This is a genomic window from Staphylococcus marylandisciuri (assembly GCF_025519785.1).
Taxonomy (GTDB): Bacteria; Bacillota; Bacilli; order Staphylococcales; family Staphylococcaceae; genus Staphylococcus; species Staphylococcus marylandisciuri.
Genome location: NZ_JAOPKZ010000015.1, coordinates 1 through 57,671, shown reverse-complemented (window position 1 = coordinate 57,671; position 57,671 = coordinate 1). Strand labels below are relative to the sequence as shown.

The following is a 57,671-nucleotide window of genomic DNA, read 5'->3' as shown; positions in this document are numbered from 1 at the left end:
TAGATTTACATCATCAAGTCTCATTGACAAAAAGATTCTTAAATATCAATAAACTCGTTCCTTTATACTTTAGCCAATCACTTATTTTGTTCCCTATTAAACATAAACGAGCTCCACTTCAAATTTATATAAATGCTTACCAAATTACAGGACTATCATCTAAAGGATCACAAACCATTATTTACTTTACTAATCAAAAGTATATTTTTGTAGATGAAAATTACATCTTCATCTATAAGAAGTGGTTAGAGGCGCTCTCGCTGAAGTCATTTTATAAAGTATAACAGCTACTTTCAACTAATTTTTATTAAACTTATATTCTAATAATTTCTTAGTAAAAAAAGCAGTTACGCGTTTGATTAGAAATAACGAGACGACTAAAAGTAATAAAGAACCTATAAATGTAAGTGATACTATTAAAAAGGACAGCTCTTTAGCTGGATTCAATAAATGTTGCACTGCACTTAAACTAGTTAAAAATCCTAATAAAAATAATCCTACACAAATCACATAACTAGCAAAGAGCCCGATTAATATCAAAAAGAAATGATTGGTGTTCATCGCTTTTTCTTTAAATATATATCTTTTCAAAAATTGATTAGCAAAGTATATAGGCCGTTCATCATTGCTATGACTTTTACTATCATTCATAACATTCGCCAATTTGGTTTTCTCTTTTCTATTAAGGAACCATAAATATTTTCTTACTTTGACTTCAAAATTAGATTCGCTCATGACTTCAATACTCCCTCATAATTGTATCACTATCATAACTAATGACCCCTTGCTATTCAATAACGAAATATAACTATAACTAAAAAATGTTGATATAAAAACTCTCTCGGGAGCGGGACAGAAATCTAATTTAAATAAAAAGATTTCTGCCCCGCTCCCGAGAGCTAAGCAATAAACGAATTACCAGTACTACAGAATAGATAAGCCTGAACTTTGGATATCTTTAGCAAAACCTTTTACAGTATCTACAGATAACTCTTCTATATCACGACCTAAGTTATTATTAACCTTCGTCACCACTCCTGCTGGACAAGTGATAATATCTGCACCAATGCTGTCTGCTTGAATAACATTGATTACTTCTCGACAACTTGCCCACAGTAATTTGACACCTTGCTTACTATGAGTGATCTCAACCGCTTCTTTCATTAACGGCAGTGGATCCACTCCAGTATCAGCTATTCGACCAGCAAATACTGAAACATAAGTTGGAACACCTTCTGTAACCGCCTCTGTGATCTCTTTAACTTGTTCTATGGTATAGACTGCTGTCACATTTAATCTGACATGGTCGGCCGATAATTTTTTTATTAAGGGAATAGTCGATTCGCCTTTTGTATTGACTATTGGTATTTTTACGAATACATTGTCCCCATATTGTTTAAGTATTTCAGCTTCTTGTTCCATCGTCTCTAAATCATCTGCAAATACTTCAAAAGAAATAGAGGCATCTGGAATCTCTTTCACCACTTCTTTAGCAAACGCATTGTAATCTGAGACCCCTGCTTTAGCCATCAAACTAGGATTAGTCGTAAAGCCATCTACTTCTTTATTCTTATAAGCTAACTTCATCGCTTCAATATCTGCTCCATCTGCAAATACTTCAATGTTAAGCTGTGTCATTCAAGTTCCTCCTTATGTATTGCACCCACAAATTTAATTCCTTACTATACGTCTTTAGCTCTCTTTTGTACGTATAATAGGTCTGTCACCTACAGCTAAAGATTTCACTCTCAACTGAGCGAACATTTTAAGTCATTTATACCACCCTAATAAAGTGAATACTACTATTTTGCTTATATACATTTTGAAGTGTTATTTACCCTCTATAGATATTTTGACTATTAAATGATTATAAAAGTGTGATAGTATAAAGAAATGTAAACATTGAGGAGGTTACTATGGCACGTTCAAAGTTGTATTTTTACTTAGCTACAATATTAGTTTTAATCAGTATCTACTTTAATACCCATAACCCTCTACTCACAACATACTTTAGTTCAATGATCAAAGTCATATTTATGTGTTGTATTATTAATGCAATTATTCTAATAGTAGCTATTATATTAAATGATAAATCTATTAAGCATTTACATGAAAATTCCGATTGGGTAAGGATAGCAAGCAAAATATTACCTTTCATTATTTTAATAGTAATCTTATTCCATCTAATTTCTTCTTTATCTACATTTGGAATTCTTTTCTAGTTAAAAACCCCAGTAATTTGAGCAATTAAAGTTTAGTCACTTAGTCAAATATACTGGGGCTTTTTATTTGCTTAAGGAAGTGAGGTTCGCTATGTCACGCTATGTTTATATTTTTGTAGGAGGCGCAATCGGTGCCATGTTGCGCTATAAGTTGTCGCAATTAAATAGTCTCGAACAGTTTCCACTGGGCACGTTTATAGTAAATTTAACTGGTGCTTTTCTCATGGGTTTAATCAGCGTTTTAGCCCTGCACTATTTTGCCTATAATTCTAATTTGAAAAAAGGCCTAACAACTGGATTGCTTGGAGCGCTTACGACCTTCTCAACATTACAATTTGAATGCGTTCAACTCCTCCAACAAGGTGACTATATCTTACTAATGCTCTATGCGATGAGTAGTTATTTACTTGGAATTGCATTATGCTTTCTAGGCGCAAAGATAGGAGGCCGCTTTAGATGACAATCTTATACATATTGTTAGGAGGCGGGCTAGGTGCGCTGTTACGCAGCATTGCTACAGAATTAAGTAATCGTTTCATTAACACGTCATACCCTATTGCCACACCGCTTGTGAATATAGCTGGGAGTTTCCTAATCTCTTTCGTCTCTGGAATTTCTCTATATCACCAGTGGTTATCACCTTTCTTTACAATAGGTTTGTTAGGCGGTCTTACTACCTTTTCAACACTTTCGTGGGAAATAGTAAATATATATGACAATAATCGTCATCTAATGACCGTTATTATCTATAGCTTTATTCAATACATTGGGGCATTCCTAGCTTGTCTATTAGGTTATTATCTTTCGTAATGGTGTTAATAAATAGTTATAGTTCCAGTTAGAACCTTATATTACAGCTTAATAATAGATAGTAAATTATATTAGCCTTCATAATCAGCTGGATTAGGACCAAAGCGTTCATTTTTATCCAAGGAACTTATTTGTTGCATATCTTCATCTTTAATCTCGAAATTAAAAATATCAATATTTTCTTTGATATGAGTTGGATTAGCTGACCGCGGTATAGCCACAATACCTTGTTGATAAACCCATCTCAGGATGATCTGAGCAGGACTTTTACCATACTTCTCAGCTATTTGCTTAATTAAATTATTTCTTAACAATGCACCACGAGCTAGTGAAGACCATGATTCAAGATAAACCTTCTGAGCTTTGAGATATACATTTAATTCCTTCTGTGTGAATTCTGGATGAAATTCTACTTGATTGATGACCGGTTTGATAGAAACTTGTGCTAATAGTGCTTCAAGTTGACTAGGTAAAAAGTTACAGACGCCTATATTGCGAACGTTCGTATCTTTATATAAATCTTCCATTCCTTGCCATGTGTCTATCATTCGTGCCTCGTCAGTACCGGGCCAATGCATGAGATACAGGTCAAGATAATCCAGATTTAGGCGTTTCAATGATTGAATATATGCTTGTTCAACATGCTCACGACCAAAGTCTGTAAGCCACAGCTTGGATGTCACGAAAATATCTGATCGCGTCAGTCCCGACTCTTCTAGGGCCTCTTTAATACCTTGTCCTACTGCCTCTTCGTTATTGTACCTTTTAGCTGTATCAATATGCCTATATCCACTCAATATCGCTGTTTTAACTGCTTCTTTGCATTCTTCAAAGTCCGTTAATTCAAATGTTCCAAATCCGAGCATAGGCATTTGATGACCATTGTAGAATTCAATTGATTCCATTCTTTCCCCTCCTTGTGATAATTCATTTATTTTTAATTGTACAGACAATGCATAAAAGTACAATTCTTAGGGTTCATCAAGCCATCTAAAACGATCTTGTTTATAGTAGTTTAACATTGACTTCTTATAAAAATATAAGAAGTGGCAAGTGCATCAACCAATATTACTACCAACCGCTTTACTAAAATATCTAGTTATATTGAGGCTGGGACATAATGGTCTTTGACTAGAGAGAAAGAGGCTGGGACATAAGTCCCAGCCTCTTTCAGCATCTTGGCAGTAGATGACTGATTTGAAACGCGCTTGTATCAAGCTTTTTTCAATTCTAGTCATCCTTGCCGGGGCGGGACTACGAAATCTTTTTGTTCAAATTAGATTTCTGTCCCGCTCCCATGTCTCACCACGAGTCGTCATATTTCAATTTAATAGCAACTTAATTAAAAGTTTCAATTTCTTCCATGATTCGTTGTAATTCTTTAACATCATATTGGATGCGACCATGGAAGACAAATTTATTAAAGTATTCATTTAATTGTTCTGGTCCTACTAATACTTTAGAATTAGATGTTTGCGCGTAATTAGATATAGTCACATCACCAGCTCGCTTAGGATTGAAGTAGAGAATAGTAGTTGGAGTGAACTTCAAATTGAGCTTAGTTTGAATGTCCCTAGCTAACTTTTCAATATCTTTCAGATGTTCAGTATAATCAATGATTGAAAGTGACTTATTGTCCTTGTTCTTATCAAATACTAAAGTATGGGGCACATCTTTAGAAATATCTAAAGTATCAAATACTTGTTCAAGCAGTGGTTGTTCTTTAAATTGCATCGCGCTCACGCCGCTCAACACGTGACCTTTAAGCAATTGCGAGTCAATAATATAAAGACCTGTACGTGTTAAGACGAGATGACTAATCCGTTTAACATCATCAAACTCGTTACGAGGTAGGAAGATGTTAGCCATGATATGCATATCTTCAGGGCGTATACGCTTTTCATTAACGAGACGCTCTCGTATGCCAATGAGTCGCATATCAGTCACGTATTCACTGTGATTTTTAGAGAACAATTTCAAAGCATCTATCTCTCTATCTTTAGAATTTACTGTAGCTTGATGTTCTTCATTCTGTTTCGTTACAGTCTTTTTATTTTCAATTCTTTCTTTTTCTAATTCATCTTTATGCTTATCACTTAGTTGTTGTTCACGGGTTTCATATTGCGATTGTATTTTATTTTGAACTTTTTTCTTACTTGCTAACGCTACCAAGAACAGTATGAAACATATTACAGCAATAATCACAGCTACGATTAAACCAACTTCAATTGGTACTAACGCACTCATAAATAGAACGCTCCTTTTTCTTTATACTTCATTCTAATAAATATTCAATTATTATCGGGTTAATGCTGTCAATTTCATCATTAACTCTTTTGAATTGAATCCTTCAAGAGATTGACTTTATCTAATTTTTCCCAAGGTAAGAGAACGTCAGTGCGACCAAAATGGCCATATGCTGCTGTTTGTTTATAGATTGGTTGTTTTAAATCTAACATTTTAATAATACCTGCGGGACGCAAGTCAAAGTGCTCTCTGACCGCTTCTACTAACACCTCTTCGCTGACTTTGCCTGTACCGAAAGTGTAAATAGAAATAGACACTGGCTCTGCAACACCTATAGCATATGCAAGTTGCACTTCACATTTATCAGCTAGTTCTGCAGCTACGATATTCTTAGCAACATAGCGCGCAGCATAAGAAGCAGAACGATCTACTTTAGTGGGATCTTTACCACTGAAACAACCACCGCCATGACGGGCGTAGCCGCCATAGGTATCTACGATAATCTTACGACCTGTTAATCCAGCATCACCTTGAGGCCCCCCTATAACGAAACGACCAGTCGGGTTAATATAGAACTTTGTATTATCATCAATTAGTTTGTCAGGAACTGTAGGATAGATCACATACTCTTTAATATCATCTTGAATTTGATCTAACTCTATATTATCAGCATGTTGTGTGGACAGCACTATAGTATCAATTCTTTGAGGCTCATCATTTTCGTCATATTCAACGGTTACTTGTACTTTTCCATCTGGTCTTAAATAATCTATAATCTTATCTTTACGGACATCTGACAAGCGTTTAGCAAGCTGATGAGATAAGAAAATAGGTAATGGCATAAAGGTATCTGTTTCATTTGTCGCATAGCCAAACATTAATCCTTGATCCCCAGCGCCAGTAGCTTCTATTTCCTCTTCAGAAATATCATTGCGGTATTCTAACGCTTTATCAACACCTTGAGCGATATCAGGTGATTGCTCATCAATTGCCGTCATAACAGCCATAGTTTGACTATCATAACCATATTTAGCACGAGTGTAACCAATGTTCTTCACTGTCTCACGAACTACTTTAGGAATGTCTACATATGTACGAGTTGAAATCTCTCCTGTGATTAACGCCATCCCAGTGGTCACAGTCGTCTCACATGCGACCCGTGCGTGAGGGTCATCTTTCAATATTTCATCAAGAATCGCATCTGATATTTGATCCGCTATCTTATCAGGATGTCCTTCAGTTACAGATTCTGAAGTGAATAACCTTTTATTATAAGTCATAATGTGCTCCTTTATTATATATTACGTATATTCCCTTCCAACAGAGCTTAACAAAAAAGAGCCCTCTTCACTATTAGATAGAGAGAAGGCTCTGTACGTCCATTCGCTCTTATCGTTCAGACATAGCGTCTGCAAACGGTTTGGCACCTTTCTTCATTATTAAGAAGAGGTTGCTGGGTTTCATTGGGTCCATGTCCCTCCACCACTCAGGATAAGAGAATCCGTTAACATTTATACTACCTAAACTGACTCATTCTGTCAATTTTACTTTTTTATCATAATCTTTCAGTTATCGGTATGGATTAATAAAAGAGATGTGTTATACTTTTTAACTGTAAAGGCTTACATAAATTTTTACCGCTGGAGGGATTAAGTATGGCAACTGATACGTATACTTATACAAATAAAATTAAAAATTTATTAAAAAAATCTACCTCTCTTTTTCAGTTATCAACAACAGAACTTTATTATAAAATACTTCAAAATAATGAAGGTGAACTGACTGAGTTAGGCGCTATCAATGCGCGAACTGGTAAGTACACAGGTCGTTCACCTAAAGACAAATTTATTGTGACTGAGCCTTCGTACAAAGATGATATTGATTGGGGAGAAGTGAATCAACCAATCGATGAGGAAACTTTCCTTAACCTATATAATAAGGTATTAGATTATTTAGAAGAAAAAGATGAATTATACGTATTCAAAGGTTACGCAGGTAGCGATAAGAAAACTACGCTTCCTTTAACCGTAATTAATGAATTAGCTTGGCATAATCTGTTCGCTCAAAATATGTTTATTCGCCCTAGCAGTAAAGAAGAAGCAGAAGAAATTGACAGTGGGTTCACGATTGTTTCAGCCCCTAAATTTAAAGCGGACCCTGCCGTTGATGGTACTAACTCTGAAACATTTATTATCGTTTCTTTCAAACATAAGCTCGTTCTCATTGGTGGTACAGAGTATGCAGGCGAAATGAAGAAAAGTATCTTCTCTGTGATGAACTATCTCTTACCTAAAGGCAATATTATGAGTATGCATTGTTCAGCAAACGTAGGTAAAAAGGGTGACGTTGCTCTCTTCTTTGGTTTATCTGGTACTGGTAAGACAACCTTATCAGCTGCTCCCGATCGTAAACTCATAGGCGATGACGAGCACGGTTGGAACGAAGACGGTATCTTCAATATTGAAGGTGGCTGTTACGCTAAAGCTATCAACCTATCGCGTAAAAAAGAACCACAAATTTACGATGCGATTAAATATGGTACAGTATTAGAAAATGTTGTCGTTGACAATGATGGCGATATTGATTTTGACGATAATTACTACACAGAAAATACACGTGCAGCTTACCCTATTCATCACATTGAGAACATTGTAACGCCATCTAAAGGGGCTCACCCAAACACTATTATCTTCTTAACTGCTGATGCCTTTGGAGTATTACCACCTATTTCTAAATTAAATAAACAACAAGCTATGTATCATTTCTTAAGTGGATTTACATCAAAACTAGCTGGTACTGAACGCGGCGTCACTGAGCCAGAGCCATCCTTCTCTACTTGCTTTGGCGCGCCATTTATGCCGCTAAATGCGAAAGTTTATGCGGATATACTAGGAGATCACATCGATAAACATGAGGTAGATGTATACTTAGTAAACACTGGTTGGACTGGTGGTAAATACGGTGTAGGTCGTCGTATAAACTTAAACTACACACGTCAGATGGTAGACAAAGCTATTACTGGCGAGCTGAAAAGTGCTGAGTTCACTCAAGATGAAATGTTTGGTTTAAGTATCCCAACTAATATTGACGGCGTTCCAAAAACTATTCTTAATCCTATCAATGCGTGGAGCAGACCTGAAGAATATAAAGCACAAGCTAAAGATTTAATAGAAAGATTTGACAATAACTTTGCTAAGTTTGGTGAAGAAGCACAAGAACTATCTCAAACAGGTGGCTTTAATAAACAATAATTGAGCTATACATTAAACTGACAATAACTGTGAATTAACGATAATTGCTCGTAACACAAGAGCTATATAGACCTCTCTATTTAAAACGGTTGGTGATGAAAATCACTGACCGTTTTTGTTTGGAAAAAGAATGGCTATTTCTACAAAGAGATCGTCATTTCATTTTAAAAAAACAAATAACTTAAATCCAAATAGTTTTGTTGTAAAGTTATTTTTCTAATGAGAGCGGGACAGAAATCTAATTTGAATAAAAAGATTTCGTAGTCCCGCCCCGGCAAGGATGACTAGAATTGAAAAAAGCTTGATACAAGCGCATTTTCAAATCAGTCATCTACTGCCGAGATGTTGAAGGGAGCGGGACAGAAATCTAATTTGAATAAAAAGATTTCGTCGTCCCGCCCCGGCAAGGATGACTAGAATTGAAAAAGCTTGATACAAGCGCATTTTCAAATCAGTCATCTACTGCCAAGAAGCTGAAAGATCTTGAAACATTACATTACGTCCCAGCCTCTATCTCTCTAGTCAAAGACCTTTATGTCCCAGCCTCGTAGCGTGTGCTTAAAGAAGTTACTTGCGATATAAGTAAATGTAATCTCCTAGAACTTGACTTTATTACATCTCGAAATATATCTTAAAAGTATATAAATTATTTAATTTTAAACTTATTAAAACTTAGAAGTGGAGGTCTATATGAATAAAAAGTTTAAAATTATAGGTATTGTCATTATTACTTTAATTATTATATTAATAGTAGCGTTTATTATTTGTAAGCATATGTATTTAGACTATCAAAAACATGAAGAAGCGAAACTAAGACATAAAGTTCACCATGTATTTAAACAAAAGGGTTGGGAGGATAAAATTAAAGATGAAGAAAATATCTTTACTTTAAACACCGGTGATAATGATTTACAAGTCACTTTTAAAGATGAACCATATAATACATATACGTATTCTGTGGATGAAGACAATAAAGTTCGTGGAGATGCTGTGTTGAAAGATAAATATGATAAAGACTTTGAAAGTAAGAAAAAGTATAAAGAATATTTAAAAAGGATTCATTTTAAAGAAACATATGATTTAAAGTAAGTGCTTAAGTCTGATATAAAAATGTGCTGGATCGAACAAATACAGTGGGGTTCACTTCTGATTTGAATTCTACTGTATTGCTTATTTAAAGACTTGAGGTTGAGACATATAATGCCTGTGCTCTGGGAAATCGATTAACACCTTCCCTAAAGTAATAACTTTAACTTATGCTGCCTAATAGAGCTTGACTTTATTCTTCTTACAAATATATCTTATAAATGTATAAAATTATTTATTTTTATAAAAATTAATGCAAGTAAAAGTTTAGGTTAGGAGGTTAATATGAATAAAAAATTTAAAATTATAGGTATTATCATTATTTCTTTAATTATTATATTAATAGTAGCGTTTATTATGGGTAAACACTTGTATTTAGGTTATCAAAAGCAAGAAGAAGCTAAAACTAAAGCAAAAGTTCATCGCGAACTTAAGAAAAGAGGATGGGAGGACAAAATTAAAACGGAGAAACCCTCTTTCGTGTTGAACACTGGAGAAAATGATGTCGAAGTCACTTTTAAAGATGAGCCTTACAACACGTATACGTATTCTTTTGATGATGATAATAAATTAACAGGAGAAGCCATTTTGAAAGAGAAATATGATAAATATTTTGACAGTAAAAAAAAGCATAAAGATTATATAAGGCGACCTCACTTTGAAGAAAAATATGATATAAAATAAATTTAAAAGTCTCGTTCATAAATGTGCTCTATCGCTAAAATGGGAGCGGGACAGAAATCTTATTTGAATAAAAAAATTTCTGTCCCGCTCCCATTGCTTATTAAAGTCTTATTTCTATCTTTAATACTGCATCAAGAAAGGGCCTTTTTATAGGTCGACTATAAATAAATTTACTTCTATTCCTCAGTCTTTATAATCAATGTACTAAACAACGAAATATTAATGTCGCTTAATGTATTATTACCTTATCAACTGCTATTAGCAAGTTACTATAATATATTATAATCCTTAGCTAATATAATTGGATCAGATCCTACTTAGATTGAAAAGAAAGCATCTCACATTTAGCATTGTGCTTTGTTACTTTATCGATTTATTTAAACAAAAGCTTCTATATTTCCTAAGTTAAACATCTACGCTAGATGTTGTTGCGTTCTATATCGTCCATCCATTGATGTACTTTCTGCAATGCAGAAGTTAAACCAGGAGGGCGAGGCACATGCCCCTCAGTTGGCTGATAATACGTTTGATACGTTGCCCCTATTTCATCAAGTCGATGTTCCAGTTTATAAGCTTGCTGAATATTTACTTGCTTATCCTTCCCACCATGAACTATGAGTATAGGAGGGCTATGTCTAGATAATGATGACAGTCCATTACGTTCGTGATATACAGACAAATTTTTAGTTGGATGACCTATCATCCTGCGCATCATTCCTCGTAAATCTTGTCTTTCTTCGTACATAAGCAAGAGATCAGTCACTCCGCCCCATATAATAAAACTAGTAATTGGAACCTCTTGAAACGTAAGTAACCCCTGAATCCCCCCTCTTGAAAATCCAACGATATGTATAGGCACATTCGGGTAGTGTTGAGCTAACATTTTAATAGGAACGATGACATCATTAAGATCATTACCACAAAATTCATCTTTACCCTCACTGCCATTATTACCGCGATAGTATGGCGCAAAGATCAGTGTAGTTTGATTACTAAATTGAAGCAGACGAGCAGTGCGTACGCGACCCACTTGTCCTTTGCCACCTCTAAGATAAACGACGATACGCTGAATTTTTCTAAGAGGTGTGAGCAATAAACCTTTGATAGCTAGGTTTTGAACGAGGTAAGTTACTTCTTCTGAAATATGGTTATTAAGCTCTGCAGGCATGCGTTTACGTTTAATAAAGTCCAAGTTTCCTCACTCTTTCTAAACAATGAAGTATAGCTGGATCATTTAACAAATAGCTCTTCTCGCCTTCACTTATCTCACTCACTTCTTTAAATAAAATAGGTCCAGCGGTTTCATAATAATCTGTTCGCGACTTTAGAGATTTCACTTTAACAAAAAATACATCTTTGCTAAAAGATTGACCGTGTTTTCTCTTGACGAAATATTGAGCGATGTAATGATGTTCTAACACTTCTGCTCCTGTCTCCTCATATAATTCCCGCTGCATTGCTTTTAACGCGGATTCATCTTGTTCCTTTTTCCCTCCTGGAAATTCGATGCCTCGTATCTTATGTTTCGTAAAGAGTAATTGATTCTGATATTCAGGGATAATTAGTACGTGTTCACCATTCGGATCATCATCATTTTTATACTCTAAAAATACATCATCATTCTCGCCGTCTATAAATCTCAACCCATCACCACCCATGTAAAATATGTTATAATCCCTATAATCCATAACGATGAAGCGAGGATTAATTATGAAAAAACTGTTTTTATCTTTAATTAAATTCTATCAACAATATATTTCGCCTATGACACCTAGAACATGTCGTTTCTACCCAACTTGTTCAGAGTATACTCGCGAAGCCATCGAAGTTTACGGCCCTTTAAAGGGAACTTGGATGGGTATTAAGCGCATATCTAAATGTCATCCATTTCACAAGAGCGGCTTTGACCCAGTACCAATCAAGAAAGAACATAAGAACAAGAAACATCATTCATAGCTTTTAAGCTGACGAGATAACATCTGAGGTGGTTCAAATTTAATATAACCATCCTCAAGTTTACCTCCATGCCGAACGATATCTCTTTCAAAATAATAACCTTCAGGCGTGATGTCACCTGGTAGAGGAGCATAACTTGATAATAAGGCAGTAAAGTACTTACTTAAACCATACTCATACATGCCACCGACAACAGTTTGTATGCCTTTACCCCCTAGGTACTGGATAACTTCCATAGCCTTATCCATTCCCCCTAATCTGAAGGGTTTAATAACAACCACTTTAATATCATAGTGACTGACAAGATGCTCTATCGCCTGAATACTAGTGGCTTTTTCATCAATAGCTACCGGCACGAGATGACTCACAGTTTGTATTAACGCTTTATCCATCTTCTTGAAAGGCTCTTCGATATACAATATATCACTCTCTGCTATCTTCTCCAATTCTGCTATATCGGGCTTAGTTAGCGATTCATTGGCATCTAAAGCTATCAGAGGTTGATAATCAAGTGATTGCAGCCCGTGTATGTCCTCTTGAATTGTTGAAGACCACTTGACTTTAACGCGCTTTGGACGGTTATCTTTAATGTACTGTAGTGACTGATTAGTCATCCCATTCACTGTCGCACCGTATTCCACCCTAAACGTCGGTAATTTATGAAATAATTGATAAAGCGCCATCACAACTGTATGTCTTGCGTCCTGTTGATCCTTTAACATATCCGCATAATGTAAGGCTTCCTGGTATGTACATAACTTTTTATTTTTAATTTTAATAAACCACTTCTCGATAGCCTCTTTAACATCACTAATTACGGTATCCGCATACCAGTTCGTTTCGAAAGCATTACACTCTCCATACACATTCTTTCCATCTTCAGTGATAAGTTCTATAATTAACGCTTTCCTTCTATCTAAGCGTATTTTAGGCGTAACAATGGCTTGTTTAAATGGTTCGTCCACTAAGTAAAAATTGAGTGATACTAGCCGCATAACTTCCCCCCTCTACTCATTTATCCTTTAAAATAACTACGTTGTAATTTACCAGTGGATGTATAAGGGAGTTCTTCTACAACTTGGATCTTCTTAGGAACTTTATATTTAGCAAGGTGTACAGTTAAATATTCTCTAAATTGTAATTCGTTATAACCTTTTTGAACTATGACGAATAGTTTGGGCACTTGACCCCAGACCTCATCCTCAACTCCGATACACATGGCATCTATTACATTCGAATATGCACGAGCGACGCTTTCGATTTGATAGGGATAAATATTTTCGCCACCACTAATTATTAAATCTTTACGACGATCATACACCATTATGTAACCTTTGTTGTCAATTTCAGCTATATCTCCAGTCTTAAAATAGCCATCTTCAAAAGTATCGCTTAAATGACTTGGATAGAGATAACCATCCATGACATTCTTACCCTTTATCAACAATTCTCCATGCCCGTCCTTATTAGGTCTCTTTATTGTAACTTGTACATTTTCACTTGGTTGCCCCACTGTATCAGGTCGACATTTTAGCATTGAAGGCGAAGCTGTTAGAAATTGAGAACACGTCTCTGTCATACCGAAGGAATTATAAATAGGTAATTGTCTATCCAAAGCCTGCTCAATAAGTTGTCGTGATAACTTTGCGCCACCTAGTAAGATCTTTTCAATTGAATAAGGTTGGTTGAGACCTGCATCCATTAACCATTGTAATGTCTGTGGTACAAGTGAAATATGAGTAGGGCCCTCACTCTGTATAATATTCAACATACGTTGGGTCTGAAACTTTCTTTCCAATCTAACTGTAAACCCTTTGATCAACGCACGTATAATGACGCTCAATCCTGAAATGTGATAAATAGGTAATACAGATAACCACACGGTATGTCGATCAAATCCTAAGCTTTCTTCACAGCCTAAAGCACTAGCGTAATGATTCTCAAACGTCTGGGGAACGGCTTTTTGCGGGCCAGTGGTACCAGAAGTAAACATGATGGAAGCTATCTGTTCAGGGTCGCTCGTCGTTTCATACATTTTTTTAGATGTTTGCTTAGTTATATCGTTATAATCTAATAAACGTATATTGTTTAATTGTAGTGGTTTGGTCTTCAATATCGTTTGTATTTCCACTGACTTCATCTGATTCAAAATTTCATCTTTAGTTAAACGCGTATTGATCATAGCAATTTCTATACCAGCTAGCCACGCCGCATTGATTAAAATGACAGACTCAATGGAATTATCGATGTAAAGCCCTACCCTACGCAAGTCATATTCTTTTAACACATATGCGAGTTTCTTAGCTTTACTATAGCAGCTCGAAAAACTTAATCTTTCACTTCCATTATCTATAAAAACTTTATCAGGTTGTAGGTGTGCTTGTTGAGCTAACCACGGTTTCAACTTTATCCCTCCATTTTCTTAATTATTATAACGTTTTTACAGTCTATAAGCACAACATTGAGATCCTGGGACATAAAGGTCTCTGACTAGAGAGAAAAAGCTGGGACATAAATCCCAGCCTCTTCAACATCTCGGCAGTAGATGACTGATTTGAAAACGCGCTTGTATCAAGCTTTTTTCAATTCTAGTCATCCTTGCCGAGGCGGGACTACGAAATCTTTTTATTCAAATTAGATTTCTGTCCCGCTACCCTATCTTTTCTAATATTTATATCCCTGGCTCAATCTTAGTTTGTTTTACTTCATTTATCATTACTAAAGTTAGTCATCAACACAAATAAATTATTTTGAAATTATATTGCAATTCTTCTGAACCCTATTATAATTAGCTTTATATATAGAGAATTTAAAAATAAGAGATAACATCAATCATAAGAAAAGGAGCAACTATATGGCAGACTATCACAATAAAAGCAAGCAAGAGCAACGTGAATGGGTAGAATTTCAAGAATATAAGCGTCGGCAACAACACAAACGTCCTAAAAGAGGATGGCTATTAGGTTTAACTATTTCAGCAGTCATCCTGTTACTTCTATCAATTGGTATCATATCTATTATATTCTTTATTAAAGGTGATACGCCTTTCACCCAGCCTGTAAAAAGTGAATACAAAATGGGTGAAACTGCTAAAAATGGCGACCTCAACGTTACAGTTAACTCAGCTACTAAAACTAATGTAGTCAATCCTACATTTATGCCGACATATCCCAAAGGACAATTTATAACTGTCAACGTGAGGATTAAAAACAAAGGAAATGAAGCACTAACCGTTGATAGCACTATGTTTAAATTAAAGTCTGAAGGAAAGACATTACAAGCAGATAGCAGCGCTTCCACAGCAGCAAATATCCGTGAAGATGGTTCCGGTTCAACTTTCTTCTTAGAACAGATTAACCCTGATAGTAGTGCATCTGGTCAAATCGTGTTCGATGTCTCTTCAAAAGTCGCTAACTCTAAAGATAAGAAGTTAGAGATTTCATCTACCCTATTTAGTAGTAAAAGCGTCACATTTGATATTTCAAAATTAAAAAGTGACAGCAAAAATGTAGCGGACGAGAAAGATTCCAAGAATGAAGATGCTAATTCTACTGTAGACGAAAATAATAATTATAATAAGACGCCGACTGCCCCTTCTCAAGGAGCTACAGAACGTAATCATTCAGCAGTTCAAGCACCGAGTCAACAAGAAACGTCGGCTAATAAAGCTAAACCATCTACAAATAAAAAAGATGATTCTTCGGCAAAGCAATCGGAATCACCACAACAAAATCAATCATCTCAACCTACACAAAATGATCAGGGAAATCATTCTTCATCGCAATCAAATACAGAAGCACATTCTAACTCAACTTCGTCTAACAAACCTGCGACAAATGAATCTAATACAAATAATAAAAAATAATCCTAAGGCCTCTGGAATACTCGTAAAGAGCTAACAGAGGCCTTTTAATCTCACTCGTCATATTAGAGCTTATGCATGAGCAAATTTATCCGTCAATTGTTGGCGGGTTATCAGCCTCTTTTAACATCTGATTGATATGCTGTGATTACGCGAGAGCTAAGCGTTAAGACATATTGCCTTCTACTAATATCATGGTGCAATCAACCCGTATAATAATAGAGTTAATATGTAGCTGAATTTAGATAAAAAATATCCAGTGTACCCTCTTTATTATCATTTTATACTAGTAACAAGTTATCAAGTTCTAGCGATTGATAAACACCTATCTCATTTAGGTAAGCGACCCTAAATTTTCTGAATACTATCACATTAGTTCAGGAGCAGTAAACTTCTATTAATGACACCTTTCATACCATGTTCAAAGCTAAATTAAACGAGATTGTTCTTATTTATTACCTTCTATAGAAATAACTCTATACTTTAGATAAAAGAAGATTATAAGGAGTTAAAGCATCGCCTTGGAACGAAATGAACAAGTCTAAATATTATTGTCTTTTGACTGCTGTTGGTGCCCTAATTGATGTAAAGTGTATATGTTTATACGTGCTGTTTGAACTTAGGGAATTACCTCCTAATTAAGAGACACCACTACTAGTAATAAATAAGCCAGCAAGTATGCTCTCTTCCTTAGAAATACTATCTCAACAGTTAAGAATCTATAGGTTTAGCTTAGAGATGAATAATTCACAATAGTGCATAGAGTTCGGAACAAAAGCGGTTAAGATTTGAGAAGCACTGAATAATGCGTAAAGAATTTTTCCAAATTTAGTCGTATAGTGAACGTCTCTGGCGAAAATTCTGCTTTTGAAATGCCGTTAATCGGTTTCTCAGAGCATAGAAATTTACATCTCAACTTCCTTCTTAGTATTAGCAGCATGTCGAAAAAGGAAGAAAGTAAATCATATAATCATAAAAATCATTAATTAAAAATAGATGATAAGAAGCCTAAGAAAGACGCCAACAAAGCTATGAAGGTAAACAAGAGGATAAATCACTTGAAGAGAAACAATCTTCAGTTACAAACCAGAGTACTGACGAAGAAAAGTCATCTCAAGAGTCTCATGCAGAAAATACGAAAGTTAACAGCGATCAACTGCCTAAAACTGGTAATAAAGAGAACCGAGTACAACAACCTGAAAGTTATAACCAACAAGCTCAAGGTACACTAGCTTATAAAGATATACCGGCAGCTCATGAGGTTGGGCAAAATCGCTATAGCTACAAATATTAACTTGCTTCAAAAGAACTGACAGAACAAGGAAAAGCTCGAAGGTGAATAAGGTATTAAGTAATGTTATTTGGTTGTTTAATGCTTTTTTTATATTCACTTACAAACATTCTCTAACGAAGTAAGATTCGCTTTTAAGAGTTTCTCAAGTTTCAATGGGAGCGGGACATAAAGGTCTTTGACTAGAGAGATAGAGGCTGGGACATAATGTAATGTCTCAGCCTTTTTCAGCATCTTGGCAGTAAATGACTGATTTGAAAATGCGCTTGTATCAAGCTTTTTTCAATTCTAGTCATCCTTGCCGGGGCGGGACTACGAAATCTTTTTATTCAAATTAGATTTCTGTCCCGCTCCCTTAAACAATCACTTTATTTTTCCCCTTCTATCGGTCATTCGTCAGTCAAATGGAGAGGACACATTAACCTTAATATATTGAGTAACTTTTAAAGATTATTTGAATGAAGCGCTTGATACGTAAACAGTTTAAGATATAAAGCGCTTTTAAAAGTAAGGGATCATACTTTTTTCAAGCATACAGTTATTATTATATTACTTTATATTGAAATATCAGATTATAGTATAAATATTAAATAAATTAATCTGAAATAATTTAAATCTTATAAATAAAATTAAATATGTTTTATTGAATTTCTAAATAAAGCTTGATAAAATGTAATTGATTTTTAAGGGAAGGAGGGGAAATTATGGAACATCTTGAAGGTTTAGGAAAGGCTATAGCTGATACAGTAACTGCTGCTCAGAACGGCGGTGGAGCTGAATTAGGCAAAAGTATTGTAGATATCGTCGCTAATTCTGCTGGAATCATCGAAGATATCGCACATGCATTAGGCTATTAAACGACTTTTATACTATAACAATAATTTATGAGCGCATTATCCTCTGTTTATAATTATGGTAGGATTTGCGCTCTTTTTTGTATTAAAAATAGGACCAGCTAAAGTCGCCAGTCCTATTTAGTATAGACCCTGTATTTCTCAATGAGTTTCTTTTAATATTATCTTTTTCCACCTCTTTAGTAATAAAGGCTTAGCTAGCTTCCCATCTCTATCTTTTTTTTCAAGTTTACCAACTTCTTTTTTATTTTCATTACTTTCATTTTTAAGATTAAAATAACTCAATGGCAACATTCCCAATCACAAGAAAATAAAGCTCTACTTCTTGACAATTTTATATCAAACATCCCTCTTTTTAAGTTCGGTAAAAAAGGAACTCAGCTTTTAAAACTAAGGGAGCAGATACAAATACAGCGCAGCAACTTATTAGTAATTTAGAAGATGGAAAAGATTTTAAAGATAATATAGCCTTCTCTTTTCATCATACTGAGTAGTTAGAAAAAATAAATTTCATCTAAACAGTATTATTGGGATAAATGTTCTCTAAAGCTATTTAACAGTTATTTTAGTTAGGTTTTTTTAGTTTAGAATATCAAACATTCTGAGTACCAAAATTTCTGAACAACTTCGGTTAAGGCAGGTCTACAGAAACTGTAAGGAAGGTAGACGGATATTTTTCTCTTGTATAAAAGACGCCGTGTATGACGATTATTTAAAGAAAGACGAGCATATTCATAAGAGGATCACTAAAACTAATAATGTAGATCGATTTGTGGAAGTATCTATAAAAGAGGTCGAAGCTATGAAAACTAAAATATCTAAGTTCCTCAACCGCGTAGACGGTAAAATTTTTAATCTCACTCATACAGCAGCAAATAAATCATTCAAGAATGCTAAGAAAAACATAGGACTCAGAGATAAAGATATAATACCCTACTCACTTAGATACACTCATACTTCTTATCTGCTTTCTAAAGGTATATCTATTGAATATATTAGTTAAAGTTTGGGAATTATTATCTATCTGAAACACTCGACTTATATTCGCATTTGCTCGATCAACATAAAAAAAGCAAGGTCAACGTGTAAGAAAAATTTTTCTTGACACTTTTTTGACACTTGCAAATATAAAACCCTTTAATATCAAGGGTTCCAAGCTATAAATAACGGAAAGCACGATATTAAACATATTCAAAGCGTCTTGAATAGCAAAGTAAGAAAAATTAATGATAATTACATTTTTAATACCGGTGTAGGATTAATTACACATAATGCGGTAACTAAAACATTTCAAAGATTTTTACTTCAAAACTCGTTAGGCAATTACACTTTACACGCAATAAGACATACACATGCTTCTACGTTATTAGCTAATGGATTATCAATTCAATATGTAAGTAAAAGATTAGGACATTCTAACATTGAAATTACATGGCGTGTATATAGTCACTTATTAGATGACTACAAAACAACAGAGGACGAAAAAGTTACTACAATCCTAGATAATTTATGATGGTCTAAATTTGGTCAACTTAAGGCCAAAAAGGTAAATATATTATTTATTTGACCAAAATTTGACCACTTTATTTATATACAGATATTAACGAATGTTAATCAAAAATAAAAAGAACGCCGTCATAACAGCGTTCTTAGTGATTTTAAGAAAACAAATATCAACCATTGTTCTCTATCCTACGGAAAGTGAGGGATTCGAACCCTCGAGACGCATGATGACGCCTACACGCTTTCCAGGCGTGCTCCTTCGACCACTCGGACAACTTTCCACAGTGATATTAAAAAAACAGAAGCGATCAAACACTTCTGTTAAGAATGACCCCGACGGGACTCGAACCCGTGTTACTGCCGTGAAAGGGCAGTGTCTTAACCGCTTGACCACGGGGCCATATGGCTCCACAGGTAGGATTCGAACCTACGACCGATCGGTTAACAGCCGATAGCTCTACCACTGAGCTACTGTGGAATAAAAGTAAAAATGGAGCGGGTGATGGGAATCGAACCCACAACATCAGCTTGGAAGGCTGAGGTTTTGCCATTAAACTACACCCGCTTAATAGGAACGATTATGGGGCGGTTGATGGGAATCGAACCCACGAATGTCGGAACCACAATCCGATGCGTTAACCACTTCGCCACAACCGCCAAGCAACGATAGGAAATGGTTCAGGACAGAGTCGAACTGCCGACACATGGAGCTTCAATCCATTGCTCTACCAACTGAGCTACTGAACCATAATGGCGGTCCCGACGGGAATCGAACCCGCGATCTCCTGCGTGACAGGCAGGCGTGTTAACCGCTACACTACGGGACCTTTAAATAATTGCGGGAGGCGGATTTGAACCACCGACCTTCGGGTTATGAGCCCGACGAGCTACCGAACTGCTCCATCCCGCGCTAATAATAAATAAGACTACCTTGCTAATATATCATCATACCCTATTTGTGTCAACAAAAACTTTACAATAAATTTACAAACGAACGATATATTAATGAAGGAAGCTATCTCTTTAACAAGCCTTTTACAGTATATAAACTTTTTAACCTAAAGTCAATAAGTGTATAAAAGAAATTTGTGTAATTATGGTATTATACTAAAATTTTATAATATTAGAGCGAGATAACCTTCCCTTTTAAGGGGGGTCTACTTAGCATAACCTCTATACAACTAGTCTATATTTGCGTTCAACTCAGCTATACCGAGGTCGGGGTAAAAGCGGTTAGGATTTGAGCAAAACCGAATGATGAACATAATTGTTCTATAAATTCTGTCGAATCATAAGAATGTATGTCTCCAATCCTGCTTTTTGGCCCCCGCATCGGTTTCTCAGAGCAAAGAAACTTTATGGTTCAACCCCATAAATAACCTCTCCCCTGCTAATGATAGTCTTAACTATTATATATATTCTATCGACTAAAGTATCAATCTCACTTGTATTAGTTGAGTTAACTAGCTTGAACTGATTGTTCTAGTCTTGAATATTTAAGAAATCAATCGCTCATAATACCTTGCATACGTTCTTGGAGTCGCGTAAAAGTGGTAAAGCCGTTATCTTCTAAAAAATGACCTCCATTATTCGTAACTCTGCAGCGACCATCTAAAGCTTGCATTAATCTTTCAGTTTCTTTATAAGAAACATATTGGTCGTCTTTTGCACTTAAACCAAAAAAGCGATCAACTTTAGACTTAACTTTATCATAATCAATTGTGATACCGTCTAGATTTATATTTTCATCTATATCTTTTGCATCTTCTTTAAACCCCGAAATACTGAAGAAACCTTCTACCTTTTTTATACTAGGATCTTCTAAAAACTTTAGACTAGCAATAGTTCCAAAGCCGTGCGTTACAAAGTACGTCTCATATGTATCGATACTAATTTGTTGTTTCATTTCTTCGATCCATACATCAATTGGTTGACTATGATCAGTAGAGAGGTTAAATAAAGTGACGTTGTAACCTTCAAGTTCTAAATTATTACCCAACCATTCATACCAGTGATTTGAAGAGCCTCCATATACAGAATGAACAATGATAACATCTGTCATATTAGTTTCTCCTCTCTCATTCATAATTAACTATTACCTTTTCAAATAAATTTTAACATAAATAAATAAAGGTTAGACTTATTTTAACTTCACCTAATTACATTCATTATCGAAGTGGTAAATTTCTATGGACATACCTTAAAAGGAGATAACCTTAATTTATACAATATTTGTATTTTAAAATTAAAAAAAGAGCTGATCCCTTCGTAAAGATCAACTCAAGTTATATTGCAAATTTACTTAGCGAAAGTCTTCTAGTAAACTCTCTACTGTTTCTTGTGCTTGTTTAACACAATCTGGTAAACCAACCGCTTCAAACGAGGCACCGGTTATACGTAATCTCGGGTAAGTATTTCTTACATGGTCTTGAATATCCTTAATGTGTTGCATATGCCCCACGTGATATTGTGGCATACTATTAGGCATACGATGGACTATACTGAAATCAGGGCTGCCTTTGATAGTCATCATCTTAGAAAGATCTTCTTTGACTAAATCTACTATTTCTTCATCACTATGATCTTGAACAATAGTATCTCCTGGGCGACCTACATAAGCGCGTAACAGAACTTTCCCTTGTGGAGTAGTAAACGGCCATTTTTTGCTAGTCCAAGTGCATGCGGTTATTCGAGTATGACTTGTACGCGCAATCACGAAGCCAGTCCCTTCATAGGTGTTCTCAATATTGTTGGCATCAAAGGCTAGAACTACCGTAGCTACAGTTGTGGAATCCATCTTTTTAAAATAATCAAATGCTGGATCTTGCTCAAACCATTGAATAAAGGATTGATGAGGCGTTGTTATGATTACGCCATCGGTCTCTACTTGATCATCTTCAAGGATGAGATCATAGTTCGTTTGGGACACGATAATATCCCTAATAGGAGTATTATATTTTATCTCTATATCCAACTGGTTCACCAAATAGAATTCTAGCTTTTCAATAAAGGAGCTTAGACCATTTTTAAACTGTCTAAACTGACCTTTAGGGGCACCTGGATAGAGCTGCTTTTGTCTTAGGCGCTCTTCCTTTTCATGCTTCATTCCTTTAATAAGACTTCCATAATTCTCTTCTCGTTCTTTAAATTGAGGAAATGTGCTCATCAAACTCAATTGATCAATGTTCGTTCCATATATACCGCCCATTAACGGTTCAATTAAATTTTCTAATATTTCGTTCCCTAAACGTTCACGGAAGAACTCACCCACTGATATATCGCCATCCATCGGTGTTGGCTTTTTAAATAAATCCAAACCAGCTCTGAGCTTACCTCTAAAAGAAATAAGTTTAGTGTTCAAAAATGGTTTAATATCTGTGGGAATCCCCATAATTGACCCGCCTGGAATAGGAAATAATTTATTATGCGCATATATATACGATTGTCCTGTTTGATTTATCTCGATATCATCACCTAAACCTATATCTGTCGCTACTTCAGTCATGATACTCTTTCGACCTAGATAAGATTCTGGACCCAACTCGATGGTATAACCGTCTTGGCGATACGTTTTGATCTTCCCCCCAGATTTACCTGTCGCTTCGTAGATCGTCACATCTAAACTTGGATCCTTCTTCTTAAGATAATATGCACTACTTAAACCTGTTATACCAGCGCCAATAATCGATATATGTTTAGTCAATTTAATCCACGCTTCCTTTAGTAAATTGATTTAACCTCATCAACAATCGCCCCTATAAATAAGCTATCAGTATTGGGCATTTGTGGGCGGTAATAGTTTACACCTAGTTCATCGCACACTACTTTACATTCATAATCATTATCATATAAGACTTCTAAATGCTCACATACGAAGCCTACTGGTGTGTAAATAAAATGCTTATAACCGTGCTTGTTATATAAATCTCTAGTTAAATCCTGTACATCTGGGCCCAACCAAGGCGTCCCAGTATGACCTTCTGATTGCCAACCTTCTGCCACATGCACAATGTTTGAATTCTCTTCAAGTAACTTTCTAGTCTCATGCAATTCATTAGGGTATGGATCGTTATTTTTTTCAATCATCCCCTTAGGTAAACTATGCGCAGAAACGACGAGAACAGTGTCATCATGTTCAGAATCTGGTATTAAATCTAGCGTTTCATTGATCTTTTCCGTCCAGTATTGAATGAATTTAGGTTGCTCAAAGTAATGTTTAACATGAGTCAGTTTGATGGCATATTTCTGCGCCTCATCTTCTGCCCTTTTATCGTATGAACCAACAGAGAAAGAAGAGTAATGTGGCGCAAGAACAACAGTGACTGCGTCTTCAATCCCGTCGTGACTCATAGCTTGCACTGCATCTTCTATATAAGGGTGAATGTGTTTCAAGCCTATATAGAGCTTAAAGTTCACATCGTCATAAGCCTCATTTAAAGCGTCACACAAAGCTTCGGCTTGTTTATCAGTAGTATGGGCTAGTGGAGAAAGACCACCGATAAACTCATATCTATCCTTTAAGTCTTGTATCTCTTCTTCAGATGGTTTCTTACCATGTCTTATATCCGTATAATATGGTTCAATATCACTTTCTTTGTATGGAGTTCCATAAGCCATTACTAGCAAACCTACCGTCTTAGTCATTAGAGATCTTCCTTTCTCCTTTAAAAGTCTTATCAAATAATTGCAACTTTAACGTTTAGTATAATTGTGAACGAAACGGCTTACTTTCTTAAGCGTCTCGGGTTTAACTTGAGGAAAGACACCGTGCCCCAAATTAAAGATGTGCCGACCGTATGTCCGACCTTCATCTAGTATCATCTTAAGGTTCTTCTCAATCACGTTCCAAGGAGCTAAGAGTAAAGAAGGGTCTAAGTTACCTTGTAATGTTTTAGAAAAGCCTCTATCTCTAACTTCAGAAATTTGTAAACGCCAATCTAAGCCAAGAACATCTATAGGTAAATCATTCCACTCGTCGGCTAAATGGCTAGCACCTACTCCGAATAAAATAACAGGAACGTCGTACTTAGCTTTTATTCCAGATACTAATTTATGCATAGCAGGCTTAATGTAATATTGATAATCTCGCACATTAAGTGCGCCTACCCATGAATCAAATATTTGTATCAATTCGGCACCGGCTTCAATTTGAGCTGTAACATATGTGATAGACATCTCTACCAAGTGATCCATAAGTTTAAACCATGTTTCTTCATCTCGATACATCATAGCTTTGGTCATATGATAGTTCTTAGATGGGCCGCCTTCAATCATATAGCTCGCTAAAGTAAATGGCGCGCCTGTAAATCCAATTAGAGGGACATTTAATTTTTCTTCAGTGAGTAACTTAATCGTATCAAGTACGTAAGGTACATCACGTTTAGGATCGATTTGACCTAGTTTCTCTACGTCTTGTACAGAAGTTATAGGATTAGAAATGACAGGCCCTACCCCAGACTTTATATCCACATCAACGCCAATCGGTTTTAAGGGAGTCATAATATCTTTATAAAGTACTGCTGCATCAGTATGATAATTATCAACAGGTAAATGCGTAACATATGCACAAAGTTCCGGTTGATGAGTGATTTCAAACAACGAATACTTCTCTTTCAAACGTCGATATTCTGGTTGAGATCTACCCGCTTGTCTCATAAACCAGACAGGAGTGTGATCCACTGTTTTTCCTGCAATCATATTTAATATCGTATTATTCTTAGTAGACACCATGCTTCCCCCTACTTAATAATCATTCTTATTTATATTACCATAACGCCTTATCGTTCGTATTTTAAAGTGCTTAAATGTCATAAAAATGACAAAACACCACGCTCAGCTGAGCATTTCAGCATAGTATATGTTATATTTAAAGACAATAAATATCTTAACATATGCGAGCTTGATTTATCTCTATTAACATTTTTAACTCAATCAACAGAGCTTTTGATAAAGCCTTATCTTATAGGTAAATTGCTGTATTAACTTTGAGGCTTTCACTTTTCAAAGTACAGACCTGCTTTGAAATTCTTAAAAATGTTTGATTATCATAGAATTATGTTAATAGAAATATGAGATCGCTGGCTATGAAATTTGATTTTACCTTCAATATCCAGCACTAAATACAAGCAGCTTCAAGGGGGAATTAAGATGAGATTATATGCGACATATGGTACGTATGGTTATCTTAATCAAATTAGACTAAAGAATCCAGAACGCAATTTGCTTCAATTCTCTGCTCCAGATTCTTCGGTAATCGTCGAAGAAACTGATGATGAAACTATACTGAAACACCCAATTATATATGATGTGATAAATTCAACGGGAGAGCTAAATGAAGATCATTTCTATTCAGTGTTATTCATACCTGCTTCTGAAGATCACGCTTATCAACTTGAGAATAAACTTAAGAGTATCTCTCCTGATTTCGGTAAATTTGCTGGCTTTAAGAGTTATCGTTTCTTAAAACCGACTAAAGGTATGACATATAAAATCTATTTCGGTTTCAATTCACGGAGAGATTATGAAGATTTTAAACAATCAACTACTTTCAAAGATAACTTTTCTAAAAGTGCCTTGAGTCATTTCTTTGGTTCTTCAGGACAACACTCTAGTTACTTTGAACGCTATCTTTATCCTATCGAAGATTGATCACAGTCAAAGTAGATAATTTATATTATAAAGAAGCTCTCTTCTTTTAGCTTTACGTTAGCTAATTTGAAGAGAGCTCTCATTATATCTTAATCCTTTAATAATGATTCTTGATACTTTAGCTTCTTGATAATGTTTAAAATAGTTAACCAACCCACTAAGATAAATAGTAATCCTGCGTACATGTAAAGTGGATTAACTAGAGCATATATAACAATAAATACTAGCGCGATAATCAACAACAATCGATAAAGAAATTGTTGATAACCTTTAATGACTTTACTATCGTCGACAGGCCAAACTTGAGGCCATAAACCATAAGCTTGTTGCGTATAGAATTGAGACATTTGAAGCAAGATAACATAAGTGAACAGACAACCAATTATTAAGCTTACTATCGGTTGATGTAACCAAGTCATTAAAATACCAGCTATAAGTATGAGGCGCAAAATGATATTAAAGGCATCTTTACCTCGTACAAAACTTCTTTTAAATAAAAACAAGTACATATAATTCTCGTTAAAATGACTTGCTTTAGGCACCCTTAGTACTGGATCTAAATACCGTCTTCTTACAGCGGCTTCACTTAAGTCTTTAACATCCGTAAACATGTTAACAAATTTGTAGTAATTCGTGCGATGCTGTGTCTCTATATCTATCATGCGTTCCCATGGAAATAAGTGTTGACGATTTGCTAACCCAACAAAAAATGATATTGCTAACACTATACCGATTGACGCCAAGCCGGTGAGTTGAGAAGTATCTAATGTGATATAGTACCCTGCTGTGAAAATAATAAAAAGGATAAGATGTATGGACCAATGTTCTAGGTCGTACTTATACCATTGCCACTTCAGTATTAGTCCTGTGAAAGGTAGCACAAGTGCCAATATTGTAAATAGAATATAAAAGGCATAGTGATGGTGATTAATTTGAAAGAATAATGGAAAGAAAATAATTAGTAATGCAATTTGTCTCATTACACGTTGGAAATAACTATAAATTAAACTGCACTTGATGTAATCTTTCATATTCTTTTCAAACGGGAGTAGAAATAACCGGTCTGCATTCTGTAAAAGTGTTCTCATCGGAAACATTGATGTTAACGCAAAGATAACACTTGTAATCAAAGAATAGTTAATACCTTTCGGGATTGACTTTAGCCATTGACCATAACCGAGTATAAACGCACCTAATAGTAACACTAAAAAGACAGTGAAATGACCATTAAATATGAACTTATTATAGTAACGTTTTTCTTTAGCAATTTTTATACGGCGCTGTTTAAATAAATGAATGGCTTGATTACTCATCAACGATTACCACCTTGAGTCACTTCTATGTAAATCTCATCTAATGTCTTATCATGCATATTCGTTTGGTCCCTCAACTCAGCTAAATTACCTATAGCTACTATCTCGCCTTGATCAATTATGATAAAGCGATCGCAATAGCGTTCGGCTGTAGCTAGGATGTGCGTACTCATTAAGACCGTTCTGCCTTCTTTTTTCTTATCTACCATCAGATCTAACATCGACTGTATCCCCAGAGGATCTAAACCTAAGAAAGGCTCATCTATAATATAGAGTTCAGGGTCAACGATAAATGCACAGATAATCATGACTTTTTGTTTCATACCCTTTGAGAAATGACTAGGAAAGATTTTCATTTGATCCTGAAGTCTAAAGGTTTTAAGTAAAGGTTTAGCACGATTCAACGCTTCTTCTCTAGAAATATTGTACGCCATTGCAGTCATATATATATGTTCTTCTAGAGTCAACTCATCATAAATGACTGGAGCTTCTGGTATATAGGATAACTTTCGTCTATATGCTTCAACATCTTCTTTGATATTTGTATTTGAAATAACCAATTCGCCTTCAGTTGGTTGTAATAAACCTAACATATGTTTAATTGTGGTACTCTTCCCTGCTCCATTGAGGCCGATAAGCCCCACAATTTCACCTTGCTCAAGTTCGAAATTTATATCTTTAATCACAGGCTTCTTACCGTAACCCCCTGTGAGATGTTCTACTTTAACTGACATATGGCACCTCCATAAAGGTATTCTACCAAATTCTTATAGGAAATCATAAAGATACTAGCATTTAATGACTTCTAAATCATTATAATGCTATAATAAAATATAATAGATAATCAAGGAGTGAAGAGGATGTCTGAAACGATTTTTAGCCAAATTATTAAGGGAGAAATCCCCAGTCATAAAGTTTATGAGAATGATTATGTTTACGCCTTTTTAGATATTTCTCAAGTCACAAAGGGGCACACTTTACTCATACCTAAGAAAGCATCGGCTAACATATTTGAAACGGATGCTGAGACCATGCGTCATATCGGAGAAGCTTTACCTAAAGTTGCGAACGCTATTAAAGATGCCTTTAATCCTGATGGTTTAAATATAGTGCAGAATAATGGCGAATTTGCAGATCAATCTGTGTTCCACTTACATTTCCATTTCCTACCACGCTATGAGAATGATGTGGATGGTTTTGGTTACAAATGGGAAACGCATGAAGACGAATTAAACGATGATAAAAAAGCAGAAATAGCTAAATTAATTCGCAATCAACTAGGCGAATAATGCTTAATTTAAATCATGTAGGGTATAAATGAAATAAGTATAGACTTTGAAACGTAAGGAGAATTCATATGAAAGCTGTGCAAATCCTATTAGGCGCTAGTGCAGGTGTTGCAACAGGCTTAGGTGTAATGCTCATGAATCGTGACCGTAAAAGAGCTAACGCCTCTCACATTTCAACTAAGCAACCTGTAGGCGCTGAGTCTGAACTCGATAGAGAAATTAATACGATAACTCAAAGCGTCAATGATATAGTGAATTACGTCCATCAAATTAAATCTGAAAGTAAAGAGTTTGGTAGTTCTATTGGTGATGAAGTCAAAGAACTTATCGGTAACTTTAAATCCGACATTAATCCAAATATCGAACGCATTCAAAGTAATATCGAGAACTTGCAAAACCGAGGCGAAGAAATAAGTAAAACTTTTGAAAAATAAGCGCTACATTATCGTGTTCAATTGAAATAAGTGGTTATAGAACAGAAATGATTTACAATAACTACTATTAAGCTCGGGCAGATCACCCTAAAAAGCATTAAGGTGATTTTCATAAAAATTGTTTAGCGTTTCTCTTTATTACGATATGGTAGTATATTTTTAACGGTTGGTGAAATAGTCACTGACCGTTATTTTAATTTCTGATATTAAAATACAATGATCTCTAGTACTGAATTTCATCGATAATTACTGAGTTTGTAGCGATAGTTACTTTGGACCAATTATGATGTCATACAATTTTATAACGAATCAAACATTACTTGACGTTTGATTCGTTTGGATACATAATACTATCGTACTTGGATGACATATTATGAAATCAAGGAGATAAGGCTTATGTTTTTATGTACAAGACAAATTGATATTAATGCTCGATTTGGATTACCACGAATTGCATTTCTCGGTTTTGTGACAACCATTATCTCTTTTTTAATCTGTTATGAAATCATGCACTATTATTCCGATGTTCGTTTATCCGATCACTATTTTTTAGTATTTATTGTAGCAGCAATACTTTTATACCCTTTTCACAAAATTTTTCATTTATTCTTTCTGTTACCGTACTATCACTCATTTAGAATTTATAAGATTAATAAAAAGAAATCTTTACCATTTTATAATGTGTACGTAAACACACCTGTCAACAAATACTACTTTGCGCTCGGTTTAATATTACCTTTTATTTTAATTACTTTATTGGGTATCATGTTAACAGTTCATTTTCTAGCTTATGGACATTATTTTATGTTTTTGGTAGCTATGAATATGGGCTTCTCAGTTTTAGACTTTTTATATATTAAGATTATTCTACTCTCTAATGAAGGTAACTATATTGAAGAGCATCAAACGGGTATAAATATTTTAAGAAAAGTGAAAGTTCTTTCTCGTAACGTATAACTATTAAAGACATGATGAGTATTTTTTAATCAAATAGAGGTACATGACAAGATATATGACGTCTTTGTTATGTACCTCTTTCTCTTTACTATTCCAATACTAAAATTGACTGTCGAATATCATCAGGAAAATATATATTTTTTGCTTACTTAAGTTGATTTTGAGATACTTTAATATAGAGTAAGGTTATAATACATTCAGGGAGCGGGACAGAAATCTAATTTGAATAAAAAAGATTTCGTAGTCCCGCCCCGGCAAGGATGACTAGAATTGAAAAAAGCTTGATACAAGCGCGTTTTCAAATCAGTCATCTACTGCCAAGATGCTGAAAGAGCCTGAGACATTACATTATGTCCCAGTCTCTCTCAAAAAAATTGGTGCTTAAATAATAGTATGTTATATTTACGATGTTATTTCTTACATAAAGGAGACTGAGAATGAAAGTTATAAAAAAAGTGTTAATACCTGTATCTGCCAGTGCCCTCTTATTAGGAGCATGCGGCCATGATGCAACTGATTCTAAAGAAAATACTTTAATCACATCTAAAGCTGGCGATGTAAAAGTTTCAGATGTTATGAACAAAATTGGAGATGAACAAATCGCTAATAGTTCATTCCAAGTACTACTTAATAAATTATTAAATAAAAAGTATAAAGATAAAGTGGATACTAAGGACATCGATAAGGAAGTCGAACAGGAGCAGAAACAGTATGGTGGTAAAGATCAGTTCGAAAGCATGTTAAAACAACAGCACATGTCACTTGATGATTACAAAGAAGAGAAGAAGCTTCAAGCTTATCAAAAACAACTATTGGAAGATAAAGTTAAAATATCTGATAAAGATATTAAAGATAATACTAAAAAGGCTTCACACATATTAATTAAAACAAAAGAAAATAAAAAAGATAAACAAGGCCTGTCAGATAAAGAGGCTAAGAAAAAAGCTGAAGATATTCTGAAAGAAGTTAAGAAAGATCCAGATAAATTTAGTGCCATAGCTAAGAAAGAATCAAAAGACTCACAATCTAGTAAAAAAGGCGGAAGCTTAGGCTATGTCATTAAAGGACAAATGGAAGATAAATTTGAAAAAGCGCTCTTTAAATTAAAAGAAGGCCAAGTTTCCGACATAGTTAAGACAGACTATGGTTATCACATTATTAAAGCTGATAAAGAGAACGATTTTGATAAAGAGAAAAATAAATTGAAATCTAAACTTATCCAACAGAAAGTTCAAAAAAATCCTAAGTTGTTAACTGACGCTTATAAAGATTTACTTAAAGAATATGATGTAGATTACAAAGATAGAGATATTAAAAAAGCTATTGATGACTCTATTCTAGATCCAGAGAAGATCAAGCAACAACAGCAGCAGCAACAACAGCAACAAGCTATGCAAGGTGGCCAAGGTGCTTCACTCGGTGGTTAACCTTTCGCAATGACACATCTCGTTTGAATACTTATTAAGGTTGATGAGTAGTTGCTAAGTTGAGCTATATCAATAATTAATATAAGGGAGCGGGACAGAAATCTAATTTGAATAAAAAGATTTCTGTCCCGCTCCCTATTTTCATATTATTTGATGAATAGTATTATCGTTAAAATGATTGGTTCATTCTAACGTACTCGGTTTGTAGAAACGTCGACCTTCTAAACCGAAAATCTTCTCTGTAAATTCACCCTTTTCAATTTTACCAAATGCTTTTTCAAACATGTTTAACTTAGCATCGATATTATCGATGAAGAATAAGATTTCCGCTTCTTTTAAATGCGGCATCTTAGGAGATCCGTATTCCATCTTACCATGATGAGCTAATATCATATGGCGCAATAACATCACTTCTTCTCCTTCGATACCTAATTCTTTAGCTGTTTCCGCTACCTCATCACTAGCTATTGAAATATGCCCTAGCAAATTTCCCTCAACGGTATAGGTAGTAGCTACTGGGCCGCTCAATTCTTTTACTTTGCCTAAATCATGTAAAATAATAGCACTGTATAATAAACCACGATTCAAAATAGGATAAATATCGCACAGTGATTTAGCTATTTCTAACATCGTTAGCACGTGATAACTTAAACCACTCGCGAAATTGTGATGATGAGAGCTTGCTGCTGGAAATGTATAAAATGCTTCCTCATACTTTCTCACTAGGTGTCTAGTTATTCGTTGTAATGAAGCATTCTCTATATCAAAGATAAATTGAGATATCTGACTTTTAATTTCTTCGGGACTCAAGGGTGCTCCACTAATAAAGTCTTGCGCTTTTAAGTTATCTTCCTCATTGGCTAATCGATAACCATTCATTTTCATCTGTTTTCTACCACGATAATTGATGATGTCACCTTTAGCTAAAATAATTATTTCAGGTTCAAGAATCTTCATGTCTTCTTTAGTTGCTGTCCAAAACTTTGCCTCTAATTCACCACTTTTATCTTGTAAATGAAGTGTCATGTAGTCTTTACCTTGAGCAGTAACACCTTGAGTAGCTTTATGAATCAAGAAGAAATGGTTGACCGAATCGCCTGGCTTTAATTTTTCAGCATTTCGCATTATTTAGCACCGTCCTCTACTTTATTTAAAGTAACCAATTGTTTAGAAGGTATATTATTATCTTTGGCACAAGTAAAGTACAATACCTGATAATCTTCAGGGAGCTGTCTGATGTACTTCATCATAAGTTCTTTTCTATTTTTATCGAAATGAACGAAAGCATCATCAATAATAATTGGGAATGGATAATAAGGTTTTAAAGTTTTAATCAAGCTTAGACGTAAAGAAATATAAAGAATTTCTTTAGTGGATTGACTGAGTTCAACCGGGTGATAAATCTGTCCATTACGTTGTTTCACCATCAATTCATCACTTACATATGAAACTTGAACATAATGTCCTTCTGTTAATCTGTTAAATATATGTGTAGCTTCGTTAACTACTTGTGGTAATCGTTTATCCTTGATTTGAGCAATATGACCGTCAACTAAAGCTTGAAGATAACTCAAGCTAGCCCAATCTTTAGCTTCCTCATTCATTTGATTCTTCAATATATGGTATTTATGTCTTAAATCAGCTAGCGTTTGATCTGTCTCCATTTGGGTAATTTGAGAATTCAGATCACTCACTTCTTTTTGAATCTCTAAGTACTGCTCATTATAATCATCTATTTGTTTAGATAAACGCTTATTTTCCTCAGTGAGATGTGCTTCACTCTTAGAACTTAGCGCTGAACTATCTTCATAAGAATAATTTTGATTTTCTAGATACTGTGTTAAGTCATTAAATCGATTTAAATTATTCTCATAGCGTTTAGATAGTTCATAATGTTTATAGTAATCTTCTTCATTATCAACATCTGTGAAATCGAAAAGCGTATCGATGACTTTGATATTGTCTTCCAAGCGCTGTTTCAGTTGTTTCAACTCGTTGCTTAACAGTGTTATTTGGTCATTATTGCGTCTTCTGTAATCCAATGATGCTTGTGCTTCTTGTAACCACTGACGTACATCATGGAAGAAAGATAACTGATTAAAGTTTGGAATTTGATGTTTAGTGACTTCCTTACCATGTGTGTAAAAGTCTTCTAAATATTTATCGAGATGATCCCGCGTTTCTTTTAACTCTTCAATATGATGACCCAAATCTTTTATCTTGTTCATCGTAGTAATACCATCAATTACAAGATCATCCGACATGCGATCTGAAACTTTAAGTTCTTGCTTGATTTGTGAGATTTGATTCTTAACAGTACTTAATTCTGCGGTTGTTTCTTTTAACGTTTGATGGAGATATTCCGCTTTTTTATTTAATGATTCTTTATGCTTAATCGCATTATGCCACTGATCGCGTATACGATATTGGTCATCTAGATCAAAATCTAAATTATAGCGTTCCTCTAAGCTCTTAATTTGTTCTTGTAACTCATTTATTTCGTGAGTAAATGTCTCAGAATGCCCTATTTCCTTAGTTCTAATGAAGAATAGTCCAACGATGAATACTAGTGTTAATAGTGCAAATACCGTACCGAATAATAAGTTAGTTGAAATGAATGAAAAGACGGCGAGGGCAGCACTCACGATTGCTAAAATAATTACGCCCAATCGTAAGGTTGCTTGGTGTTTCTCTTTTTGTTGTTGTTCAACATCAAACGCTTCTTTCATTTTTTGATAAAGATTATTTTTTTCTTCTAATTCAAACCTTTGTTGTTGGTGTTGTTTTTTCTTTTCAAATGTCTCTTCAGGCACAATCTCCTGATTGAGTCCATCTAACTCTTCCGCATTAGCTTCTTTTTCGATCTCATTTTCTTGAATATCTCGCTTGAGTTGAGTTTCCGTAGCTATTAGCTCTTGTTTATATTTTAATTGCTCACTAATATGACTCTTCATAGCTTCAGAACTATCAACTTCGCTATGAACTTTATCCCATCCTATATTTAATTTAAGCCCACGTATTTCTCTTTCTTTATCGTTGATTTCTTTATCCATCGATTTAGCTTCATATTCCTTTTGCTTGATGTCATTTTCTTGTTGCTGGAGACTTTTCAACGCATTGATATCAGATTCCTTAGGCTGAGATAGTTGCTCGTTATTTTGTTCTAACTGTGCTAATTTTTCTTCGCGTAAACCGATATCTCTCTTCAAATTTTGCGTTTGTAACCTTGAAGCTTCGTATCTATCAATGCCTTGCTCAGGGAAATCAACTGGTTCTACATTTAATTCTTTTTCAAGCGTTTTCCATTCTTGAGTTTGAGCATGCAATGCAAGTTCTTTCTGTTTCTCATCGTGCAAATGAGAGAGCTGGGATAAATTATTTTTTAAATGATCAAGTCTTTGAGCTGATTTATCTCGTTCCTCTACGTATTTGTGATAAGTATCTAATTTCGCCTCTTCGGTTCTAATTTGTGAAGCTAACTCATCAAGCTGTACAATCTGTTGATTGATAACAGGCTTCCGCCCACTCTTTTTATATAATTCTTCTTTTTTATCTGCTAAAATTGCTCGCATAGAAGTGAATTCAGTAGATCCTAAGGCTCCTGCTTGTAGTAAAAAATTCTGTAATTGTGTTTCATCCATGTTCTTGTGAATGTTTTGTAAACCCAACACACTAAAGGAGAAGATTCCTTGATATGTACGTTTAGAAATATAATTTAACTCTTCTCTCAACCATTGTTCATCTTTGATTGCACCATTAGGCAGATAAACTTTCAGATCCCCTGCTGCACTACCTTTGATACGCTCTACTTCAATTTCAGAACCATCATCTCTAATTAAAATCAATTTACCACCATATTGGTTACCTAACCTCGGTTCCAAACGTGGTTCGTTTTCTTTCCGAGTAGGAAATCCAAATAATATAGAGTGAATAAACGCCTGAATGGTTGACTTACCTGCTTCATTCTCCCCATATATTTCAGTAAAGAAAGAATCGAATTTGATAGTACGCTGCACAAATTGACCATAGCCATAAATCTCTAGTGATTTAATTTTCATTAAGACTCACCTCTCATTTCAGTCTTAAGTATATTCTCGGCATGTCGAATTAATTCATTCCTATCAAAATCATTGTAATCCTCTAAAAACTTTGAAGCGCGAGGATTCAAATATAAGTCACTCATCGAAGATTCAAAGATTGTATCATCAGCAATTAAGCTTCTTGAGAACTCCTTACTCAACTTCTGTTCTCTGTCATATTTATACTCAATGTCTAACTTTTCAATAAAAATGAAGTTATTCTCATTCCGTTCGTAATCATCTATCATTTCTTTGATTTGCAATATATCTTGCTCTGATAAAGGTGAGTCGTGATTAACTATAACTTTCAATTTATAAAACGCTTTGCCTTGTCCTCTTTTCTTACTCTTAAAGTTTTGAATAGCTTCATAAATTTTTTGTTTAGTTTGAGCATCAGTTTCAATTGTCGCAGCTTCAAAACGAATAAACTGGGTAGGTATAAACTCTGTATTAAGCTTCAAATGATCACCAGTAACGAGCAAACACCCTTTGTCTCCAAGTTCATTAAAGTGTCTTCCTTGGATATTACCAGGATAGTGAATTTGAGGCATTTCACTTAATTGTTCACGTTCATGTATATGCCCTAAAGCCCAATAATGATATAGCTTACTATTTAAATCTTCTAAACGGAATTCTGTATAGCGATCTTTCTCAGATGATCGACTATATGTTCCATGTAGTACACCGATATGAATACCGTCTTGTCCCTGGCTAGAAGGGAATGCATCAATTTTATTTTCATAGCTAGCATCTTCTTTATAACTAAAGCCATGTAGAAATATCTTTTCACCTTTCTTATTGATCGTTTGATATGTTTCTACAGTATCTGAGAACACAGAAACGTTCTTAGGCCATGAGGTAGTTAAATTACTAGATAAAGGGTCGTGATTACCATGACAAATGTATACAAATATTTGTTCACTATTTAAACGTTTAAATTGTTCTTTCAGAAAAACTTCAGCTCTTAACGTGCGATTTTGATTATCAAATAAATCTCCAGCTATTATAAGAAAATCAACTTCTTCCCTCAAAGCTTTATCGACTATATTTCTGAAGCTTTCATATGTACTCTTTTGCATATCGTCAAAAATAGGTTGATTTAAGTGGCTTCTCGACTTAAATGGACTATCTAAATGCAAATCTGCACAGTGGATAAATTTCACCATATTATAACTCCTTTTTATCTTGTACATGGGAATGAAATGAATTTATTTTTCATGGACTTACTACCCTAATTTATTCAGACTGTATTAGAACTATGATTGTAAGTATAGGGATGATTACAGAAGAAAGATCGGGACAAAAATGTTTGGAATTGAGCGGGGCCCCAACAAAGAGAAACTGGAATATAATGTAATGTCTCAACCTCTTTCAGCATCTTGGCAGTAGATGACTGATTTGAAAACGCGCTTGTATCAAGCTTTTTTCAATTCTAGTCATCTTTGCCGGGGCGGGACCACGAAATCTTTTTAATCAAATTAGATTTCTGTCCCGCTCCCTCTTTCAACATCTCGGCAGTAGATGACTGATTTGAAAACGCGCTTGTATCAAGCTTTTTTCAATTCTAGGCATCCTTGTCGGGGCGGGACTACGAAATCTTTTTATTCAAATTAGATTTCTGTCCCGCTCCCGAATCGTGAGCGTTTCAATCGCAAATCCTGCTTTTGGGGCACCGTCTATCAGCTTCCCGGACCTCAGAATCTTTATGTCTCAACTTCTTCCATTTTAAATATCGTTTATTATTTTACCATACAGCAAAAAGACCGTCGATAAAAGGCCACAATGACTAGAAGTCATATCTGACTCAGGTATAGTTTTAGTTCTACTAACAGAAGTGGTCGATATAAAGAGAGCCACCCCATAATCAATAAGAATGGGATGGCATGATGACTCTCAATTATTTCAATTGGTAATTAGTCAGCGTAAATTTCGTCTAAAGGTTTAACTATAATTTGATTGATTTCTTGGAAGATTTGACTCATTTTTTGCTCAGCAGACATCAATTCAGAGATGTTTGAGTCTTTTTCAATTTCTTGAGCTTGCTCTTGAGCTTTTTGAAGCTCTTCTTCGCCTATTTCTTCACCTTGCATTTGTTTTTGTTGGAAATTCATTTGAGTTTCACGAAATTCATCAAATAATTTCTTTGATTCATCGTTTTCTTTCACTTTCTCGTAAGCGTCTTTAATCGCTTTGTATTCATCGCTTTCTCTTAAAGCTTGTTCTAATTGATTTGCATGATCGTATAAATTTACTGCCATTTTGTTACACTCCTTTTTGTGATCTGTGTTGTTACCACATCGATAATACAATAACATACTTTAATAAGTTACACAAAGATAGCTATTACGCCTTGAAGACAACCTATAATTCCACCTAATAAGAAACCGAGTAACATAATAAGTTTTAACTCTTTATTCGCAATTTCAATGATTAATCGCTCTATATAGTCTAGATCAAAAGTATTGATTTGTTGTTCTATCATGCCTCTCAAATTAATTCGCTGCATAATCGGTGAAATTTGAGTTGAAACGTTATCTATAATTATAGAAGTTAAATGTTCCGTGATGTTCTCCTCTACCAGTCTAATTAATGAAGGCATAACTTGATTCAACGGCTGAGTCGTTTTCTCATCAATATCAATATACTCTATCATTAACGCTATAAAAGATTCTCCTAAATCATCGAACTTCTCTTTTGAGATGAGTTCCTTTAGCGTTTTTGATTTAAAGGTCTCATACTCATTATCGATAACTTGACGGGCAATCTGTCTAGCTTTAGGATGATTGGTTAAACGGATGAGCTCCGAACGAATGCGTTCTGCGATATGCTCTTTCGTCATAAACATTTGAAGTAATCCTATAATTTTTCCTTTTTCTTGAAAGAAAGTATCAAGCATGCTGTTGATATCTTCTACCCCTTTATCAGAGGTCAAATAAACCCTAGCTCTGGAAAATAGTAAATCTGAAACATTAGCAATCTTATCATCCGCATAAGTTATTAATTTATCTGGTAAAATGTCCTCTATTTTATCTTCTTGATGTGTGTTGTAAAAAGCATCAATCTTAGATTGTGCTAACTGTGTTGCCCTGTCAGATAAAACCTCAGCTGCATTGATATCCAACTTATTTGCAAAATACTGAATGCTCACATTATCACGTTTTAATTTTTGAACTTGTTTGAATAGTATCTCGTTAATAGAGTCACGAGTTGATGGTTCATTTAATTTAGACTTAATTAATGTTTCAGTTAATAAGTGGTCTTCTATAACTTGCCCTATCTTAGTAGCAATTTCCTCTCTACGTTTGGGTATCAATCCTGGAGTAAATGGTAAACGTAGACCAAACAAATAGTACGGCTTAAATGGGTGAAATAACATTCTGACTGCAATCATATTCGTTATACCACCAATCACAGCGCCGATAACAACCATAAATAAAATAAGGACTATTGCATGCAAGATTTTAGCACCTTCTTTCCGAGTTAAAAGGAGTGAGATTGAACCTCCCCTTTACCTAGATTCGTCATCTCACTCCTATTTAAAAATATTTATGTACTTATCATTACTCTATCACACTAATAAATAAATATTCTATAATAAAACCTGTTACCCAATGCCCAAATGAGCAAACGAACTTGTGAACAATGCATCTTTCACCCTCGAGGTTGAGACATTACATTATCTCCCAGCCTCTTTCTCTCTAGTCAAAGATCATTATGTCCCAATTTCTCTTTGGAGGGCCCCACCCCAACTCGCTGTGCTTGTTGAAACTGATGAACCAGTTTCTTTGTGTTGGGGCCCCACCCCAACTTGCATTGCTTGGTGAAACTGATGAATCAGTTTCTCTTTGTTGGGGCCCCCTGCTCAAATCCTAAACGCTTTTATCCCGACTTCAGCTATTATAGGATTTATACGTGCGCTAGTTCTTCTTTAGCAACGCGATTAAAGTATGTTTCTGCTTCTCTTAATTTAGATGTACCAAAAATAGGTTGTGTATCTTGATTAAGCACACGATAAAGTTCGCTGACTTTATTGCTTTGTAAGATGAAGCCATTTCTATTTTCAACTGTACGCCAGTAGATATCACTCGTTGTTGGATGATTAGGGTAGGCACAGTGACTTCTTGAAATCGTTTGTACCATTTCTAATGGATCACAACCAAAAGCGCTATTAAGCACATCAGAGTCTCTAAATAAGGCACATATAGATACACATGTTGTCCAATTAGGTAATACTCGTTCTTTTTCTATTTGAACAAGTGTCTTCTTTGAAAGACCTATAGTTTGCGCCATAGTATCTTGGGTATAACCGGCTTCAATACGTACCATTTTAAATTTTGATTGAATTAAATCTGTAAAATTCTGTCTATCCATTACTTAAAATCTACCTTTCATACTATATTTTATCCGAACCTAAGAATTGCAATAATACACACTTCTTAAAACACAAATAACATCTTAATATATCTTTAATAAAATTAAAAGAGAGAATTTAATTTTCACGATAAAACTTAAAATTACGTAATTATCGAAATTTTTCATCACTCATAAGATATTTGGAAAATGTTTACGCTCAAGTTATAAAGGTATTATTAGCCTTTATATGAAGTACATTTCAAAAATAGGTGTATTACTCATTACTTTAAAACATCAGTATTTATTATAGCCTATTTCTCGCTATAAATCACTGTAAATTATTCAATAATATTTAATTTTATATGAACAATTGGTTGGGCGCTAAATATGTTAAGAGCGTCTCGATCAGACATTGAATAACTTTAGTGAATTCATTAAGAGCTGTCTTTTCACTTATCTGCCAAGAAAACTTTGTACTGATCAAATGATATTTACTATTGCCAACCTTACACAATTAACGAAATAACCTTAATTCATTAGCTATCAGTTTATTCTGTTTAAGGGCAGGAGGATTTGTTTGCGTTAATAGTATTGGCACCACAAAAGCTTTCTCTTGCAGAGGTTGAAACAGCAAAGTTTCTGTGCTCTTGGAAATCTATTAATGGTATACCAAAAGCAGGATTGTCGACCGACACGCTCACGATTCGGGAGCGGGACAGAAATCTAATTTGAATAAAAAGATTTCGTAGTCCAACCACGGCAAAGATGACTAGAATTGAAAAAAGCTTGATACAAGCGCGTTTTCAAATCAGTCATCTACTGCCGAGATGTTAAAGAGGGAGCGGGACAGAAATCTAATTTGAATAAAATGATTTCGTAGTCCCGCCCCGGCAAAGATGACTAGAATTGAAAAAAGCTTGATACGAGCGCGTTTTCAAATCAGTCATCTACTGCCGAGATGTTGAAGAGGCGTGGATTTATCTCCCAGCCTCTTTCTCTCTAGTCAAAGCCCTTTATATTCCAGTTTCTCTTTGTTGGGGCCCCACCCCAACTCGCTGTGCTTGTTGGGAGCGGGACAGAAATCTAATTGGAATATAAAGATTTCGTAGTCCCGCCCCGGCAAGGATGACTAGAATTGAAAAAAGCTTGATACAAGCGCATTTTCAAATCAGTCATCTACTGCCTGCCAAGATGCTGAAAAAGGTTGAGACATTACATTATGTCCTAGTTTCTCTTTGTTGGGGCCCACCCCAACTCGCATTGCTTGTTGAAACTGGTTTACCAGTTTCTCTTTGTTGGGGCCCCTCCTCAAATTAATTTATTCTCAATAGCATAAATAGCAGCTTGAGTACGATCAGTTACCTGTAACTTAGTAAAGATATGGCTGACATGAGTCTTAACTGTTTTCTCTGACACAAATAGCGCTTGTGCGATTTCTTTATTAGTCTTGCCCTTGACCATTTCAGCTAATACCTCAGTTTCCCTTTTAGATAATTTATTAGTAAAATGGGGTTTGGCATCTCGTTCATCTATAACTTGTTGTGCTAATGGATGAATAATTTTCTCACCTTTAAGTACTTTATAGATAGTATTTATTAAATTTTCAGGTTCTACATCTTTCATTTCATAACCATCAGCGCCTTTGGTTAAAGCTGAGATGACATGTTCATCATCCGCGTAGCTGGTCAATACTAAGATTTTACAATCTGGATAGTTAGCTTTCATCCACTCAGTAATTTCAATTCCATTCATATTTGGCATAACTAAATCAAGTAATATGAGATCAGGTGCGCCTTGTTGTTCCACGTAAGATACGAAGCTTTCACCATTTGAAAATCCTTTAATGATCTCTAAATCTTCAACTGTAGAAAGTAAAAATTCTAATCCTTGCCTTACTATGTAATGGTCATCGATTAATATTACTTTATACATCTTAACTTACTCCTTTATTGTTGATCTAGCGGCACTTGTAATGAGACCTGTGTACCTCTCCTATCACTGGTTACATTAAATTTAGCATTCAACATTTGAGCTCTTTGCCACATGTTATTTATACCATGAGAACCTATATCGTTGATTTGATTAGTATCAAACCCTCTACCTTTATCCGTCACCGTGATCGAAAGTATTCCAGAAATTTGAGATAGTTTAAGCACCACTTGGTTTGAATCAGTGTGCTTCTTAACATTATTTACCGCTTCTTGAAGAATTCGATAAATATGTTCTTCTATAGTGCTAGATAAATTAATTAAGCCCTCAACCTCTGTCTGTAACTGTAAATTAAGCATCTCGCTATATTCATGTAGTGCATGTATTAGACCATGCTCTAACCCTACAGGTTTTAATTGCCAAATGAGAGCTCGCATCTCATTAACTGCTTTTTGAGTCGTCTGCTCTATAACTCCAAAGGTTTGTTGTGCCCGTTTAATATCTTTCAGTTCTTGCCCCGCATGTGCGGTTACCTTTACTGAAAACAGCATTTGATTAACTGAATCATGTAGGTCACGTGCTAACCTATTTCTCTCACTTAAACGAGCCGCTTCTTTCTCTTGTTCTGTTAGCGTAATACGTTTAATCGCTGATCCTATTTGGAAAGCTACCGATTCCAGTAATTCTAAATCTTCATCAGAATATGAGACCGTATTCGGAGTCGCGACGTTCAGTAATCCGAATTGTTCTTCCCCGGAACGAAGCGGTACAGTAGCATGGTGGGTAATATCATCCGTTTCTCTATAGTACACTTGATTAGCTTGATTAATTCTAGAACAGTTAATGATATTAGAAGCTTTAGTTAACTTTCCATTTTCATATGATTGTACACACCAACAGCTACCTTCTTTCATATATGCACAATTGCATTTAAGAAGAGCGCCTGGTAAATGGTAATCACTTACCAATTCGTGCTCGCCGTGTTGATTGATAAAGAAGATCCAACCAGTAGAAAAATCACTACCGCTAATCAATGATTGTAACGCACCATCTAACATACTTTTCATTTCAGTTTCCTCATTCAGGAATTCAGCTACATCTTTCAATAAAGCTAACCGTGTTGGTTTTTCCATAGTATCGCTCCATTTATCTAAAACTATTTCTTTTCTAGTATATTACATAACAATAACTCATGAAAATGTAATTTAGTTCATAATATGAATGTGATATGATGGTTAAGATGAATTGAGGAGTGAATATAATATGAAGATTACAATCGCCGAAGCTTTTAATGGTATGACTCTACGAGAACTCTTTAAATCTCTACATCTACCTAAGAAAGAATTGCACTTACTTAACATGTCAAAAGATATCACTATAAATGATAAAGAAGCAAAACTAACTGATGTTGTTCACACTAACGATGTCGCTTTTATACCTACTCCACAAGATAAAAGCAATTATCTTCCAAGTTATAGATACGCACAAATTTATTACGAAGATGCAGATATGTTAATCGTATTAAAACCTAAAGGCGTAAAGACGCATCCGAATGATTTAAAAGAAAGTAATACTTTAATGAACCATATTATTTATACGGTAGATAGCGATTATGTAGAACCGATACATAGACTTGATCAAGAAACTGTTGGTCTCTTAATCGTAGCTAAAAATCCTCTAATGAAAAAATTACTTGATCGCATGCTAGAAGAGAATGAGATCGATCGCATCTATAGAGCTAAAGTCAAATCCTTACTACCAGTCAAACCTCAGACTATTGACCTTCCTATAGGTAAAGATAAATTTAAATCTAATAAGAGACGTGTATCTTCCACAGGTCAACGTGCTATAACGCATATTCTTAAATCTGAAATGTTAGAAGAAAACGTGTGCCAATTAGATCTCAAACTTGATACAGGACGTACGCATCAAATCAGAGTTCATTTGGCCGAAATGGGCTACCCGGTACTCGGTGATCCAGTCTATGGCAATTCAACACTGCGCCAATTACAATTATACAGCCATCGCGTTGAACTCATACACCCTTTCACCCGAGAATTAATTTCAGTCAGTTTAGATGATGAGCCAATTAATTGAGCGGTCTCTCCCCGTCACCATTAAAGATTTAAAAGCCGACGCGCTGATGATATGGTATTACCTACTCATTTTTAAAGAAATACTACGTTGAGTGCTTCATAAATTATATCCTATAGTTATTATCATAGCGTTAAATATTAAGGATACAAACGAGGCTTGGGCCTAAAGGTCTTTAACTAGAGAGAAAGAGGCTGGGACATAAATCCCAGCCTCTTCAACATCTCGGCAGTAGATGACTGATTTGAAAATGCGCTTGTACCAAGCTTTTTTCAATTCTAGTCATCTTTGCCGGGGCGGGACTACGAAATCTTTTTATTCAACTTAGATTTCTGTCCCGCTCCCGTATTTCTCATTTAAATAGTTTTTAAAAAGGAGATGATTGATTTATCTCGGTTCTACCATATCTTCTGGATTGATCCATTCTTCAAATTGTTCCTCAGTTAAGTAGCCACTTTGAATAGCAGATTCTTTGAGTGTTAAACCTTCTTTATGAGCTTTTTTAGCAATTTGAGCTGCTTTTTCATAACCTATATGTGGGTTTAAAGCAGTAACTAACATGAGTGATTGATTTAAATAATTGTCTATATTTTCTTCGATCGGCTCTATACCAACCGCACAATTTTTATTAAATGTTTCCATGCCGTCAGCAAGTAAGTAAATGGACTGTAATGTATTGTGAAGAATAACCGGCTTGTACACGTTTAATTCGAAATTCCCTTGTGAACTAGCGAATCCAACGACTGTGTCATTACCCATAACTTGAGTAGCTACCATAGTCAACATTTCACATTGAGTAGGGTTCACTTTACCAGGCATGATGGAAGAACCAGGTTCATTTTCAGGAATAGAAATTTCCGCCAAACCTGCACGTGGGCCAGAAGCTAACCATCTAATATCATTACCAATTTTCATTAAATCACCAGCAAGGGCCTTTAAAGAACCATGTAATTGCACTACTTCATCATGCGCAGTTAGAGCATGGAATTTATTGTCTGACGATACGAAAGGATGACCTGTGTTATCAGCAATGTGCTGTGCCACACGCTCTCCAAATTCAGGATGGGCATTAATACCAGTACCCACAGCAGTACCGCCAATAGCTAAGTTTAGAATATGTGCTTTAGATTCCTTAAGCAATTCTTCACAACGATCTAACATAAAGCGCCAGCCACTAATTTCTTGTCCTAGTCGAATAGGTGTGGCATCTTGTAAATGCGTACGACCGATTTTAATAATATCATGAAACTTATCTTCTTTTTCTTTAAAAGTGTCACGTAAAGTTTTTAGTGCGGGTTCTAACTTGTCTTCAACTTCGCCATATAATGCCACATGCATAGCTGTTGGGAATGTATCATTTGAACTTTGTGATTTGTTGACGTCATCGTTAGGATGAATACTTTCTTCACTATTATGATCTTTGAGGTACTCATTTGCAACGTAACTAACCACTTCATTTACGTTCATATTACTTTGCGTACCGCTACCTGTTTGCCAAACTACTAAAGGAAAATGGTCGTCTAATTCTTTATTTAATATCTTGTCACACGCGTAAACGATCGCGTCTTTTTTAGCCTCAGATAGCTTTCCTAAATCAAAGTTTGCTAACGCAGCAGCACGTTTAAGTTGTGCGAATCCATAGATCACTTCAATAGGCATCTGCTCTTTACCTACAGGGAAATTACGTTTACTACGTTCTGTTTGAGCTCCCCAGTATTTATCTGCAGGAACCTCTATTTCTCCGAAAGTATCGTGTTCAATTCTTACTGACATTCATTTTCTCCCCTTTAATTGATTATTTACTGTAAGTATAGCATTATTCATTTTATAGGGGCAATCATGAGATAGAACGCTTTCATATTTGAGGTGTTCCTTGTAAATAGAGTAGACCAACCATTATCGTTATCAATTACTCAAGAGATTGCAATGGGAGCGGGACAGAAATCTAATTTGAATAAAAAGATTTCTGTCCCGCTCCCTCGTCCTTAATTTACACTAAATAACTAAATAGATAACTATTAGACTGCTCACTAGCTTAGGGCAACATATGACAGTGAAGTCAATTTGATTGTAGCCACTCTTTTTTAACAGTTCGAACCACTTACGAAGCCAACTTTTATTCTCATTTATAAAAAAGCACTAAGAAATCATCTATTAAAAAGATTCTTTCTCAGTGCCTACCACCTTGGAATTGCTCTCTTGTCACTCGCCTACAAAGTGCTGATCGATTTTTCAAATCCACAACTATAAATAAAAAGTATAAAATTAAAAAATAATATCTCAGTGTATTCAGTTTAATATTTTTTAAAAGTTATTCTAATATCTTAGCACACTCAAATGAGACTGCAGCGGCTACCATACGATCAGGCTAAAGAATTGTAGATTCAATTTACGCTTTTATAGCTAGATTTCTATGCGAGCTTTCACCCCGTCTAAAAAGTGATGATTTATGGCTGAGAACTTGAAAATTCTACTTTTACCGCTTGCACTATCGCAATGGCCGTTAAAACAAATAGCACTAATCCTATAACAAGAGTAACGGGACTAATAGTAATTAGAAAGCCTAATACGCCATGCAAGTTGCTATAAAAATCATCGAGCACCTTGAATAAAATACCAGTTATAAGTATGCAACAAATCACACTAATAACTACACCTGTTTTATTACTTTTGATAAAAGTTTGAGCGCTAACGTCATCTACTAACCCTCTAGATAAGTTAAGTTGCATTTGAATAACTTTAAATAAAATAGGCAAATAGAGAGCACCTATCGCCATAGGAAAACCTTTAATTGAAAGTAAATTAACTAAAAACGCTGCTATCATAATCCATTTCCAATATTTATGTAACATACTAAATCTCCACAACAATATTTAATATAGTAAGACGAACATAAAATGCTATATATAAAAAGAGGAGGGTTTAAATACTTAGTTAACTTAATTATAATTATTCCCTACCTCTTTTTATATAAAGATATTGTATTTAAAATATAAATTATGTGTCTAAATCGGAACGTACAGTAGAATCATGGTCTTTATCTAACTTCTCTGCGTCATTCTCTTCAGAGATTTGCTCCATTTCCTTACCAAGTTCAACAATGTCTTCATAATCATCAACCATTTCATTTTCTGGTTGTTCATCTATCTGTTTATCGTTCTTCACGAAAGCCACCTCTTTTATGACTAAGTCAATATTTAAGCAAAACGATATGTGAAGTATTCTCTAACATCATCAGGCAAGCCCTCAGCTGCCGCTTCATCTAAGATAACGTTTACCATACGATGCGTTTTTAAATCAGCTGGTTCATAACTCGTTTTACCATTTTCTTGATATAACTTCTGTACAGCTTCCTTCTTATCACTGCCCGTAATAACTAAGAAAACTTCTCTCGCCTTCATAAGACCGTTGCGGACACTTACATCAGTTTTTCCTTCGTGAGTGATAGAACATACTTGCGTGATTAACTTACCTTTATTTTCTTTAGTTTTAATTTTCTCGCTGATTAAATTTTCAGCATCATCATCGAATGAAAGTTCATAGATTTGTCCTTCTGGCACACCTAAAGCGTGGTAGAATGAACGGTTATTATCGTAATCTAATACGTTAATTTGGCTGAAATCAACCGCATGGCGATCTACATCTTTTTTCAATTCATCCAACACAGGTGCAAATTCATGAGATAGATGAATACCTGCGATAGTAGTAGGATTGTTATTAAATTGCTTTCTCAATACATCTGCAGTATATGTCGCAACAGACTCTTGATCTTTTAATACTTTAAAGTTCATTGCCATAATCGATTACACTCCTCTAATACTTTTCAAAACGTCATCTAACATTATTTCTACCTTTACCCTTAATATTAAACTAATAAACGTAGTGCTAGGGCATGGTTAGTACTTCACTGGTTCTCACTGTGCTAAAATTCTTGATCCAAACTCGGAAAGCCTTGTTGTCTTAAAGCTTCATAAATAATTAATGAAGCTGTATTAGATAAATTTAGCGATCTAATATTGTGGTTGATAGGTACTCTTAAGGCTGTGTCATGATATTGATCTTTCACCCATTGAGGTAAACCAGTAGTTTCACGTCCGAAGATAAAGTAATGCTCGAGACTCGTATCGGTGAAATCAAAGTCTGAATATACCTTACTCCCAAATTTTGTCAGTAAGTAGTACTCTCCATCTGTATGTTCAAAAAAGTCCTCGATACTTTCATGATAAGTTATATTCACGCTATGCCAATAATCTAAACCGGCTCTTTTTAACATTTTATCATCTGTACTAAAACCTAGTGGCTTTATTAAATGTAAATGTGTATTAGTCCCTGCACAAGTGCGAGCAATCGTGCCCGTATTGCCAGGTATTTCAGGTTGAAAAAGCACTATATGATTTGTCATGTTTAGTTTCTCCCCATTTCTAATCCTTTTAACATCTCTTGTTGCACTTCTTCTATCTCCTCATTGTAATGGTCTTCAATAAATAATTTGGCCTCATCACCTAGAATTTGGCCAATTGCCCAATAAGCTGTACCTCGGATCATAGGTCTCGGGTCTGTAAGAGCTACCTCTTGTAAATCAGGTATAGCCGTTTCTTCTTTGAAATGCGCTAAAGCAATGATTGCGTTACGCTGAATAGGTTTCTTTCCTCGCCATGCTCCTGCTAAGTGACCATAATTATTTTTAAATTCTCTATTGCTCATTTTTAGAAGTGGTACTAATCTAGGCTTCAGTATTTCTGGCTCTAAGACGATATCATCATGTTGTGTATTAATCCCTCTATTACGAGGGCAGACTTGTTGACAAGTATCACAACCGTATAAACGGTTACCTATCTTATAGCGATATTCGTCCTGTAAATAACCTTTCGTTTGAGTTAAAAAACTAATACATTTCTGTGCATTTAATTGACCATTTCCAACCAGAGCTCCTGTCGGGCACCGATCAACACACATTGTACAATCACCGCAACTATCGATAAGCGGGTCATCGGGAGGAAATGGGATGCTTACAAGCATTTCACCCAAGTACGTCCAGGTGCCTAGATCAGGGTTAATAACAAACCCATTACGACCTGTGTATCCTAAACCCGCTCGCTCAGCCACAGCTCTGTCAGAGAGAACTCCAGTATCAACCATCGATTTCATTTCAACATCTGGTACTCTTTCCTCTATGTATTCAGCTAACTTATCGAGACGTTTACGCATCAAGTTATGATAATCCTGCCCCCACGAAGCTCGGGCAAACATACCGCGTCTATCACCACGTCTACTACGAGGGGCGCCTTTCAACTTATTCGGGTAACCAACTGCAATGGCAATAATGGATCTAGCCGTGGGTAAAGATAGTTTAGGTTCAGTACGTAATTGTATATCTGACTCTTCAAAACCTGAAGCATAACCCTTAGAATGATAATCTACTAACTTTTGTTTAAGCTCATCAAATGGATCAGCAGTCGTAAAGCCGATACTATCTATGCCGATTTGATGTGCATAATCAATAACATCTTGCTTAAATTGATGTAAGTCCATAATTCATACCACCCTGCATTAACTGCAGAATAATTTTAACATATTTATAAAAAGCTTAATAGAAAACAATTTAGTCCTTTAATGGTGAAATATTTATAATAATAAGTGAACATTCGCTTGCTTGAAGTAATTTCCACGTTACTCCCTTCAACGCAGGTCGAGTCAAATTATGTTGATCAATGATGACATGCCATTTCAATTGTTAAAGGGAGCGGGACAGAAATCTAATTTGAACAAAAAGATTTCGTTGTCCCGCCCCGGCAAGGATGACTAGAATTGAAAAAAGCTTGATACAAGCGCGTTTTCAAATCAGTCATCTACTGCCAAAATGCTGAAAAAGGCTGAGACATTACATTATGTCCCAGCCTCTTTCTCTCTAGTCAAAGACCATTATGTCCCAGCCTCCAATTACTCATTATCCGTCTTCTCATCAAATTTCAGCGCTACTGCTTTGTGATTTCAAATTTAAATATTTCATCGTTATATTTCCCTATTAATCGTTTACATAAAGAATGAACTAAGAAACCACTCACGAAAGGAATTATTAAATAAGCGAAGACCAGAATAATTATATTTGTAGTAGCGTCCCCTGACATGCGATTAAACGCATTGATTGGACCCACTAAACCTGTATAACCAAATCCAGCAGACATCGGAGTCCCTTTAATTTGGAAGAAATACGCTACTAGACCACCAATAACACCATTTATCGTTAGTGGTATCATAATGATAAGATTTTTAAAATACACAGGAATCATCATCTTTGCTGCTCCTATGAATAATACCATATTAACACCGATACTATTAACCTTCAGTGAACCGAATATAAATGTCACGCAAGCTGCAACTATTCCTAAATTTGCGGCACCGCTACCTAATCCACTCAATCCTATAGCAGTTGCGATGGCTACTACAGAAATAGGGGTTACCATAAGCAAAGCATAGGAAACGCAGATGAGAATGGACATTAACAGAGGATTAAGCTCTGTAAATGAGGCGATGAGATGGCCTAAACCCTTAGTCACTTTACCTACATATGGTAAGGTAAACAAACCGATGCTACCACTTAATATTGGGATGACGACCGGCAATATTATCATCTCTAGAGAACCTAACTTATTTCTAAGTAGTAAAAATAAAGCACAAGCAATTGATACTACGACTATAGTGTTAATAATGTCACCAATTCCTTTTAATTGGATGGCATTATTAGAGTAAACGATGGCCCCTGATCCAAGCATTGCAGAGAGTCCGACCATCGTAGCTCCTGCACCACTAAATTTAAATTGATGTGCTGCCATTATACCTACTATGAAAGCCATAAATGATTGAATAACTATAACCAGTTGATAAGAGAGTTCTAAAAAAGGATGACCCTCTTTAAAGAACTTTAGCAATTCACCAAGTAAGGCATTAGGTATTAATGCAATAACCACTCCCGTTCCAACTGCATTTAAAATATTAATAAAAAACTGTTTAAAAGTTAACCTTGTTTCAGACATAGCTGCTCGTCCTCCGCATAATTTTAATAGATTAATAATATAATATTCGGTGTTAAACCTCAACGTAAAATTTGACGTACATGAAAGAAAAAAATAAGGATTGAAATTAAGTTTTGACTGCTTAACTTCAATCCTGTTTAAATTAGGTTTTCGCACCTAAATTAAATTGGCTAATTTAGCTACAAAAAGAAATCATGTTCTATTCATTTAAGGCCTTATCTAACGATTTAATGTTCTCTCTCATAATTGATTGATAAGTGACATGTTTTTTATCCTGCTCATCTTTCGTTAGTACTGATAAATTATGGAATTCTAAAGGTTTAACTTTAGTTTCTTTTCTGATTACGTCTGTAACTTTAGATGGAATATTTTGCTCATATAAGACATATGGTTGATCAGAAGATTTAATATCATTAATCATCTTCATAACTTTCTTTTGGCTTGGCTCTTCATCATTCATGCCATTAACACCTTCTTGTTCAAAATCATAACGATGTGCAAGATACCCTAAAGAATCATGAGAGATAATGACTTTATCTCGTTTTTTATTTTTAGTAATTGCTTTTAGATCCTTATCTATATCAGATAGATCTTTAACTAATTTTTTATAGTTTTGCTCATAATAATCTTTATGCTTAGAATCCTTAGCTACAAGTTTATCCTTGATTTGTTTAGCAAATTTCTTATCTAATTGAGGATCTAACCAGACATGTGGATCTGTGCCTGAATGGTCATGGTCATGATCGTGGTCATGCCCTTCTTCATGTTCATGGTCATGATCTTCCTCTTCCCTCAAGAGGTCTTCTTTAGTTAGATTATCAGCTAAAGCTAACTTCTTATCTTTATTATCAATTGACTGACTGATTTTTTTACCAACTGGATCTAAATCATCACCTGAGTAAATAAACAGGTCCCCTTTTGCTATATCAGTCATTTTCTTTTGAGTAGGCTCATAGGAGTGAATGTCGGCACCAGCAGGATAGATTGATTTCGTATTGACATATTTACCGCCAATTTGATCTACAAAGCTTTTATAAGCAAAGACAGTAGTATGTATAGTCATCTTATTGTCTTGACTGACCTTTTTATCTTCTTTACCACAACCAGTTAAAGCTATAGTTAGAATAAAAGCACTTAGTATAAATAATATTCTCTTCAACATGTTAACCTCCAAATCGAAATAATTACGTTTAATAGCATACACTGATTTCGTCTCATTTGCAATACCTAAATTGTAATCATAACGATTTAAAGTGTTGTTAGGAGAGCAATAGTTACCTTTTAAACATCAATTTATAATCATATACGACAATTTGTTAAGGCTCTTCTGTTAAAAACGCTTAGAATAGAGGAGAAACCTCTTAATAAGCAGAAGGATTTTACTCATTATGAGGAATTAATTTGTTATTAAATAAAGGGAGCGGGACAGAAATCGATTTTGAATAAAAAGATTTCGTAGTCCCGCCCCGGCAAGGATGACTAGAATTGAAAAAAGCTTGATACAAGCGCATTTTCAAATCAGTCATCTACTGCCAAGATGTTGAAAGAGCTTGAGACATTACATTATGTACCATTTTCTCTGTGTTGGGGCCCCACCCCAACTTGCTGTGCTTGCGGAAACTGGTTTACCAGTTTCTCTGTGTTGGGGCCCCCTGCTCAAATCCTAAACGCTTTTGTACCGACCTCTTTCCTACGATTAGTCAAGCGCTTCTACAATAAAATAACCATACTTAACTCAATCATTTTCTTTGTCTCTACATCGTTTGCAATGATTTAATCTACAAACTTTACGTATTGATCATAATTAAAATAAAAATTTTATAACTTCTCTTTATAAAATGGAATTAATCCAGATAAAGCCTCATCCACAGCTTTCGGTTGATCGTACAAATCATAATGAGAGGCCCCGTCAACAATGTGAAGCTTTTTATCTTTAGTCAATGCGTTATCAAATAAATGATATGCAAAACGGTAAGAACCAAAGCCACCTGGTACGCTACCAGCGACGATATATAGTGGTTGATCTAATAGTTTATCCACTAAATGATAAGCATCAAAACCTGCCACTTCAATATTGCTTAAAAGACGATAGCGATTGATTGAATTTTCGTGATAACCACGTTCCGTACGGTAGTAATCGACAGCTTGTTCGATATCGATATCATTAATACCTGCTTGCTGACGTTGTTCTTCAGAATCGGGAATATATTGAGTATATGCGACATCATCACCTGTTGCCTCTGCCTCGCGCTGTTTAGCAAGATTGTGTAACATATCTAATGCTGCATTCGGTGATAAATCCCCTTCTCTAGTTAATGTCCCGAAATCTGCACCTACCACAGAACCTACTGCTTTTATACGTTTATCTGTCAGACTAGCGTTGACAGCGTATCCACCACCGCCACAGATACCTAAGATGCCAATACGTGTATTATCGATAATAGCTAACGTATTTAGAAAATCAATTGCATATTTCGCATCCTCTACACGATAGTACGGGTTCTCAATATAATCTGGTTCTTCATGTAATTCACCTTGGTGACCTGCGTCAAATACAAACGTCACAAAACCCTCGTTAGTTAAATGTTTTGCGTATATACTTGCAGTTTGTTCTTTGACGCTACTAATAGGATGCATAATGACTATTGTTGGTAATGGTTTATCAGATGCTTGTTCTGGCGTTCTTAAGATACCAGTAGTATATATATTTCTCGTTTTAAATTTAAGATTCTGCTCTTTCATTGTAACTACAACTCCTTTATAATTTAATTCTCTATAGATACGTAATACTCATTTGTGTATAATCTGATAATAACAAATAATTTTATATTTACTATTCATATTATTTAAATAATGAGAAATAATACTCACCTTTAAAAATATGGGTTATAAGAGAGGTAGATTAATAAATGGACTTACGAGTTGTAAAAACAAGACAAATAATTAATGACAGTTTCTTCGAATTATTTAATACTATAGGTTTTGATAATATCACTGTAAAAAATATTACTGATAAAGCTCAGATTGGACGTAAAACATTTTACTTACATTATATGGATAAATTTGATTTATTAGATTCAATCGTAGATAAGAAATTTAAAGAATTAGAAGATATTTGTGAAGCCAAAAAAGAGTTAGGTTTAAAAGAAGGAACAAAAATTTGGTTTGACTACTTTGAAAAAAACAAATCTTTCTTTAATCGATTATTTAACATTCAAATTGCTAATCAGTATAAGAAAAAGTTACAACTGTTTATTGCGAATGAGCTCAAAAAGAAGGAAGAGCTAGAACATCTTACTAAAACTCAACCTGACTATGAATTATTTATTCAGTTCTTTGCAAGTGGTGTAATTGAATTAATCAATATATTTCTAACAAAGAAGGAATCACAAAAAGAACATATAGTTTCTCAACTTGTTTACTTAATGGAACTTTTTACTGAAAGAAGTAGATAATTTATGCGAGAGATAATATGTTCGGATTCATATATCTTCCCTAATCATCCTGTAGGTCAAAAATGTTAAACAACCAATTTTTGTACAATTTAGTAACTTGTCAGATAAATAGCAAGAGGATATTTCAAACGCGCTTTTTAAAGGCTCTTTGTCAAATAGGACTGGTTGAAGTCGTCAGTCCTATTTAGTATAGAGCCAAAAAATGGCACGTGCCACATACCTAGAGACTTTCGTGCCATTTGAGTGCCCTTTTTATTTATATTCTATAGTTAGAAAGTAAAAGGGAGCGGGACAGAAATCTAATTTAAATAAAAGATTTCGTAGTCCCGCCCCGGCAAGGATGACTAGAATTGAAAAAAGCTTGATATAAGCGCATTTTCAAATCAGTCATCTACTGCCAAGATGATGAAAGAGACTGGGACATTACATTATGACCCAGCCTCAGTATATTATGATACTTAATTCATCACTATAAATACCGGTGGTCGGGTTCGAACCGACACTCCTCAGAAGGAACGGGATTTTGAGTCCCGCGCGTCTGCCAATTCCGCCACACCGGCTTATTAAATATAGAAAAAACTTCCACATTGGAAGCAAATCGATGGAGCGGAAGATAGGACTCGCACCTATATCTCGTTCCGGGAAGGAACGTGTTCTAAAATTGAACTACTCCCGCATATTTAATGGAGCGGAAGATAGGACTTGCACCTATATCTTGTTCCGGGAAGGAACATGTTCTAAGTATTGAACTACTCCCGCATATTTTAATGGAGCGGAAGATAGGACTCACACCTATATCTCGTTCCGGGAAGGAACGTGTTCTAAAAATTGAACTACTCCCGCGTAAGACATGGAGGCGGCAACCGGATTTGAACCGGTGATAAAGGTTTTGCAGACCTCTGCCTTACCACTTGGCTATGCCGCCAATAACTGGGCTAGCTGGATTCGAACCAGCGCGTGACGGAGTCAAAGTCCGTTGCCTTACCGCTTGGCTATAGCCCATCAATATGAAAGGGCGGTTGATGGGAATCGAACCCACGAGTGTCGGAACCACAATCCGATGCGTTAACCACTTCGCCACAACCGCCATGGCAGGGACAGTAGGAATCGAACCCACATCAAAGGTTTTGGAGACCTTTATTCTACCGTTGAACTATGTCCCTATTATTAATGGTGGAGGGGGACAGATTCGAACTGCCGAACCCGAAGGAGCGGATTTACAGTCCGCCGCGTTTGGCCAACTTCGCTACCCCTCCGAAGATGGTGCCGGCCAGAGGACTTGAACCCCCAACCTACTGATTACAAGTCAGTTGCTCTACCAGTTGAGCTAGGCCGGCACATATGGTTCAGGACAGAGTCGAACTGCCGACACATGGAGCTTCAATCCATTGCTCTACCAACTGAGCTACTGAACCATAATGGCGGTCCCGACGGGAATCGAACCCGCGATCTCCTGCGTGACAGGCAGGCGTGTTAACCGCTACACTACGGGACCTTTAAATAATTGCGGGAGGCGGATTTGAACCACCGACCTTCGGGTTATGAGCCCGACGAGCTACCGAACTGCTCCATCCCGCGGTAATAGAAAATACGGAGGAAGAGGGATTCGAACCCCCGCGGGCCGTTAAGCCCCTGTCGGTTTTCAAGACCGATCCCTTCAGCCGGACTTGGGTATTCCTCCATGATGATATATTAATAATTAAATGGCGGAGGAGGAGGGATTCGAACCCCCGCGGGCCGTTAAGCCCCTGTCGGTTTTCAAGACCGATCCCTTCAGCCGGACTTGGGTACTCCTCCAAATGATATGGACCTTGCAGGATTCGAACCTGCGACCGAACGGTTATGAGCCGTTAGCTCTGACCAACTGAGCTAAAGGTCCTAAATACGATTTATCACTTTATAATGGCGGTGGAGGGGATCGAACCCCCGACCTCACGGGTATGAACCGTACGCTCTAGCCAGCTGAGCTACACCGCCATATTCAATTATAAAATGGTGGAGACTAGCGGGATCGAACCGCTGACCTCCTGCGTGCAAAGCAGGCGCTCTCCCAGCTGAGCTAAGCCCCCATTTTAAAACGTTATCGGGAAGACAGGATTCGAACCTACGACCCCTTGGTCCCAAACCAAGTGCTCTACCAAGCTGAGCTACTTCCCGTAAAAACGCGCCCGATAGGAGTCGAACCCATAGCCTTCTGATCCGTAGTCAGACGCTCTATCCAGTTGAGCTACGGGCGCATAATAGATGGTGCCGAGGACCGGAATCGAACCGGTACGGTGTTCTACACACCGCAGGATTTTAAGTCCTGTGCGTCTGCCAGTTCCGCCACCCCGGCGTAAAAATGGAGCAGAAGACGGGATTCGAACCCGCGACCCCAACCTTGGCAAGGTTGTATTCTACCGCTGAACTACTTCTGCTTATGCGGGTGAAGGGAGTCGAACCCCCACGCCGTGAAGGCGCTAGATCCTAAGTCTAGTGCGTCTGCCAATTCCGCCACACCCGCAAATGAATGGTGAGCCATAGAGGATTCGAACCTCTGACCCTCTGATTAAAAGTCAGATGCTCTACCAACTGAGCTAATGGCTCTTAATGATGGTGCCGGCCAGAGGACTTGAACCCCCAACCTACTGATTACAAGTCAGTTGCTCTACCAATTGAGCTAGGCCGGCAATATTTAATTTAAGATGGTGGAGGATGACGGGATCGAACCGCCGACCTCCTGCTTGTAAGGCAGATGCTCTCCCAGCTGAGCTAATCCTCCATCATTTGCCTGGCAACGTCCTACTCTTGCGGAACGTAAGTCCGACTACCATCGGCGCTAAGGAGCTTAACTTCTGTGTTCGGCATGGGAACAGGTGTGACCTCCTTGCCATCGTCACCAGACAACAAATGT

Annotated in this window: 54 protein-coding genes, 34 tRNA genes, 1 rRNA gene and 1 riboswitch (1 of these 90 running past the window's edge); of the genes, 19 read left to right on the top strand and 70 right to left on the bottom strand. The window is 35.7% G+C overall.

The features are described from left to right. A protein-coding gene (locus tag N9R04_RS09500; protein ID WP_262856518.1) for a competence protein ComK crosses the window boundary here: on the top strand, positions 1-284 show its 3' portion. 142 nt of this gene lie to the left of the window's left edge; 284 of the gene's 426 nt are visible here — the last part of the coding sequence; its start codon lies beyond the left edge, outside the window; its stop codon occupies positions 282-284. Between the two features lie 13 nt (positions 285-297). On the opposite strand, the gene N9R04_RS09495 is transcribed toward N9R04_RS09500, so the two are convergent. Beyond that, entirely contained in the window at positions 298-735 is a 438-nt protein-coding gene (locus N9R04_RS09495) for a hypothetical protein (RefSeq protein ID WP_262856516.1), read from the bottom strand. A 189-nt stretch (positions 736-924) separates the two neighbouring features. After that, positions 925-1,638 carry a transaldolase gene (locus N9R04_RS09490; protein WP_262856515.1) on the bottom strand — a complete coding sequence of 238 codons (714 nt, stop codon included), beginning with the start codon at positions 1,636-1,638 and terminating at the stop codon, positions 925-927. Positions 1,639-1,916: 278 nt separating this feature from the next. On the opposite strand from N9R04_RS09490, the gene N9R04_RS09485 reads away from it, so the two are divergent. The 3 genes from N9R04_RS09485 (at position 1,917) to N9R04_RS09475 (ending at position 3,032) form a co-directional block, all read left to right on the top strand. Continuing rightward, positions 1,917-2,222 carry a hypothetical protein gene (locus tag N9R04_RS09485; protein ID WP_262856514.1) on the top strand — a complete coding sequence of 102 codons (306 nt, stop codon included), beginning with the start codon at positions 1,917-1,919 and terminating at the stop codon, positions 2,220-2,222. A gap of 91 nt (positions 2,223-2,313) precedes the next feature. Then, positions 2,314-2,682 (top strand): fluoride efflux transporter CrcB, encoded by a 369-nt coding sequence (gene crcB / locus N9R04_RS09480; RefSeq protein WP_262856513.1) that lies wholly within the window; start codon positions 2,314-2,316, stop codon positions 2,680-2,682. Next, the gene (locus N9R04_RS09475; RefSeq protein ID WP_262856512.1) at positions 2,679-3,032 is read left to right on the top strand and encodes a fluoride efflux transporter FluC; all 354 of its coding nucleotides are present in this window, start codon (positions 2,679-2,681) and stop codon (positions 3,030-3,032) included. Before crcB ends, N9R04_RS09475 begins: the two co-directional genes overlap by 4 nt. Positions 3,033-3,103: 71 nt before the next feature. Here the strand turns inward: N9R04_RS09475 and N9R04_RS09470 are convergent, their stop codons facing one another. The 3 genes from N9R04_RS09470 to metK form a co-directional block, all read right to left on the bottom strand. Continuing rightward, complete coding sequence (locus N9R04_RS09470) at positions 3,104-3,937, bottom strand: aldo/keto reductase (protein WP_262856511.1); 834 nt, start codon at positions 3,935-3,937, stop codon at positions 3,104-3,106. Between the two features lie 433 nt (positions 3,938-4,370). After that, complete coding sequence (locus N9R04_RS09465; protein WP_262856510.1) at positions 4,371-5,279, bottom strand: hypothetical protein; 909 nt, start codon at positions 5,277-5,279, stop codon at positions 4,371-4,373. An 80-nt stretch (positions 5,280-5,359) separates the two neighbouring features. Further along, entirely contained in the window at positions 5,360-6,559 is a 1,200-nt protein-coding gene (gene metK / locus N9R04_RS09460; RefSeq protein ID WP_262856509.1) for a methionine adenosyltransferase, read from the bottom strand. Between the two features lie 106 nt (positions 6,560-6,665). Further along, positions 6,666-6,777: riboswitch (SAM riboswitch) on the bottom strand. 157 nt (positions 6,778-6,934) lie between these two features. On the opposite strand from metK, the gene pckA reads away from it, so the two are divergent. The 3 genes from pckA to N9R04_RS09445 all read left to right on the top strand — a co-directional run bounded on the left by pckA (position 6,935) and on the right by N9R04_RS09445 (position 10,300). Next, positions 6,935-8,530: a phosphoenolpyruvate carboxykinase (ATP) gene (gene pckA, locus N9R04_RS09455; protein WP_262856508.1), complete on the top strand. Its 1,596-nt coding sequence runs from the start codon at positions 6,935-6,937 to the stop codon at positions 8,528-8,530. Positions 8,531-9,220: 690 nt separating this feature from the next. Beyond that, positions 9,221-9,619, top strand: a complete 399-nt coding sequence (locus tag N9R04_RS09450) for a DUF3139 domain-containing protein (RefSeq protein ID WP_262856507.1) — start codon at positions 9,221-9,223, stop codon at positions 9,617-9,619. Positions 9,620-9,901: 282 nt separating this feature from the next. Next, positions 9,902-10,300, top strand: coding sequence for a DUF3139 domain-containing protein (locus tag N9R04_RS09445; protein ID WP_262856506.1), 399 nt, complete (start codon positions 9,902-9,904; stop codon positions 10,298-10,300). 418 nt (positions 10,301-10,718) lie between these two features. Here the strand turns inward: N9R04_RS09445 and N9R04_RS09440 are convergent, their stop codons facing one another. Further along, positions 10,719-11,492 carry an alpha/beta hydrolase family protein gene (locus tag N9R04_RS09440; protein WP_262856505.1) on the bottom strand — a complete coding sequence of 258 codons (774 nt, stop codon included), beginning with the start codon at positions 11,490-11,492 and terminating at the stop codon, positions 10,719-10,721. Continuing rightward, complete coding sequence (gene ytkD / locus N9R04_RS09435; protein ID WP_262856504.1) at positions 11,479-11,988, bottom strand: RNA deprotection pyrophosphohydrolase; 510 nt, start codon at positions 11,986-11,988, stop codon at positions 11,479-11,481. The genes N9R04_RS09440 and ytkD overlap by 14 nt, the downstream gene beginning before the upstream one ends. 19 nt (positions 11,989-12,007) lie before the next feature. Between ytkD and yidD the strand changes: the two genes are divergently transcribed. After that, the gene (gene yidD / locus N9R04_RS09430; protein ID WP_262856550.1) at positions 12,008-12,256 is read left to right on the top strand and encodes a membrane protein insertion efficiency factor YidD; all 249 of its coding nucleotides are present in this window, start codon (positions 12,008-12,010) and stop codon (positions 12,254-12,256) included. Here the strand turns inward: yidD and menC are convergent. After that, entirely contained in the window at positions 12,247-13,251 is a 1,005-nt protein-coding gene (gene menC, locus N9R04_RS09425; RefSeq protein ID WP_262856503.1) for an o-succinylbenzoate synthase, read from the bottom strand. The two genes, yidD and menC, sit on opposite strands and share 10 nt — an antisense overlap. A gap of 20 nt (positions 13,252-13,271) precedes the next feature. Then, entirely contained in the window at positions 13,272-14,660 is a 1,389-nt protein-coding gene (menE, locus tag N9R04_RS09420) for an o-succinylbenzoate--CoA ligase (RefSeq protein ID WP_262856502.1), read from the bottom strand. Between the two features lie 450 nt (positions 14,661-15,110). On the opposite strand from menE, the gene N9R04_RS09415 reads away from it, so the two are divergent. Both N9R04_RS09415 and N9R04_RS09410 read left to right on the top strand, forming a co-directional pair. After that, a complete protein-coding gene (locus tag N9R04_RS09415; protein WP_262856501.1) occupies positions 15,111-16,121 on the top strand; it encodes a DUF4352 domain-containing protein in 1,011 nt (336 codons plus the stop codon). Positions 16,122-18,113: 1,992 nt separating this feature from the next. After that, entirely contained in the window at positions 18,114-18,266 is a 153-nt protein-coding gene (locus tag N9R04_RS09410) for a beta-class phenol-soluble modulin (RefSeq protein WP_262856500.1), read from the top strand. Positions 18,267-18,404: 138 nt separating this feature from the next. Here N9R04_RS09410 and N9R04_RS09405 read toward each other — a convergent pair whose 3' ends face one another. Further along, positions 18,405-18,548 carry a hypothetical protein gene (locus N9R04_RS09405; protein ID WP_262856499.1) on the bottom strand — a complete coding sequence of 48 codons (144 nt, stop codon included), beginning with the start codon at positions 18,546-18,548 and terminating at the stop codon, positions 18,405-18,407. 517 nt (positions 18,549-19,065) lie between these two features. Between N9R04_RS09405 and N9R04_RS11500 the strand changes: the two genes are divergently transcribed. Continuing rightward, positions 19,066-19,266, top strand: coding sequence for a hypothetical protein (locus N9R04_RS11500; protein WP_373316351.1), 201 nt, complete (start codon positions 19,066-19,068; stop codon positions 19,264-19,266). Between the two features lie 198 nt (positions 19,267-19,464). Then, positions 19,465-19,776, top strand: coding sequence for a tyrosine-type recombinase/integrase (locus tag N9R04_RS09395; protein WP_262856498.1), 312 nt, complete (start codon positions 19,465-19,467; stop codon positions 19,774-19,776). A 182-nt stretch (positions 19,777-19,958) separates the two neighbouring features. Here the strand turns inward: N9R04_RS09395 and N9R04_RS09390 are convergent. From N9R04_RS09390 to hemE, 12 genes are all read right to left on the bottom strand, one after another. After that, a tRNA-Ser gene (locus N9R04_RS09390) sits at positions 19,959-20,047 on the bottom strand. A 47-nt stretch (positions 20,048-20,094) separates the two neighbouring features. Continuing rightward, positions 20,095-20,166, bottom strand: a tRNA-Glu gene (locus N9R04_RS09385). Positions 20,167-20,169: 3 nt separating this feature from the next. Beyond that, a tRNA-Asn gene (locus N9R04_RS09380) sits at positions 20,170-20,244 on the bottom strand. 13 nt (positions 20,245-20,257) lie between these two features. Beyond that, a tRNA-Gly gene (locus tag N9R04_RS09375) sits at positions 20,258-20,331 on the bottom strand. Between the two features lie 16 nt (positions 20,332-20,347). Next, positions 20,348-20,423, bottom strand: a tRNA-His gene (locus N9R04_RS09370). Positions 20,424-20,440: 17 nt separating this feature from the next. Then, positions 20,441-20,513: transfer RNA gene (locus N9R04_RS09365), tRNA-Phe, on the bottom strand. Positions 20,514-20,517: 4 nt separating this feature from the next. After that, positions 20,518-20,593 (bottom strand) — tRNA-Asp (locus tag N9R04_RS09360). 9 nt (positions 20,594-20,602) lie between these two features. Beyond that, positions 20,603-20,676 (bottom strand) — tRNA-Met (locus N9R04_RS09355). A gap of 594 nt (positions 20,677-21,270) precedes the next feature. Further along, on the bottom strand, positions 21,271-21,828 hold the full coding sequence (locus tag N9R04_RS09350) for an RBBP9/YdeN family alpha/beta hydrolase (RefSeq protein WP_262856497.1): 558 nt from the start codon (positions 21,826-21,828) through the stop codon (positions 21,271-21,273). A 240-nt stretch (positions 21,829-22,068) separates the two neighbouring features. After that, positions 22,069-23,469 carry a protoporphyrinogen oxidase gene (gene hemY, locus N9R04_RS09345; protein WP_262856496.1) on the bottom strand — a complete coding sequence of 467 codons (1,401 nt, stop codon included), beginning with the start codon at positions 23,467-23,469 and terminating at the stop codon, positions 22,069-22,071. Positions 23,470-23,486: 17 nt separating this feature from the next. Beyond that, positions 23,487-24,410, bottom strand: coding sequence for a ferrochelatase (hemH, locus tag N9R04_RS09340; RefSeq protein ID WP_262856495.1), 924 nt, complete (start codon positions 24,408-24,410; stop codon positions 23,487-23,489). A 48-nt stretch (positions 24,411-24,458) separates the two neighbouring features. Then, positions 24,459-25,496 (bottom strand): uroporphyrinogen decarboxylase, encoded by a 1,038-nt coding sequence (gene hemE, locus N9R04_RS09335; protein ID WP_262856494.1) that lies wholly within the window; start codon positions 25,494-25,496, stop codon positions 24,459-24,461. Between the two features lie 417 nt (positions 25,497-25,913). Here hemE and N9R04_RS09330 point away from each other — a divergent pair, with 417 nt between their 5' ends. Further along, positions 25,914-26,414: a signal transduction protein TRAP gene (locus tag N9R04_RS09330; protein ID WP_262856493.1), complete on the top strand. Its 501-nt coding sequence runs from the start codon at positions 25,914-25,916 to the stop codon at positions 26,412-26,414. Positions 26,415-26,503: 89 nt separating this feature from the next. Here the strand turns inward: N9R04_RS09330 and ecsB are convergent, their stop codons facing one another. Both ecsB and ecsA read right to left on the bottom strand, forming a co-directional pair. Beyond that, a complete protein-coding gene (ecsB, locus tag N9R04_RS09325) occupies positions 26,504-27,727 on the bottom strand; it encodes an ABC transporter permease EcsB (protein WP_262856492.1) in 1,224 nt (407 codons plus the stop codon). Further along, on the bottom strand, positions 27,727-28,461 hold the full coding sequence (gene ecsA, locus N9R04_RS09320; protein ID WP_262856491.1) for an ABC transporter ATP-binding protein EcsA: 735 nt from the start codon (positions 28,459-28,461) through the stop codon (positions 27,727-27,729). Before ecsA ends, ecsB begins: the two co-directional genes overlap by 1 nt. A gap of 126 nt (positions 28,462-28,587) precedes the next feature. Here ecsA and N9R04_RS09315 point away from each other — a divergent pair, with 126 nt between their 5' ends. The 4 genes from N9R04_RS09315 (at position 28,588) to prsA (ending at position 31,834) form a co-directional block, all read left to right on the top strand. After that, positions 28,588-29,016 (top strand): HIT family protein, encoded by a 429-nt coding sequence (locus N9R04_RS09315; protein ID WP_262856490.1) that lies wholly within the window; start codon positions 28,588-28,590, stop codon positions 29,014-29,016. Positions 29,017-29,084: 68 nt separating this feature from the next. Beyond that, positions 29,085-29,450: a YtxH domain-containing protein gene (locus N9R04_RS09310; protein ID WP_262856489.1), complete on the top strand. Its 366-nt coding sequence runs from the start codon at positions 29,085-29,087 to the stop codon at positions 29,448-29,450. A 396-nt stretch (positions 29,451-29,846) separates the two neighbouring features. Further along, a complete protein-coding gene (locus N9R04_RS09305; RefSeq protein WP_262856488.1) occupies positions 29,847-30,407 on the top strand; it encodes a DUF3267 domain-containing protein in 561 nt (186 codons plus the stop codon). Between the two features lie 437 nt (positions 30,408-30,844). Further along, positions 30,845-31,834, top strand: coding sequence for a peptidylprolyl isomerase PrsA (prsA, locus tag N9R04_RS09300; protein ID WP_262856487.1), 990 nt, complete (start codon positions 30,845-30,847; stop codon positions 31,832-31,834). A 183-nt stretch (positions 31,835-32,017) separates the two neighbouring features. Here the strand turns inward: prsA and yhaM are convergent, their stop codons facing one another. The 10 genes from yhaM to N9R04_RS09250 form a co-directional block, all read right to left on the bottom strand. Continuing rightward, complete coding sequence (gene yhaM / locus N9R04_RS09295; RefSeq protein WP_262856486.1) at positions 32,018-32,959, bottom strand: 3'-5' exoribonuclease YhaM; 942 nt, start codon at positions 32,957-32,959, stop codon at positions 32,018-32,020. Further along, positions 32,959-35,892 (bottom strand): ATP-binding protein, encoded by a 2,934-nt coding sequence (locus N9R04_RS09290; RefSeq protein WP_262856485.1) that lies wholly within the window; start codon positions 35,890-35,892, stop codon positions 32,959-32,961. Before N9R04_RS09290 ends, yhaM begins: the two co-directional genes overlap by 1 nt. Continuing rightward, positions 35,892-37,079, bottom strand: a complete 1,188-nt coding sequence (locus N9R04_RS09285) for a metallophosphoesterase family protein (protein WP_262856484.1) — start codon at positions 37,077-37,079, stop codon at positions 35,892-35,894. Before N9R04_RS09285 ends, N9R04_RS09290 begins: the two co-directional genes overlap by 1 nt. Positions 37,080-37,826: 747 nt before the next feature. Then, positions 37,827-38,171, bottom strand: coding sequence for a YlbF/YmcA family competence regulator (locus N9R04_RS09280; RefSeq protein ID WP_262856483.1), 345 nt, complete (start codon positions 38,169-38,171; stop codon positions 37,827-37,829). A gap of 68 nt (positions 38,172-38,239) precedes the next feature. Further along, positions 38,240-39,370, bottom strand: a complete 1,131-nt coding sequence (locus N9R04_RS09275) for a DUF445 domain-containing protein (protein WP_262856482.1) — start codon at positions 39,368-39,370, stop codon at positions 38,240-38,242. Between the two features lie 449 nt (positions 39,371-39,819). Next, positions 39,820-40,284: an XRE family transcriptional regulator XdrA gene (gene xdrA / locus N9R04_RS09270; protein ID WP_262856481.1), complete on the bottom strand. Its 465-nt coding sequence runs from the start codon at positions 40,282-40,284 to the stop codon at positions 39,820-39,822. A gap of 539 nt (positions 40,285-40,823) precedes the next feature. Then, positions 40,824-40,967: a hypothetical protein gene (locus tag N9R04_RS09265; RefSeq protein ID WP_262856480.1), complete on the bottom strand. Its 144-nt coding sequence runs from the start codon at positions 40,965-40,967 to the stop codon at positions 40,824-40,826. 467 nt (positions 40,968-41,434) lie between these two features. Next, positions 41,435-41,578 (bottom strand): hypothetical protein, encoded by a 144-nt coding sequence (locus N9R04_RS09260; RefSeq protein ID WP_262856479.1) that lies wholly within the window; start codon positions 41,576-41,578, stop codon positions 41,435-41,437. Then, positions 41,575-42,198 (bottom strand): response regulator, encoded by a 624-nt coding sequence (locus tag N9R04_RS09255; protein ID WP_262856478.1) that lies wholly within the window; start codon positions 42,196-42,198, stop codon positions 41,575-41,577. The genes N9R04_RS09260 and N9R04_RS09255 overlap by 4 nt, the downstream gene beginning before the upstream one ends. 14 nt (positions 42,199-42,212) lie before the next feature. Further along, the gene (locus tag N9R04_RS09250) at positions 42,213-43,328 is read right to left on the bottom strand and encodes a GAF domain-containing sensor histidine kinase (protein WP_262856477.1); all 1,116 of its coding nucleotides are present in this window, start codon (positions 43,326-43,328) and stop codon (positions 42,213-42,215) included. 130 nt (positions 43,329-43,458) lie between these two features. Between N9R04_RS09250 and N9R04_RS09245 the strand changes: the two genes are divergently transcribed. Beyond that, positions 43,459-44,292 (top strand): RluA family pseudouridine synthase, encoded by an 834-nt coding sequence (locus N9R04_RS09245; protein ID WP_262856476.1) that lies wholly within the window; start codon positions 43,459-43,461, stop codon positions 44,290-44,292. Between the two features lie 384 nt (positions 44,293-44,676). Here the strand turns inward: N9R04_RS09245 and fumC are convergent, their stop codons facing one another. From fumC to N9R04_RS09200, 9 genes are all read right to left on the bottom strand, one after another. Then, complete coding sequence (fumC, locus tag N9R04_RS09240) at positions 44,677-46,062, bottom strand: class II fumarate hydratase (RefSeq protein ID WP_262856475.1); 1,386 nt, start codon at positions 46,060-46,062, stop codon at positions 44,677-44,679. Positions 46,063-46,736: 674 nt separating this feature from the next. Then, positions 46,737-47,141: a hypothetical protein gene (locus tag N9R04_RS09235; RefSeq protein ID WP_262856474.1), complete on the bottom strand. Its 405-nt coding sequence runs from the start codon at positions 47,139-47,141 to the stop codon at positions 46,737-46,739. Between the two features lie 145 nt (positions 47,142-47,286). Then, positions 47,287-47,454, bottom strand: a complete 168-nt coding sequence (locus N9R04_RS09230; RefSeq protein ID WP_262856473.1) for an SAS053 family DNA gyrase inhibitor — start codon at positions 47,452-47,454, stop codon at positions 47,287-47,289. Positions 47,455-47,486: 32 nt separating this feature from the next. Continuing rightward, the gene (locus N9R04_RS09225; protein ID WP_262856472.1) at positions 47,487-48,086 is read right to left on the bottom strand and encodes a 6-phosphogluconolactonase; all 600 of its coding nucleotides are present in this window, start codon (positions 48,084-48,086) and stop codon (positions 47,487-47,489) included. Between the two features lie 125 nt (positions 48,087-48,211). Beyond that, positions 48,212-48,691: a tRNA (uridine(34)/cytosine(34)/5-carboxymethylaminomethyluridine(34)-2'-O)-methyltransferase TrmL gene (gene trmL, locus N9R04_RS09220; RefSeq protein ID WP_262856471.1), complete on the bottom strand. Its 480-nt coding sequence runs from the start codon at positions 48,689-48,691 to the stop codon at positions 48,212-48,214. 2 nt (positions 48,692-48,693) lie between these two features. Continuing rightward, complete coding sequence (gene queG, locus N9R04_RS09215) at positions 48,694-49,821, bottom strand: tRNA epoxyqueuosine(34) reductase QueG (protein ID WP_262856470.1); 1,128 nt, start codon at positions 49,819-49,821, stop codon at positions 48,694-48,696. A gap of 443 nt (positions 49,822-50,264) precedes the next feature. Continuing rightward, a complete protein-coding gene (locus N9R04_RS09210) occupies positions 50,265-51,323 on the bottom strand; it encodes a PTS sugar transporter subunit IIC (RefSeq protein ID WP_262856469.1) in 1,059 nt (352 codons plus the stop codon). A 199-nt stretch (positions 51,324-51,522) separates the two neighbouring features. Continuing rightward, entirely contained in the window at positions 51,523-52,482 is a 960-nt protein-coding gene (locus tag N9R04_RS09205) for a metal ABC transporter solute-binding protein, Zn/Mn family (protein WP_262856549.1), read from the bottom strand. A gap of 659 nt (positions 52,483-53,141) precedes the next feature. After that, positions 53,142-54,065, bottom strand: coding sequence for an alpha/beta hydrolase (locus N9R04_RS09200; protein WP_262856468.1), 924 nt, complete (start codon positions 54,063-54,065; stop codon positions 53,142-53,144). Between the two features lie 167 nt (positions 54,066-54,232). Here N9R04_RS09200 and N9R04_RS09195 point away from each other — a divergent pair, with 167 nt between their 5' ends. After that, positions 54,233-54,778 (top strand): TetR/AcrR family transcriptional regulator, encoded by a 546-nt coding sequence (locus N9R04_RS09195; protein ID WP_262856467.1) that lies wholly within the window; start codon positions 54,233-54,235, stop codon positions 54,776-54,778. Positions 54,779-55,254: 476 nt separating this feature from the next. On the opposite strand, the gene N9R04_RS09190 is transcribed toward N9R04_RS09195, so the two are convergent. From N9R04_RS09190 to rrf, 27 genes are all read right to left on the bottom strand, one after another. Continuing rightward, positions 55,255-55,338: transfer RNA gene (locus N9R04_RS09190), tRNA-Leu, on the bottom strand. A 42-nt stretch (positions 55,339-55,380) separates the two neighbouring features. Continuing rightward, positions 55,381-55,454 (bottom strand) — tRNA-Gly (locus N9R04_RS09185). 8 nt (positions 55,455-55,462) lie between these two features. After that, positions 55,463-55,537 (bottom strand) — tRNA-Gly (locus N9R04_RS09180). A 9-nt stretch (positions 55,538-55,546) separates the two neighbouring features. Further along, a tRNA-Gly gene (locus N9R04_RS09175) sits at positions 55,547-55,621 on the bottom strand. Positions 55,622-55,629: 8 nt separating this feature from the next. Next, a tRNA-Cys gene (locus N9R04_RS09170) sits at positions 55,630-55,703 on the bottom strand. Between the two features lie 5 nt (positions 55,704-55,708). Beyond that, positions 55,709-55,780 (bottom strand) — tRNA-Gln (locus tag N9R04_RS09165). 12 nt (positions 55,781-55,792) lie between these two features. Beyond that, a tRNA-His gene (locus N9R04_RS09160) sits at positions 55,793-55,865 on the bottom strand. Between the two features lie 2 nt (positions 55,866-55,867). After that, positions 55,868-55,941: transfer RNA gene (locus N9R04_RS09155), tRNA-Trp, on the bottom strand. An 8-nt stretch (positions 55,942-55,949) separates the two neighbouring features. Continuing rightward, positions 55,950-56,034 (bottom strand) — tRNA-Tyr (locus tag N9R04_RS09150). Positions 56,035-56,039: 5 nt separating this feature from the next. Continuing rightward, positions 56,040-56,115 (bottom strand) — tRNA-Thr (locus tag N9R04_RS09145). A 5-nt stretch (positions 56,116-56,120) separates the two neighbouring features. Continuing rightward, a tRNA-Phe gene (locus N9R04_RS09140) sits at positions 56,121-56,193 on the bottom strand. Between the two features lie 4 nt (positions 56,194-56,197). Then, positions 56,198-56,273, bottom strand: a tRNA-Asp gene (locus tag N9R04_RS09135). A gap of 9 nt (positions 56,274-56,282) precedes the next feature. Further along, positions 56,283-56,356: transfer RNA gene (locus tag N9R04_RS09130), tRNA-Met, on the bottom strand. Between the two features lie 13 nt (positions 56,357-56,369). Further along, positions 56,370-56,459 (bottom strand) — tRNA-Ser (locus tag N9R04_RS09125). A gap of 23 nt (positions 56,460-56,482) precedes the next feature. Continuing rightward, positions 56,483-56,575 (bottom strand) — tRNA-Ser (locus tag N9R04_RS09120). 8 nt (positions 56,576-56,583) lie between these two features. Then, positions 56,584-56,657: transfer RNA gene (locus tag N9R04_RS09115), tRNA-Ile, on the bottom strand. A 24-nt stretch (positions 56,658-56,681) separates the two neighbouring features. Next, positions 56,682-56,755 (bottom strand) — tRNA-Met (locus N9R04_RS09110). Positions 56,756-56,771: 16 nt separating this feature from the next. Further along, positions 56,772-56,847 (bottom strand) — tRNA-Ala (locus N9R04_RS09105). Positions 56,848-56,861: 14 nt separating this feature from the next. Next, a tRNA-Pro gene (locus tag N9R04_RS09100) sits at positions 56,862-56,935 on the bottom strand. Between the two features lie 6 nt (positions 56,936-56,941). Then, positions 56,942-57,015, bottom strand: a tRNA-Arg gene (locus N9R04_RS09095). 8 nt (positions 57,016-57,023) lie between these two features. Next, positions 57,024-57,113 (bottom strand) — tRNA-Leu (locus N9R04_RS09090). Positions 57,114-57,120: 7 nt separating this feature from the next. Further along, positions 57,121-57,195, bottom strand: a tRNA-Gly gene (locus tag N9R04_RS09085). A gap of 3 nt (positions 57,196-57,198) precedes the next feature. Beyond that, a tRNA-Leu gene (locus N9R04_RS09080) sits at positions 57,199-57,281 on the bottom strand. Between the two features lie 7 nt (positions 57,282-57,288). Beyond that, positions 57,289-57,364, bottom strand: a tRNA-Lys gene (locus tag N9R04_RS09075). Positions 57,365-57,371: 7 nt separating this feature from the next. Beyond that, positions 57,372-57,447 (bottom strand) — tRNA-Thr (locus N9R04_RS09070). 16 nt (positions 57,448-57,463) lie between these two features. Beyond that, positions 57,464-57,539 (bottom strand) — tRNA-Val (locus N9R04_RS09065). A gap of 7 nt (positions 57,540-57,546) precedes the next feature. Further along, a 5S ribosomal RNA gene (rrf, locus tag N9R04_RS09060) occupies positions 57,547-57,661 on the bottom strand. Positions 57,662-57,671 lie beyond the last annotated feature (10 nt).

What these genes read in the sequence shown, in the direction of transcription:
- N9R04_RS09250 (WP_262856477.1), bottom strand. Translation starts at nt 43,328, where the DNA reads ATGGAAAAACCAACACGGTTAGCTTTATTGAAAGATGTAGCTGAATTC.
- N9R04_RS09310 (WP_262856489.1), top strand. Translation starts at nt 29,085, where the DNA reads ATGAAAGCTGTGCAAATCCTATTAGGCGCTAGTGCAGGTGTTGCAACA.
- prsA (WP_262856487.1), top strand. Translation starts at nt 30,845, where the DNA reads ATGAAAGTTATAAAAAAAGTGTTAATACCTGTATCTGCCAGTGCCCTC.
- N9R04_RS09495 (WP_262856516.1), bottom strand. Translation starts at nt 735, where the DNA reads ATGAGCGAATCTAATTTTGAAGTCAAAGTAAGAAAATATTTATGGTTC.
- N9R04_RS09450 (WP_262856507.1), top strand. Translation starts at nt 9,221, where the DNA reads ATGAATAAAAAGTTTAAAATTATAGGTATTGTCATTATTACTTTAATT.
- N9R04_RS09475 (WP_262856512.1), top strand. Translation starts at nt 2,679, where the DNA reads ATGACAATCTTATACATATTGTTAGGAGGCGGGCTAGGTGCGCTGTTA.
- N9R04_RS09410 (WP_262856500.1), top strand. Translation starts at nt 18,114, where the DNA reads ATGGAACATCTTGAAGGTTTAGGAAAGGCTATAGCTGATACAGTAACT.
- N9R04_RS09285 (WP_262856484.1), bottom strand. Translation starts at nt 37,079, where the DNA reads ATGGTGAAATTTATCCACTGTGCAGATTTGCATTTAGATAGTCCATTT.
- N9R04_RS09245 (WP_262856476.1), top strand. Translation starts at nt 43,459, where the DNA reads ATGAAGATTACAATCGCCGAAGCTTTTAATGGTATGACTCTACGAGAA.
- N9R04_RS09490 (WP_262856515.1), bottom strand. Translation starts at nt 1,638, where the DNA reads ATGACACAGCTTAACATTGAAGTATTTGCAGATGGAGCAGATATTGAA.
- metK (WP_262856509.1), bottom strand. Translation starts at nt 6,559, where the DNA reads ATGACTTATAATAAAAGGTTATTCACTTCAGAATCTGTAACTGAAGGA.
- N9R04_RS09445 (WP_262856506.1), top strand. Translation starts at nt 9,902, where the DNA reads ATGAATAAAAAATTTAAAATTATAGGTATTATCATTATTTCTTTAATT.
- N9R04_RS09290 (WP_262856485.1), bottom strand. Translation starts at nt 35,892, where the DNA reads ATGAAAATTAAATCACTAGAGATTTATGGCTATGGTCAATTTGTGCAG.
- N9R04_RS09315 (WP_262856490.1), top strand. Translation starts at nt 28,588, where the DNA reads ATGTCTGAAACGATTTTTAGCCAAATTATTAAGGGAGAAATCCCCAGT.
- menC (WP_262856503.1), bottom strand. Translation starts at nt 13,251, where the DNA reads ATGCGGCTAGTATCACTCAATTTTTACTTAGTGGACGAACCATTTAAA.
- N9R04_RS09280 (WP_262856483.1), bottom strand. Translation starts at nt 38,171, where the DNA reads ATGGCAGTAAATTTATACGATCATGCAAATCAATTAGAACAAGCTTTA.
- N9R04_RS09305 (WP_262856488.1), top strand. Translation starts at nt 29,847, where the DNA reads ATGTTTTTATGTACAAGACAAATTGATATTAATGCTCGATTTGGATTA.
- crcB (WP_262856513.1), top strand. Translation starts at nt 2,314, where the DNA reads ATGTCACGCTATGTTTATATTTTTGTAGGAGGCGCAATCGGTGCCATG.
- hemH (WP_262856495.1), bottom strand. Translation starts at nt 24,410, where the DNA reads ATGACTAAGACGGTAGGTTTGCTAGTAATGGCTTATGGAACTCCATAC.
- N9R04_RS11500 (WP_373316351.1), top strand. Translation starts at nt 19,066, where the DNA reads ATGAAAACTAAAATATCTAAGTTCCTCAACCGCGTAGACGGTAAAATT.
- N9R04_RS09470 (WP_262856511.1), bottom strand. Translation starts at nt 3,937, where the DNA reads ATGGAATCAATTGAATTCTACAATGGTCATCAAATGCCTATGCTCGGA.
- N9R04_RS09465 (WP_262856510.1), bottom strand. Translation starts at nt 5,279, where the DNA reads ATGAGTGCGTTAGTACCAATTGAAGTTGGTTTAATCGTAGCTGTGATT.
- pckA (WP_262856508.1), top strand. Translation starts at nt 6,935, where the DNA reads ATGGCAACTGATACGTATACTTATACAAATAAAATTAAAAATTTATTA.
- trmL (WP_262856471.1), bottom strand. Translation starts at nt 48,691, where the DNA reads ATGACAAATCATATAGTGCTTTTTCAACCTGAAATACCTGGCAATACG.
- fumC (WP_262856475.1), bottom strand. Translation starts at nt 46,062, where the DNA reads ATGTCAGTAAGAATTGAACACGATACTTTCGGAGAAATAGAGGTTCCT.
- N9R04_RS09225 (WP_262856472.1), bottom strand. Translation starts at nt 48,086, where the DNA reads ATGGCAATGAACTTTAAAGTATTAAAAGATCAAGAGTCTGTTGCGACA.
- N9R04_RS09210 (WP_262856469.1), bottom strand. Translation starts at nt 51,323, where the DNA reads ATGTCTGAAACAAGGTTAACTTTTAAACAGTTTTTTATTAATATTTTA.
- N9R04_RS09195 (WP_262856467.1), top strand. Translation starts at nt 54,233, where the DNA reads ATGGACTTACGAGTTGTAAAAACAAGACAAATAATTAATGACAGTTTC.
- ecsA (WP_262856491.1), bottom strand. Translation starts at nt 28,461, where the DNA reads ATGTCAGTTAAAGTAGAACATCTCACAGGGGGTTACGGTAAGAAGCCT.
- ecsB (WP_262856492.1), bottom strand. Translation starts at nt 27,727, where the DNA reads ATGAGTAATCAAGCCATTCATTTATTTAAACAGCGCCGTATAAAAATT.
- xdrA (WP_262856481.1), bottom strand. Translation starts at nt 40,284, where the DNA reads ATGGATAGACAGAATTTTACAGATTTAATTCAATCAAAATTTAAAATG.
- N9R04_RS09330 (WP_262856493.1), top strand. Translation starts at nt 25,914, where the DNA reads ATGAGATTATATGCGACATATGGTACGTATGGTTATCTTAATCAAATT.
- N9R04_RS09485 (WP_262856514.1), top strand. Translation starts at nt 1,917, where the DNA reads ATGGCACGTTCAAAGTTGTATTTTTACTTAGCTACAATATTAGTTTTA.
- N9R04_RS09255 (WP_262856478.1), bottom strand. Translation starts at nt 42,198, where the DNA reads ATGTATAAAGTAATATTAATCGATGACCATTACATAGTAAGGCAAGGA.
- N9R04_RS09350 (WP_262856497.1), bottom strand. Translation starts at nt 21,828, where the DNA reads ATGACAGATGTTATCATTGTTCATTCTGTATATGGAGGCTCTTCAAAT.
- queG (WP_262856470.1), bottom strand. Translation starts at nt 49,821, where the DNA reads ATGGACTTACATCAATTTAAGCAAGATGTTATTGATTATGCACATCAA.
- N9R04_RS09415 (WP_262856501.1), top strand. Translation starts at nt 15,111, where the DNA reads ATGGCAGACTATCACAATAAAAGCAAGCAAGAGCAACGTGAATGGGTA.
- hemE (WP_262856494.1), bottom strand. Translation starts at nt 25,496, where the DNA reads ATGGTGTCTACTAAGAATAATACGATATTAAATATGATTGCAGGAAAA.
- N9R04_RS09200 (WP_262856468.1), bottom strand. Translation starts at nt 54,065, where the DNA reads ATGAAAGAGCAGAATCTTAAATTTAAAACGAGAAATATATATACTACT.
- ytkD (WP_262856504.1), bottom strand. Translation starts at nt 11,988, where the DNA reads ATGGATTATAGGGATTATAACATATTTTACATGGGTGGTGATGGGTTG.
- yhaM (WP_262856486.1), bottom strand. Translation starts at nt 32,959, where the DNA reads ATGCGAAATGCTGAAAAATTAAAGCCAGGCGATTCGGTCAACCATTTC.
- N9R04_RS09235 (WP_262856474.1), bottom strand. Translation starts at nt 47,141, where the DNA reads ATGTTACATAAATATTGGAAATGGATTATGATAGCAGCGTTTTTAGTT.